Origin of the sequence: Pseudomonas brassicae (genome assembly GCF_010671725.1) — a bacterium.
Classification (GTDB): Bacteria; Pseudomonadota; Gammaproteobacteria; order Pseudomonadales; family Pseudomonadaceae; genus Aquipseudomonas; species Aquipseudomonas brassicae.
Map to the genome: position 1 here is coordinate 1 of NZ_JAAHBU010000055.1, position 40,555 is coordinate 40,555.

The 40,555-nt window shown below is 57.7% G+C and carries 45 protein-coding genes, 4 tRNA genes and 3 pseudogenes; 1 reads left to right on the top strand and 51 read right to left on the bottom strand.

Annotated features, from left to right (window positions below; translation table 11 throughout):
• Positions 1 to 49: 49 nt before the first annotated feature.
• Together G3436_RS05135 and G3436_RS05140 are read right to left on the bottom strand one after the other, a co-directional pair.
• The gene (locus tag G3436_RS05135; protein WP_163942055.1) at positions 50 to 568 is read right to left on the bottom strand and encodes a single-stranded DNA-binding protein; all 519 of its coding nucleotides are present in this window, start codon (positions 566 to 568) and stop codon (positions 50 to 52) included.
• A gap of 9 nt (positions 569 to 577) precedes the next feature.
• Positions 578 to 1,972: an MFS transporter gene (locus tag G3436_RS05140; protein ID WP_163942058.1), complete on the bottom strand. Its 1,395-nt coding sequence runs from the start codon at positions 1,970 to 1,972 to the stop codon at positions 578 to 580.
• Positions 1,973 to 2,101: 129 nt separating this feature from the next.
• Here G3436_RS05140 and uvrA point away from each other — a divergent pair, with 129 nt between their 5' ends.
• Entirely contained in the window at positions 2,102 to 4,936 is a 2,835-nt protein-coding gene (gene uvrA / locus G3436_RS05145; protein ID WP_163942061.1) for an excinuclease ABC subunit UvrA, read from the top strand.
• A gap of 84 nt (positions 4,937 to 5,020) precedes the next feature.
• On the opposite strand, the gene bfr is transcribed toward uvrA, so the two are convergent.
• The 49 genes and pseudogenes from bfr to birA form a co-directional block, all read right to left on the bottom strand.
• A complete protein-coding gene (bfr, locus tag G3436_RS05150) occupies positions 5,021 to 5,485 on the bottom strand; it encodes a bacterioferritin (RefSeq protein ID WP_163942064.1) in 465 nt (154 codons plus the stop codon).
• A gap of 155 nt (positions 5,486 to 5,640) precedes the next feature.
• The gene (locus G3436_RS05155) at positions 5,641 to 7,089 is read right to left on the bottom strand and encodes a catalase (RefSeq protein ID WP_163942068.1); all 1,449 of its coding nucleotides are present in this window, start codon (positions 7,087 to 7,089) and stop codon (positions 5,641 to 5,643) included.
• Positions 7,090 to 7,263: 174 nt separating this feature from the next.
• Complete coding sequence (gene rplQ, locus G3436_RS05160; protein ID WP_002555463.1) at positions 7,264 to 7,650, bottom strand: 50S ribosomal protein L17; 387 nt, start codon at positions 7,648 to 7,650, stop codon at positions 7,264 to 7,266.
• Positions 7,651 to 7,693: 43 nt separating this feature from the next.
• The gene (locus tag G3436_RS05165) at positions 7,694 to 8,695 is read right to left on the bottom strand and encodes a DNA-directed RNA polymerase subunit alpha (protein ID WP_003186012.1); all 1,002 of its coding nucleotides are present in this window, start codon (positions 8,693 to 8,695) and stop codon (positions 7,694 to 7,696) included.
• A gap of 22 nt (positions 8,696 to 8,717) precedes the next feature.
• A complete protein-coding gene (gene rpsD, locus G3436_RS05170; RefSeq protein WP_163942083.1) occupies positions 8,718 to 9,338 on the bottom strand; it encodes a 30S ribosomal protein S4 in 621 nt (206 codons plus the stop codon).
• Between the two features lie 15 nt (positions 9,339 to 9,353).
• Positions 9,354 to 9,743 (bottom strand): 30S ribosomal protein S11, encoded by a 390-nt coding sequence (rpsK, locus tag G3436_RS05175; protein WP_002555466.1) that lies wholly within the window; start codon positions 9,741 to 9,743, stop codon positions 9,354 to 9,356.
• Positions 9,744 to 9,773: 30 nt separating this feature from the next.
• The gene (rpsM, locus tag G3436_RS05180; RefSeq protein WP_010220320.1) at positions 9,774 to 10,130 is read right to left on the bottom strand and encodes a 30S ribosomal protein S13; all 357 of its coding nucleotides are present in this window, start codon (positions 10,128 to 10,130) and stop codon (positions 9,774 to 9,776) included.
• Positions 10,131 to 10,261: 131 nt separating this feature from the next.
• Complete coding sequence (gene rpmJ, locus G3436_RS05185) at positions 10,262 to 10,378, bottom strand: 50S ribosomal protein L36 (protein ID WP_002555468.1); 117 nt, start codon at positions 10,376 to 10,378, stop codon at positions 10,262 to 10,264.
• Between the two features lie 28 nt (positions 10,379 to 10,406).
• Positions 10,407 to 11,738, bottom strand: coding sequence for a preprotein translocase subunit SecY (gene secY, locus G3436_RS05190; RefSeq protein WP_163942086.1), 1,332 nt, complete (start codon positions 11,736 to 11,738; stop codon positions 10,407 to 10,409).
• Positions 11,739 to 12,173, bottom strand: a complete 435-nt coding sequence (gene rplO / locus G3436_RS05195) for a 50S ribosomal protein L15 (protein WP_115085069.1) — start codon at positions 12,171 to 12,173, stop codon at positions 11,739 to 11,741.
• Positions 12,174 to 12,176: 3 nt separating this feature from the next.
• A complete protein-coding gene (gene rpmD, locus G3436_RS05200) occupies positions 12,177 to 12,353 on the bottom strand; it encodes a 50S ribosomal protein L30 (protein ID WP_003186033.1) in 177 nt (58 codons plus the stop codon).
• 2 nt (positions 12,354 to 12,355) lie between these two features.
• Positions 12,356 to 12,856: a 30S ribosomal protein S5 gene (gene rpsE / locus G3436_RS05205; protein WP_043861926.1), complete on the bottom strand. Its 501-nt coding sequence runs from the start codon at positions 12,854 to 12,856 to the stop codon at positions 12,356 to 12,358.
• A 3-nt stretch (positions 12,857 to 12,859) separates the two neighbouring features.
• Positions 12,860 to 13,210 (bottom strand): 50S ribosomal protein L18, encoded by a 351-nt coding sequence (rplR, locus tag G3436_RS05210; protein WP_043861927.1) that lies wholly within the window; start codon positions 13,208 to 13,210, stop codon positions 12,860 to 12,862.
• Positions 13,211 to 13,220: 10 nt separating this feature from the next.
• Positions 13,221 to 13,754, bottom strand: coding sequence for a 50S ribosomal protein L6 (gene rplF, locus G3436_RS05215; RefSeq protein ID WP_043861928.1), 534 nt, complete (start codon positions 13,752 to 13,754; stop codon positions 13,221 to 13,223).
• Positions 13,755 to 13,766: 12 nt separating this feature from the next.
• A complete protein-coding gene (rpsH, locus tag G3436_RS05220) occupies positions 13,767 to 14,159 on the bottom strand; it encodes a 30S ribosomal protein S8 (protein WP_010220313.1) in 393 nt (130 codons plus the stop codon).
• Between the two features lie 208 nt (positions 14,160 to 14,367).
• Positions 14,368 to 14,673: a 30S ribosomal protein S14 gene (gene rpsN / locus G3436_RS05225; protein WP_163942090.1), complete on the bottom strand. Its 306-nt coding sequence runs from the start codon at positions 14,671 to 14,673 to the stop codon at positions 14,368 to 14,370.
• 13 nt (positions 14,674 to 14,686) lie between these two features.
• Positions 14,687 to 15,226 carry a 50S ribosomal protein L5 gene (gene rplE / locus G3436_RS05230; protein WP_043861930.1) on the bottom strand — a complete coding sequence of 180 codons (540 nt, stop codon included), beginning with the start codon at positions 15,224 to 15,226 and terminating at the stop codon, positions 14,687 to 14,689.
• A 20-nt stretch (positions 15,227 to 15,246) separates the two neighbouring features.
• Positions 15,247 to 15,561 carry a 50S ribosomal protein L24 gene (gene rplX, locus G3436_RS05235; RefSeq protein WP_008374158.1) on the bottom strand — a complete coding sequence of 105 codons (315 nt, stop codon included), beginning with the start codon at positions 15,559 to 15,561 and terminating at the stop codon, positions 15,247 to 15,249.
• Between the two features lie 11 nt (positions 15,562 to 15,572).
• A complete protein-coding gene (gene rplN, locus G3436_RS05240) occupies positions 15,573 to 15,941 on the bottom strand; it encodes a 50S ribosomal protein L14 (protein WP_002555479.1) in 369 nt (122 codons plus the stop codon).
• A 23-nt stretch (positions 15,942 to 15,964) separates the two neighbouring features.
• On the bottom strand, positions 15,965 to 16,231 hold the full coding sequence (gene rpsQ, locus G3436_RS05245) for a 30S ribosomal protein S17 (RefSeq protein ID WP_008374160.1): 267 nt from the start codon (positions 16,229 to 16,231) through the stop codon (positions 15,965 to 15,967).
• A 2-nt stretch (positions 16,232 to 16,233) separates the two neighbouring features.
• The gene (gene rpmC, locus G3436_RS05250) at positions 16,234 to 16,425 is read right to left on the bottom strand and encodes a 50S ribosomal protein L29 (RefSeq protein WP_042123524.1); all 192 of its coding nucleotides are present in this window, start codon (positions 16,423 to 16,425) and stop codon (positions 16,234 to 16,236) included.
• Positions 16,425 to 16,838 (bottom strand): 50S ribosomal protein L16, encoded by a 414-nt coding sequence (rplP, locus tag G3436_RS05255; RefSeq protein ID WP_003255479.1) that lies wholly within the window; start codon positions 16,836 to 16,838, stop codon positions 16,425 to 16,427. The genes rpmC and rplP overlap by 1 nt, the downstream gene beginning before the upstream one ends.
• A 12-nt stretch (positions 16,839 to 16,850) precedes the next feature.
• The gene (gene rpsC, locus G3436_RS05260) at positions 16,851 to 17,537 is read right to left on the bottom strand and encodes a 30S ribosomal protein S3 (protein ID WP_010220308.1); all 687 of its coding nucleotides are present in this window, start codon (positions 17,535 to 17,537) and stop codon (positions 16,851 to 16,853) included.
• Between the two features lie 13 nt (positions 17,538 to 17,550).
• Positions 17,551 to 17,883: a 50S ribosomal protein L22 gene (gene rplV, locus G3436_RS05265; RefSeq protein WP_003103908.1), complete on the bottom strand. Its 333-nt coding sequence runs from the start codon at positions 17,881 to 17,883 to the stop codon at positions 17,551 to 17,553.
• 11 nt (positions 17,884 to 17,894) lie between these two features.
• Positions 17,895 to 18,170, bottom strand: coding sequence for a 30S ribosomal protein S19 (rpsS, locus tag G3436_RS05270; protein ID WP_002555486.1), 276 nt, complete (start codon positions 18,168 to 18,170; stop codon positions 17,895 to 17,897).
• A 16-nt stretch (positions 18,171 to 18,186) separates the two neighbouring features.
• Positions 18,187 to 19,011: a 50S ribosomal protein L2 gene (gene rplB / locus G3436_RS05275; protein ID WP_078481646.1), complete on the bottom strand. Its 825-nt coding sequence runs from the start codon at positions 19,009 to 19,011 to the stop codon at positions 18,187 to 18,189.
• 14 nt (positions 19,012 to 19,025) lie between these two features.
• The gene (gene rplW / locus G3436_RS05280; RefSeq protein WP_009397515.1) at positions 19,026 to 19,325 is read right to left on the bottom strand and encodes a 50S ribosomal protein L23; all 300 of its coding nucleotides are present in this window, start codon (positions 19,323 to 19,325) and stop codon (positions 19,026 to 19,028) included.
• Positions 19,322 to 19,924, bottom strand: coding sequence for a 50S ribosomal protein L4 (rplD, locus tag G3436_RS05285; RefSeq protein WP_163942092.1), 603 nt, complete (start codon positions 19,922 to 19,924; stop codon positions 19,322 to 19,324). Before rplD ends, rplW begins: the two co-directional genes overlap by 4 nt.
• Before the next feature lie 12 nt (positions 19,925 to 19,936).
• On the bottom strand, positions 19,937 to 20,572 hold the full coding sequence (gene rplC / locus G3436_RS05290) for a 50S ribosomal protein L3 (protein WP_043861931.1): 636 nt from the start codon (positions 20,570 to 20,572) through the stop codon (positions 19,937 to 19,939).
• An 80-nt stretch (positions 20,573 to 20,652) separates the two neighbouring features.
• Positions 20,653 to 20,964: a 30S ribosomal protein S10 gene (gene rpsJ, locus G3436_RS05295; protein WP_003186070.1), complete on the bottom strand. Its 312-nt coding sequence runs from the start codon at positions 20,962 to 20,964 to the stop codon at positions 20,653 to 20,655.
• Positions 20,965 to 21,108: 144 nt separating this feature from the next.
• Positions 21,109 to 22,301: pseudogene (tuf, locus tag G3436_RS27345) on the bottom strand (elongation factor Tu).
• Between the two features lie 30 nt (positions 22,302 to 22,331).
• A pseudogene (fusA, locus tag G3436_RS05310) lies at positions 22,332 to 24,478 on the bottom strand (elongation factor G).
• 30 nt (positions 24,479 to 24,508) lie between these two features.
• The gene (rpsG, locus tag G3436_RS05315) at positions 24,509 to 24,979 is read right to left on the bottom strand and encodes a 30S ribosomal protein S7 (RefSeq protein WP_008089143.1); all 471 of its coding nucleotides are present in this window, start codon (positions 24,977 to 24,979) and stop codon (positions 24,509 to 24,511) included.
• A 120-nt stretch (positions 24,980 to 25,099) separates the two neighbouring features.
• Positions 25,100 to 25,471, bottom strand: coding sequence for a 30S ribosomal protein S12 (gene rpsL, locus G3436_RS05320; RefSeq protein WP_003186084.1), 372 nt, complete (start codon positions 25,469 to 25,471; stop codon positions 25,100 to 25,102).
• 202 nt (positions 25,472 to 25,673) lie between these two features.
• The gene (gene rpoC / locus G3436_RS05325; RefSeq protein ID WP_163942100.1) at positions 25,674 to 29,873 is read right to left on the bottom strand and encodes a DNA-directed RNA polymerase subunit beta'; all 4,200 of its coding nucleotides are present in this window, start codon (positions 29,871 to 29,873) and stop codon (positions 25,674 to 25,676) included.
• A gap of 64 nt (positions 29,874 to 29,937) precedes the next feature.
• Positions 29,938 to 34,010 (bottom strand): annotated as a pseudogene (rpoB, locus tag G3436_RS05330) (DNA-directed RNA polymerase subunit beta).
• Between the two features lie 219 nt (positions 34,011 to 34,229).
• Positions 34,230 to 34,595 (bottom strand): 50S ribosomal protein L7/L12, encoded by a 366-nt coding sequence (gene rplL / locus G3436_RS05335; protein ID WP_163942102.1) that lies wholly within the window; start codon positions 34,593 to 34,595, stop codon positions 34,230 to 34,232.
• A gap of 78 nt (positions 34,596 to 34,673) precedes the next feature.
• Entirely contained in the window at positions 34,674 to 35,174 is a 501-nt protein-coding gene (gene rplJ, locus G3436_RS05340) for a 50S ribosomal protein L10 (RefSeq protein ID WP_163942105.1), read from the bottom strand.
• 201 nt (positions 35,175 to 35,375) lie between these two features.
• On the bottom strand, positions 35,376 to 36,071 hold the full coding sequence (gene rplA / locus G3436_RS05345) for a 50S ribosomal protein L1 (RefSeq protein ID WP_163942108.1): 696 nt from the start codon (positions 36,069 to 36,071) through the stop codon (positions 35,376 to 35,378).
• Entirely contained in the window at positions 36,071 to 36,502 is a 432-nt protein-coding gene (gene rplK / locus G3436_RS05350; RefSeq protein WP_163942111.1) for a 50S ribosomal protein L11, read from the bottom strand. The genes rplA and rplK overlap by 1 nt, the downstream gene beginning before the upstream one ends.
• 119 nt (positions 36,503 to 36,621) lie before the next feature.
• Positions 36,622 to 37,155, bottom strand: a complete 534-nt coding sequence (gene nusG, locus G3436_RS05355) for a transcription termination/antitermination protein NusG (RefSeq protein WP_163942114.1) — start codon at positions 37,153 to 37,155, stop codon at positions 36,622 to 36,624.
• Positions 37,156 to 37,164: 9 nt separating this feature from the next.
• Positions 37,165 to 37,533, bottom strand: a complete 369-nt coding sequence (secE, locus tag G3436_RS05360; protein WP_163942116.1) for a preprotein translocase subunit SecE — start codon at positions 37,531 to 37,533, stop codon at positions 37,165 to 37,167.
• Between the two features lie 45 nt (positions 37,534 to 37,578).
• Positions 37,579 to 37,654 (bottom strand) — tRNA-Trp (locus G3436_RS05365).
• Between the two features lie 201 nt (positions 37,655 to 37,855).
• Positions 37,856 to 37,931 (bottom strand) — tRNA-Thr (locus tag G3436_RS05370).
• 26 nt (positions 37,932 to 37,957) lie between these two features.
• Positions 37,958 to 38,031, bottom strand: a tRNA-Gly gene (locus G3436_RS05375).
• A 24-nt stretch (positions 38,032 to 38,055) separates the two neighbouring features.
• A tRNA-Tyr gene (locus tag G3436_RS05380) sits at positions 38,056 to 38,140 on the bottom strand.
• A gap of 143 nt (positions 38,141 to 38,283) precedes the next feature.
• Entirely contained in the window at positions 38,284 to 38,706 is a 423-nt protein-coding gene (locus tag G3436_RS05385; RefSeq protein ID WP_163942121.1) for a hypothetical protein, read from the bottom strand.
• A 7-nt stretch (positions 38,707 to 38,713) separates the two neighbouring features.
• A complete protein-coding gene (locus G3436_RS05390; protein ID WP_163942123.1) occupies positions 38,714 to 39,463 on the bottom strand; it encodes a pantothenate kinase in 750 nt (249 codons plus the stop codon).
• Positions 39,453 to 40,412 carry a bifunctional biotin--[acetyl-CoA-carboxylase] ligase/biotin operon repressor BirA gene (birA, locus tag G3436_RS05395; RefSeq protein WP_163942126.1) on the bottom strand — a complete coding sequence of 320 codons (960 nt, stop codon included), beginning with the start codon at positions 40,410 to 40,412 and terminating at the stop codon, positions 39,453 to 39,455. Before birA ends, G3436_RS05390 begins: the two co-directional genes overlap by 11 nt.
• Positions 40,413 to 40,555 lie beyond the last annotated feature (143 nt).

Genomic DNA, 40,555 nt, shown 5'->3' on the forward strand with positions numbered 1-40,555 from the left:
CGATGCAAGGCATCGGGCGTTTGAGTTCAAGCCAGGCGCACGCCAGGGCTTAGAACGGGATATCGTCATCAAAGCTGTCGAAATCCGGAGCCGGCTGCGGCGCGGCCTGTTGCGGCGCCTGGCGCTGCTGAGGGGCCTGCTGCGGACGCTGCTGCTGAGGCGCCTGCTGACGCGGCGCCTGGTTGTAGTTGTTGCCACCCTGTTGCGCGCCATCCTGGTTCTGCGGGCGACCGCCCAGCAGTTGCATGGTGCCTTGCATGTCGACCACGATCTCAGTGGTGTAACGCTTGATACCGTCTTTTTCCCACTCGCGGGTCTGCAGCTTGCCTTCGATGTAAACCTGCGAACCTTTGCGCAGGTACTCGCCAGCGATCTCGGCGACCTTGCCGAACATCGACACACGGTGCCACTCGGTACGCTCGACCTTCTGGCCGGTCTGCTTGTCGGTCCACTGTTCGCTGGTGGCCAGGCTGAGGTTGGTCACCGCGTTGCCGTTGGGCAGGTAGCGAACTTCAGGGTCCTGGCCGCAAGTGCCGACCAAAATGACTTTGTTAACCCCACGGGCCATAACGTTCTCCTAGGCTTGGCACGCCGCGGGCGCCGGGTTTACCAGCAGCTCCAGGGTCGTACGATCCAAAATTTGTGTATCCAGTTTGATATAGATGGCGGCTTCATCTGCCACCACCACTGCGTCGGTCACACCCGGCACGGCCTTGAGGCGCTCGGTCAAGCCCGCTTCACGAATCGCTTCAGGCGATAACGGCAGGCGCAGGCTCGTCACGTAAGGTGGTTCGCGCATAGTAACAGCTATGGCCAGCCAAAGGGCACACAGGCCCGCGCACCCCAGGAAAACCACGCCCAAACCGCCATGCTGGAACAGCCAGCCACCCATGATGCCGCCCAGTGCCGCCCCCAGAAACTGGCTGGTGGAGTACACCCCCATCGCCGTGCCCTTGCCGCCCGCTGGCGACACCTTGCTGATCAGCGACGGCAACGACGCCTCCAGCAGGTTGAACGCGGTGAAGAAGACAACCGTACCGATTACCAATGCCTGCAAGCTGCGGCCGAACTCCCAGAAAAACAGCTCGGTCAGCATCAGCACACTGACCGCGCCAAGCAGGACGCGTTTCATCTTGCGCTTTTTTTCACCGTAGATGATGAACGGAATCATTGCGAAGAATGAAACCAGCAAGGCAGTCAGGTACACCCACCAGTGCTCTTCCTTGGGCAGGCCGCCACGCTCGACAAAGGCCAGCGGCAAGGCAACGAAGCTGGCCATCAGGATCGCGTGCAGCACGAAGATGCCCACGTCCAGGCGCAGCAGGTCGGGATGGCGCAAGGTCGGCCCCAGGGCCTGCTTGGCCACGCCCGACTCGCGGTGCGCCAGGGGCCCGTTGGAGGCCGGTACCACAAACGCGATCAGCGCGATGCCCACCACCGCCATCGCCGCAGTGGCCAGGAACAGCCCCGAGAGGCCGAAGGCACGGGTCACCAGCGGCCCGACCACCATCGCCACGGCAAACGACAGGCCGATGCTCATGCCGATCATGGCCATGGCCTTGGTACGGTGCTGCTCGCGGGTCAGGTCCGACAGCAGCGCCATCACCGCCGCCGAAATCGCCCCGGCGCCCTGCAGGATGCGCCCAGCAATCACACCCCAGATCGAATCGGCCTGGGCCGCCAGCACGCTGCCCAGGGCGAAGATCAGCAGCCCCAGGTAAATGACCGGACGCCGACCGATACGATCGGAAACGACCCCGAACGGAATCTGCAACACGGCCTGGGTCAGCCCATAGGCACCGATGGCCAGGCCGATCAATGCCGGCGTGGCGCCGGCCAGGTCCATGCCATAGGTGGCCAGTACCGGCAGCACCATGAACATGCCCAGCATACGGAAGGCGAACACCAGGGCCAGGCCGCCTGCGGCGCGGGTCTCGCTGCCGCTCATGCGTTCGCTTTGGGGATCGTGCATGGATAAACCTCGTGTGAACCGGCGGCGATTCTACCAGTCCCATCGGTTAACGGCATATACGCGACGCTTTGCCGCGTGATGGCAGCGCGCCGTATACTCCTGCGTTTATGCCCGCCGAGCGAGGCCGCAGTGGACAAGATCCTGATTCGTGGGGCACGTACCCACAACCTTAAGAACATCGACCTGACCCTGCCCCGGGACAAACTGATCGTCATCACCGGTCTGTCCGGATCCGGCAAGTCATCGCTGGCGTTCGACACCCTGTACGCCGAAGGCCAGCGCCGTTATGTGGAATCGCTGTCGGCGTATGCCCGGCAGTTCCTGTCGATGATGGAAAAACCCGATGTCGACACCATCGAAGGCCTTTCACCGGCCATTTCCATCGAGCAGAAATCGACTTCGCACAACCCGCGTTCGACCGTGGGCACCATTACCGAGATCTACGACTACCTGCGCCTGCTCTATGCGCGCGTAGGTACCCCGCGCTGCCCGGACCACGATATCCCGCTGGAGGCCCAGACCGTCAGTCAGATGGTCGACCTGGTGCTGGCTCAGCCCGAGGGCGCCAAGCTGATGCTGCTGGCCCCGGTGATCCGCGAACGCAAGGGCGAGCACCTGGCCGTATTCGAGGAACTGCGCGCACAAGGCTTCGTGCGCGCCCGGGTCAATGGCAAGCTGTTCGAGCTGGACGAGTTGCCCAAGCTGGACAAGCAGAAAAAGCACAGCATCGATGTCGTGGTCGACCGCTTCAAGGTACGTGACGACTTGCAGCAGCGCCTGGCCGAGTCGTTCGAGACCGCCCTGAAGCTGGCGGACGGTATCGCCCTGGTGGCGCCCATGGACGATGAGCCTGGCGAAGAGATGATCTTCTCCGCACGCTTTGCCTGCCCTGTCTGCGGCCACGCGATCAGCGAGCTGGAACCCAAGCTGTTCTCGTTCAACAACCCTGCCGGTGCTTGCCCGACCTGCGATGGCCTGGGGGTCAAGCAGTTCTTCGACATCAAGCGCCTGGTCAATGGCGAACTGACCCTGGCCGAGGGCGCGATCCGCGGCTGGGACCGGCGCAACGTCTACTACTTCCAGATGCTCGGCTCACTCGCTGCGCACTATGGCTTCAGCCTCGAAGTGCCGTTCAACGAACTGCCGGCCGAGCAGCAGAAAGTCATCCTCAGCGGCAGCGGCAAGCAGAACGTCGACTTCAAGTACCTCAACGACCGTGGCGACATCGTCAAGCGCTCGCACCCGTTCGAAGGCATCGTGCCGAATCTGGAGCGTCGCTACCGCGAGACCGAGTCGGCCACCGTGCGCGAAGAGCTGGCCAAGTTCCTCAGCACCCAGCCCTGCCCCGATTGCCGCGGCACCCGCCTGCGTCGCGAGGCGCGGCATGTGTGGGTGGGCGAAAAAACCCTGCCGGCGGTGACCAACCTGCCGATCGGCGATGCCAGCGACTACTTCGGCGGGCTCAAGCTGACCGGGCGCCGCGGCGAGATCGCCGACAAGATCCTGAAGGAGATCTGCGAGCGCCTGCAGTTCCTGGTCAACGTGGGGCTGGACTACCTGACCCTCGACCGCAGTGCCGATACCCTGTCTGGCGGCGAAGCGCAGCGCATTCGTCTGGCCAGCCAGATCGGCGCGGGCCTGGTGGGGGTGATGTACATCCTCGACGAGCCGTCCATCGGCCTGCACCAGCGTGACAACGATCGCCTGCTGGGCACCCTCAACCACCTGCGCGATATCGGCAACACCGTGATCGTGGTGGAGCACGACGAGGATGCCATTCGCATGGCCGACTACGTGGTCGATATCGGCCCGGGCGCCGGCGTGCACGGTGGCCAGATCGTGGCCGAGGGCACACCCGCCGAAGTGATGGCGCACCCGGATTCGCTGACCGGCAAATACTTGTCGGGGCGGGTCAAGATCGCCGTGCCGGCCAAGCGCACGCCACGCAACAAGAAGCTCTCGCTCAAGCTCAAGGGCGCGCGCGGCAACAACCTGCAGAACGTCGACCTGGAAATCCCGATCGGCCTGTTGACCTGCGTCACCGGCGTATCGGGCTCGGGCAAGTCGACGCTGATCAACAACACGCTGTTCCCACTGGCCGCCACGGCGCTCAATGGTGCCAGCACCCTCGAGGCGGCCGCCCACGACAGCTGTGACGGCCTGCAGCACCTGGACAAGGTGGTCGACATCGACCAGAGCCCGATCGGGCGTACCCCGCGCTCCAACCCGGCAACCTATACCGGGCTGTTCACGCCGATCCGCGAACTGTTTTCCGGCGTGCCCGAGTCGCGCTCGCGAGGTTACGGGCCGGGGCGTTTCTCGTTCAACGTCAAGGGCGGGCGCTGCGAGGCGTGCCAGGGCGATGGCCTGATCAAGGTCGAGATGCACTTCCTGCCAGATATCTACGTGCCGTGCGACGTGTGCAAGAGCAAGCGCTACAACCGCGAAACCCTGGAGATCAAGTACAAGGGCAAGAACATCCACGAGGTGCTGGAAATGACCATCGAGGAAGCCCGCGAGTTCTTCGATGCGGTGCCGGCGCTGGCGCGCAAGCTGCAAACGCTGATGGATGTGGGGCTGTCGTACATCAAGCTGGGGCAGTCGGCGACCACGCTGTCGGGTGGCGAAGCACAACGGGTCAAGCTGTCGCGCGAGCTGTCCAAGCGCGATACCGGCAAGACGCTGTATATCCTTGATGAACCGACCACCGGTTTGCACTTCGCCGATATCCAGCAGCTACTCGATGTACTGCACCGCTTGCGCGACCACGGCAATACGGTGGTGGTGATCGAGCACAACCTGGATGTGATCAAGACCGCCGACTGGCTGGTCGATCTGGGGCCGGAGGGTGGCTCTAAGGGCGGTCAGATCATCGCCTGCGGTACGCCTGAGGAGCTGGCCGAGATGAAGCAGTCGCACACGGGGTATTACCTCAAGCCGTTGCTGATTCGCGACCGCGCCTGAGGCCGGCTCCTGCGAGAGCAGTGTGCGGCAAGAACAAAAAAGGCCATCGGGCGAACCCGATGGCCTTTTTCATTGCACGACCGATTACATTTGCGACTGCAGGTAGTTCTCCAGGCCCAGCGACTTGATCAGGCCCTGCTGCTTCTCCAGCCAGTAGGTGTGATCTTCTTCGGTATCGGCCAGTTGCACGCGCAGGATGTCACGGCTTATGTAGTCCTTGTGCAGCTCGCACAATTCGATGCCCTTGCACAGTGCCGCGCGCACCTTGTACTCCAGGCGCAGGTCGGCAGCGATCATGTCCGGCACAGTGGCACCGATATCAAGGTCGTCCGGGCGCATGCGTGGCGTGCCTTCGAGCATGAGGATACGGCGCATCAGAGCGTCGGCGTGCTGCGCCTCTTCTTCCATCTCATGGTTGATGCGTTCGAAGAGCTTGCTGAAGCCCCAGTCTTCGTACATCCGCGAGTGGATGAAATATTGGTCGCGTGCCGCCAGTTCGCCCGTCAGCAACGTGTTGAGATAATCGATTACGTCCGGGTGACCTTGCATTGCCCTGACTCTCCCTGGTTGAAAACCATAGTTTGAACCAGGATGACCGACAGGTCACTGCAAATTACGCTAAAACCGCTAAAAAAGTGGGTAAACAGTAGTCAATTGCATTGAAAAACCGCCCAGATGCGGGCGGTTCTCCTTATCACTTCGACTTAGGCCAGATTGACACCCAATGCCTTTGCGATGCCTTCGCCATAGGCTGGATCGGCCTTGAAGAAGTGCTGTAGCTGACGCTCCACCACATCGCGCGAAACGCTGGCCATGGTGCCGGCAATGTTGCTGATCAGCAGGGCCCGTTGCGCATCGCTCATCAACCGGAACAGGGCACCGGCGTGGCTGTAGTAATCGGTGTCTTCGCGATGGTCGTAGCGGTCCGCCGCACCGTTGAGGGCCAACCCGGGCTCGGCATACTGCGGTGCCTGCTTGGGCGCCGTGGCGTAGCTGTTGGGCTCGTAGTTCGGGGCTGCACCGCCATTGCTGCCAAAGGCCATCGAACCATCACGCTGATAGCTGTTCACCGGGCAGCGTGGGGCGTTCACCGGCAGTTGCTGATGGTTGGTACCCACACGGTAGCGGTGCGCGTCTGCATAGGCGAAGACGCGGCCCTGTAGCATGCGGTCTGGCGACAGGCCGACACCCGGCACCATGTTGCTCGGGCCAAACGCAGCCTGCTCCACTTCGGCGAAGTAGTTCAGCGGGTTGCGGTTGAGCTCAAGCTCGCCCACCTCGATCAGCGGGTAGTCCTTCTGCGACCAGGTCTTGGTCACATCGAACGGGTTCTCGGCACGGCTGGCGGCCTCGGCTTCGCTCATGACCTGGATGCACACGCGCCATTTCGGGAAGTCACCGCGCTCGATGGCGTCGAACAGGTCGCGCTGAGCGTAGTCCGGGTCACTACCGGCAAGACGCGCTGCCTCGGCAGGCGCCAGGTTCTTGATGCCTTGCAGGGTCTTGAAGTGCCATTTGACCCAGGTACGCTGACCCTGTGCGTTGATCAGGCTGTAGGTGTGGCTGCCGAAGCCGTGCATATGGCGGTAGCCGTCCGGAATACCGCGATCGGAGAACAGAATGGTGACTTGGTGCAGCGCCTCTGGCGAATGCGACCAGAAGTCCCACATGGCCTGCGGGCTCTTCAGGTTGCTCTGCGGCAAGCGCTTTTGCGTGTGGATGAAGTCAGGAAACTTGAGCGGGTCACGGATAAAGAACACCGGGGTGTTGTTGCCAACGATGTCCCAGTTACCTTCCTCGGTGTAGAACTTCAGCGCGAAGCCGCGCGGGTCACGCTCGGTGTCAGCCGAACCCCGCTCACCACCCACGGTGGAGAACCGCAGAAAGGTCTCGGTCTGCTTGCCAACATGGCTGAACAGCCTGGCGCTGGTGTACTGGGTGATATCGCGGCTGACGGTGAAGGTACCGTAGGCACCCGAGCCCTTGGCGTGTACGCGGCGCTCTGGGATGTTCTCGCGGTTGAAGTGGGCGAGCTTTTCAATCAGGTGAAAATCATCCAGCAACAACGGCCCACGCGGACCTGCCGAGCGCGAATTCTGGTTGTCGGCGACCGGTGCGCCACTGGCGGTGGTCAACGTCGTGTTCTGGCTCATGTATTTTCTCCCTTATCAGACTGATGCGGCCGGCTAATCGGCGTGAGGGGAGTATTGACCAGGAACATGACACCATCAAATTCATTGCGTGACTGAGATCAATAGATTCTTTCAATTCATGCAGGCACAAAAAACCGGGCACGAGGCCCGGTTCCTTGTTACAGACTGTTCGCCTTACTCAGCAGCTTCAACCGAGCCACCAACAGGACGATCAACCAGCTCGACGTACGCCATAGGTGCGTTATCGCCAGCGCGGAAGCCGCACTTGAGGATACGCAGGTAGCCGCCCTGACGGGTGGCATAGCGCTTGCCCAGATCGTTGAACAGCTTACCGACGATTTCTTTCGAACGAGTACGGTCGAAAGCCAGACGACGGTTAGCAACGCTGTCTTCCTTGGCCAGGGTGATCAGCGGCTCGGCAACGCGGCGCAGTTCCTTGGCTTTTGGCAGAGTAGTTTTGATCAGCTCGTGCTCGAACAGCGACACCGCCATGTTTTGGAACATGGCCTTACGGTGAGAGCTGGTACGGCTCAGGTGACGTCCACTTTTACGATGACGCATGGGTTCATTCCTTACCAAACACTACGTTCGGTGATTACGACGATCAGGCAGTCGCCTTGTCGTCCTTCTTAAGACTTGCAGGCGGCCAGTTGTCGAGGCGCATGCCGAGGGACAGACCACGGGAGGCCAGAACGTCCTTGATTTCGGTCAAGGATTTCTTGCCCAGGTTCGGAGTCTTCAACAGTTCTACTTCGGTACGCTGAATCAGGTCGCCGATGTAGTAAATGTTCTCCGCCTTAAGGCAGTTGGCCGAACGCACGGTCAATTCCAGATCGTCAACCGGACGAAGCAGGATCGGATCGATCTCGTCTTCCTGTTCGACTACCACGGGTTCGCTGTCACCTTTGAGGTCGACGAATGCAGCCAACTGCTGTTGCAGGATGGTTGCAGCACGACGGATTGCCTCTTCAGGGTCCAGAGTACCGTTGGTTTCCAGATCAATAACCAGCTTGTCCAGGTTAGTACGCTGCTCGACACGGGCGTTTTCCACCACGTATGCGATACGGCGAACCGGGCTGAACGAAGAGTCGAGCTGCAAGCGACCAATGCTGCGGCTTTCGTCTTCATCGCTCTGACGCGAATCGGCCGGTTCATAACCACGACCACGAGCTACGGTGAGCTTCATGTTCAAGGCGCCATTCGACGCCAGGTTAGCGATTACGTGATCGGGGTTAACGATCTCGACATCATGATCCAGCTGAATATCGGCAGCGGTAACCACCCCCGAACCCTTCTTCGACAAGGTCAGCGTAACTTCGTCACGACCGTGCAGCTTGATAGCCAGGCCTTTCAGGTTCAACAGGATTTCAATGACATCTTCCTGTACACCTTCGATGGCGGAGTACTCGTGGAGTACACCGTCAATCTCGGCCTCGACTACTGCACAGCCAGGCATGGAGGACAACAGGATGCGGCGCAGCGCGTTGCCCAGGGTATGGCCGAAACCGCGCTCGAGAGGCTCGAGCGTGATTTTAGCGCGGGTTGGACTGACGACCTGCACATCAATGTGGCGGGGCGTCAGGAACTCATTTACCGAAATCTGCATGGATGCACCTATTTTCTAGCCCTTACTTGGAGTAGAGCTCGACAATCAGGCTTTCGTTGATGTCGGCAGACAGATCACTGCGAGCAGGAACGTTCTTGAAAACGCCCGACTTCTTCGCGGTGTCTACATCTACCCACTCAACGCGGCCACGCTGGGCGCACAGTTCAAGGGCTTGAACAATGCGCAGCTGGTTCAGCGACTTCTCGCGAACCGCGACCACGTCACCCGGACGAACTTGGTAGGACGGAACGTTTACAGTCTTGCCGTTAATGCTGATCGCTTTGTGCGAAACCAGCTGACGGGATTCGGCACGAGTAGCGCCAAAGCCCATACGATAAACGACGTTATCCAGACGGCATTCGAGCAGTTGCAGCAGGTTCTCGCCGGTAGCACCCTTCTTGGAGGCTGCTTCCTTGTAGTAACCGCTGAACTGACGCTCGAGCACGCCGTAGATACGACGGACTTTTTGCTTTTCACGCAGCTGGGTGCCGTAGTCGGACTGACGACCGCGGCGCTGACCGTGAATACCTGGGGCTGCTTCGATGTTGCACTTCGATTCCAGAGCGCGAACGCCGCTCTTCAGGAACAGATCGGTGCCTTCACGACGAGACAGTTTGCATTTTGGACCAATGTAACGTGCCATTTATCTGTCTCCTGATTACACGCGGCGCTTCTTCGGCGGACGGCACCCGTTATGCGGGATTGGCGTCACGTCGGTGATGCTGGCGATCTTGTAGCCACAGCCGTTCAGAGCACGAACAGCGGACTCACGACCTGGACCTGGACCCTTGACGTTGACGTCGAGGTTCTTCAGACCATATTCCAGCGCAGCTTGACCAGCACGCTCGGCAGCTACTTGAGCAGCGAACGGGGTGGACTTGCGAGAACCGCGGAAACCCGAACCACCGGAGGTAGCCCAGGACAGGGCGTTACCTTGACGATCGGTAATGGTCACGATGGTGTTGTTAAAAGATGCATGGATGTGGGCGATGCCATCAACCACTGTCTTTTTAACTTTTTTACGAGGACGAGCAGCAGGTTTTGCCATTTCTAAATTCCTGTCGATTCGCTGGTGCGATTACTTGCGGATCGGCTTACGCGGACCTTTACGGGTACGCGCGTTGGTCTTGGTACGCTGACCGCGTACTGGCAGACCCCGACGATGACGCAGGCCACGGTAGCAACCCAGGTCCATCAACCGCTTGATTTTCATGTTGATGTCACGACGCAGATCACCTTCGGTGATGTACTTCGCGACTTCAGTACGCAGCGATTCAACCTGCTCGTCGCTCAGATCCTTGATCTTTGCGGCTGGGTTGACCCCAGTCTCTGCACAGATTTTCTGTGCAGTAGTGCGACCAACACCATAGATGTAGGTCAGCGAGATAACAGTGTGCTTGTTATCTGGAATGTTAACGCCTGCAATACGGGCCATTCAGTGGGACTCCAATTGACAGCTACCTACGCCCCGGAAGCCAAGAAATAGGGCGCGAGATAATATCGCTGTAGAAACAAATAATCAACCCAGCAGCGCACTAGCTGCTGGGTTTGAAGCACAGATCACACTCAGCCTTGGCGCTGCTTGTGACGTGGTTCCGCGCTGCAAATTACTCGCACAACACCTTCGCGGCGAATAATTTTGCAGTTACGGCACAGCTTTTTCACCGATGCACGAACTTTCATCACCAACTCCTCGAACCTTAAGGGTCTCTCAGCGCAGCATGCTGCTGCCACCGTAGCCTTTCAGGTTGGCTTTCTTCATCAGGGATTCGTACTGGTGTGAAACGAGGTGCGATTGTACTTGGGACATGAAGTCCATCACAACCACTACCACGATCAGCAACGAGGTCCCGCCAAGGTAGAACGGAACGTTAGCCGCCACCACCAGGAACTGGGGTAACAGACACACGGCCGTCATATAAAGAGCACCGAACATGGTCAAGCGGGTCAGAACGCCATCAATGTAGCGTGCCGACTGCTCACCTGGACGGATGCCCGGAATAAAGGCACCGGACTTCTTCAGGTTTTCCGCTACGTCTTTCGGATTGAACATCAACGCCGTATAGAAGAAGCAGAAGAAAATAATCCCTGCACTAAACAGCAGAATATTCAACGGCTGACCAGGAGCGATCGACTGCGAGATGTCCTGCAACCAGCCCATACCTTCAGACTGACCGAACCAGGCACCCAGCGAAGCCGGGAACAGCAAAATGCTGCTTGCGAAAATGGCCGGGATTACGCCCGCCATGTTCACTTTCAGCGGCAAGTGGCTAGTCTGCGCAGCGAAGACCTTGCGGCCCTGCTGACGCTTGGCATAGTGAACGGCGATACGACGCTGACCACGCTCAATGAACACCACAAAACCGATAATCGCTACTGCCAGCAAACCGATAGCGACCAGAGCGAAAATGTTGATATCGCCCGTACGTGCAGACTCGAAAGACTGCCCGATTGCTCTCGGAAGACCGGCGACGATACCTGCGAAAATCAACATCGAGATACCGTTGCCTACACCGCGCTCCGTGATTTGCTCACCCAGCCACATCATGAACATCGCGCCCGCCACAAACGTGGAGACCGCAACGAAATGGAAGCCAAAGTCAGCAGAAAACGCTACACCCTGACCGGCCAGGCCGATGGACATGCCAACAGCCTGGACCAGCGCCAGGATAACGGTGCCGTAGCGGGTGTACTGGCTGATCTTGCGACGGCCAGCTTCACCTTCCTTCTTCAACTGCTCCAGCTGCGGGCTCACGGCGGTCATCAGCTGCATGATGATCGATGCCGAAATGTACGGCATGATCCCCAGTGCAAAGATGCTCATCCGTTCCAGCGCGCCGCCGGAAAACATGTTGAACAAGCTAAGAATGGTCCCCTCATTCTGTCGAAACAGTTCCGCCAGCCGGTCCGGGTTGATGCCTGGAACTGGGATGTGTGCGCCTATCCGATAGACGATGATCGCCAGAAACAGAAAACGCAGACGAGCCCAAAGTTCAGACATCCCGCCTTTACCGAGCGAAGAGAGAGCACCTTGCTTAGCCATTTATTCCTCGAACTTGCCGCCAGCTGCTTCGATAGCCGCACGCGCACCTTTGGTGGCTGCGATACCCTTGATGGTGACCGCGCGAGTAACTTCGCCGGACAGCATGATTTTCACACGCTGTACGCTTTGGTTAATCACGTTGGCATCCTTCAAGGATTGCACGGTGACAACGTCGCCTTCCACTTTGGCCAGCTCGGACAGACGCACTTCTGCGCGGTCCATGGCTTTCAGCGAAACGAAGCCGAACTTCGGCAGACGACGGTGCAGCGGCTGTTGACCGCCTTCAAAGCCAGGAGCAATGGTGCCACCGGAGCGGGAGGTCTGACCTTTGTGGCCACGGCCACCGGTCTTGCCCAAACCACTACCGATACCACGACCCGGGCGATGTTTCTCGCGACGGGAACCCGGCGCTGGACTCAGATCATTGAGTTTCATCGATTAACCCTCGACGCGCAGCATGTAGTAAGCCTTGTTGATCATCCCGCGATTCTCGGGAGTATCCAGGACTTCTACAGTGTGACCGATGCGACGCAGACCCAGACCCTTAACGCACAGTTTGTGGTTAGGGATGCGGCCGGTCATGCTTTTGATCAGCGTTACTTTGACGGTAGCCATGATCAGCGGATCTCCTCGACGCTCTTGCCGCGCTTGGCAGCAATGGATTCAGGAGATTGCATAGCTTTCAGACCCTTGAAAGTGGCATGCACCACGTTCACTGGGTTGGTCGAGCCGTAGCACTTGGCCAGGACGTTCTGAACGCCAGCAACTTCCAGGACAGCACGCATCGCGCCACCGGCAATGATACCGGTACCGTCGGAAGCAGGCTGCATGTACACCTTCGACGCGCCATGGGCGGACTTGGTGGCGTACTGCAGCGTGGTGCCGTTCAGGTCTACCTGAATCATGTTGCGACGAGCAGCTTCCATGGCTTTCTGGATCGCAGCAGGTACTTCGCGCGATTTGCCACGGCCGAAGCCGACGCGGCCCTTGCCATCACCTACCACGGTCAACGCGGTGAAGGTGAAGATACGGCCGCCTTTAACGGTTTTTGCTACGCGGTTAACTTGAACCAGCTTCTCGATGTAGCCTTCGTCGCGCTTTTGATCGTTATTTGACATAACTTAGAACTCCAGTCCGCCTTCACGAGCACCATCAGCCAGCGCTTTAACGCGGCCGTGATACTTGAAGCCAGAACGGTCAAAGGCAACTTGAGATACACCGGCGGCTTTCGCGCGCTCAGCTACCAGCTTGCCAACCTTAGTGGCCGCGTCGATGTTGCCAGTGGCGCCATCACGCAGGTCTTTGTCCAAAGTCGAGGCGCTGGCCAGGACTTTGCTGCCGTCGGCCGAAATGACCTGGGCATAGATGTGCTGCGAGGAGCGGAACACGCAGAGACGCACGACTTCGAGTTCGTGCATTTTCAGGCGTGCTTTGCGAGCGCGACGCAGTCGAGTAACTTTTTTGTCGGTCATTTGCTATGCCCTACTTCTTCTTGGCTTCTTTACGACGGACGACTTCGTCCGCGTAACGCACACCCTTGCCTTTGTACGGCTCTGGTGGACGGAAGTCGCGGATTTCAGCGGCCACCTGACCTACCAGCTGCTTGTCGATGCCCTTGATCAGGATATCGGTCTGGCTAGGGGTCTCAGCGGTGATGCCCTCAGGCAGTTCATAATCCACTGGGTGCGAGAAGCCGAGCGCCAGGTTCAGCACGGTGCCCTTGGCTTGCGCCTTGTAACCAACACCGACCAGCTGGAGCTTGCGCTCGAAGCCTTGGCTTACGCCTTGGACCATGTTGTTCACGAGTGCACGGGTAGTGCCGGCCATTGCGCGAGTTTGTTGGTCGCCGTTGCGAGCAGCAAAACGCAGCTCACCAGCTTCTTCAACAACTTCAACGGACGAGTGAACGTTCAGTTCGAGAGTGCCCTTGGCACCCTTCACCGAAAGCTGTTGGCCGACGAATTTGACTTCGACACCGGCTGGCAGCTTAACGGGGTTCTTAGCGACGCGAGACATGCTTATCCCCCCTTAGAACACTGTGCAGAGTACTTCGCCGCCGACACCGGCAGCGCGCGCAGCACGATCCGTCATCACACCTTTGTTGGTGGAGACGATAGACACGCCAAGACCGCCACGTACTTTCGGCAGTTCTTCGACGGACTTGTACTGACGCAGGCCTGGACGACTTACGCGCTTGACTTCCTCGATGACCGGACGGCCTTCGAAGTATTTCAGCTCGATGGACAGCGAAGGTTTGACTTCACTGCTGACCTGATAACCCGCGATATAGCCTTCGTCTTTCAGAACTTTGGCTACAGCCACCTTCAGGGTCGAGGACGGCATGCTTACGACGGACTTTTCAGCCATCTGGGCATTACGGATTCGAGTTAGCATGTCCGCTAACGGGTCCTGCATACTCATGGGCTAGACGCTCCTGATACAAGAAAAATTAGCCTTTCGGCTACTACAGTCACCTGGACGCAACGGGCAAAAAACCCGGGCTCAGGTGAGCCGGTCATTCTAGACACATCCCAGAAACGAAACAAGCCCCATAAGGGGCTTGTTTCGTTGCAAGATCACCGGCGGTCGGAAGATTGCTCCCCCGCCGCCAGGGCCCTGCCGGCACGTCTTACCAGCTGGCTTTAACCAGACCTGGAACGTCACCGCGCATTGCTGCTTCACGCAGCTTGTTACGGCCGAGGCCGAACTTGCGGTAAACGCCGTGTGGACGGCCGGTGATGCGGCAGCGGTTACGCATGCGCGAAGCGCTTGCGTCACGTGGCTGCTTCTGCAGAGCAACAGAGGCTGCCCAACGTTCTTCTGGAGTTGCATTCAGATTAACGATGGTAGCTTTGAGCTCAGCACGCTTCTTGGCGTATTTAGCAACCGTGAGCTGACGCTTCAGCTCGCGGTTTTTCATGCTCTTCTTGGCCATTTTCCTACTCCAATCAGTTGCGGAACGGGAATTTGAAAGCACGCAGCAGAGCGCGGCCTTCGTCATCCGTACGAGCAGTGGTGGTCAGGGTAATGTCCAGACCGCGCAGAGCATCGATCTTGTCGTAGTCGATTTCCGGGAAGATGATCTGCTCTTTCACGCCCATGCTGTAGTTGCCACGACCATCGAAGGACTTGGCATTCAGGCCGCGGAAGTCGCGAACCCGAGGCAGGGAGATCGCCAGCAGGCGGTCCAGGAACTCGTACATACGATCACGGCGCAGAGTGACTTTGACGCCAATCGGCCAGCCCTCACGGACTTTGAAGCCCGCAATGGATTTCCGAGCGAAAGTCACAACGGCTTTTTGACCGGTGATCTTTTCCAGGTCAGCTACAGCGTGCTCGATGACTTTCTTGTCGCCGACAGCTTCGCCCAGACCCATGTTCAGGGTGATCTTGGTAACGCGCGGAACTTCCATCACGTTCGCCAGCTTAAGTTCTTCCTTAAGCTTGGGAGCAATTTCCTTCCGGTAAATCTCTTTCAGTCGTGCCATGGTCTTCTACCTAGCAGTGTTCAAGCATCAACCGCTTTTTGGGTCGACTTGAAGACACGAATTTTTTTGCCTTCTTCTACTTTGAAACCAACGCGGTCAGCCTTGTTGGTTTCGCCGTTGAAAATGGCGACGTTGGAAGCGTGCAGTGGCGCTTCTTTCTCGACGATACCGCCTTGTACGCCCGACATAGGGTTAGGCTTGGTATGACGCTTCACCAGGTTGATCCCACCAACGACCAGACGGTCGTCAGCGAGAACCTTGAGCACCTTACCGCGCTTACCTTTGTCTTTGCCGGCGATCACGATGATCTCGTCGTCACGACGAATCTTTTGCATGTCGGATCTCCTTACAGCACTTCTGGGGCGAGCGAGACGATCTTCATGAACTTCTCAGTACGAAGTTCACGGGTCACTGGCCCAAAGATACGGGTGCCGATCGGCTCTTGCTTGTTGTTCAGCAGAACAGCAGCATTGCCATCAAAGCGGATGATGGAGCCGTCAGCACGACGGACACCGTGGCGAGTGCGGACTACAACAGCAGTCATCACTTGGCCTTTCTTCACTTTACCGCGAGGAATTGCTTCCTTGACGGTTACCTTGATGATGTCACCGATACCGGCGTAGCGACGGTGCGAACCGCCGAGCACCTTGATGCACATGACGCGACGAGCGCCGCTGTTATCGGCCACATCGAGCATGGATTGAGTCTGAATCATAAAATTTCTCCGACCCCTAGCCCTTAGACTTCAACAGCGCGTTCGAGAACTTCAACCAGTGCCCAGGACTTGGTCTTGGCCAGCGGACGGGTCTCGCGGATGGAGACCTTGTCGCCGATATGGCACTGGTTGGTTTCGTCGTGCGCGTGCAGCTTAGTGGAACGCTTAACGTATTTACCGTAGATCGGGTGCTTTACGCGACGCTCGATCAGAACGGTAATGGTTTTGTCCATCTTGTCGCTGACGACACGGCCAGTCAGCGTACGGACGGTTTTTTCAGCTTCAGCCATGATTACTTACCTGCCTGCTGGTTGAGCACAGTTTTCACGCGAGCGATGTCACGCTTAACTTGCGAGAGCAGGTGCGACTGCCCCAACTGGCCAGTTGCTTTCTGCATACGCAGATTGAACTGGTCGCGCAGCAAGCCGAGCAGTTGCTCGTTCAGCTGCTGTGCTGATTGTTCACGAAGTTCATTCGCTTTCATCACATCACCGTCCGCTTAACAAAGGAGGTGGCGAGAGGCAGCTTTGCAGCCGCCAAGGCGAAAGCCTCACGCGCCAGCTCTTCAGAAACACCCTCGATCTCGTACAGGACTTTGCCTGGCTGGATCTGGGCAACCCAGTACTCCACGGAACCCTTACCTTTACCCATCCGCACTTCGAGAGGCTTCTTGGAGATCGGCTTGTCCGGGAATACACGGATCCAGATCTTGCCGCCACGCTTAACGTGACGGGTCAGGGCACGACGTGCCGATTCGATCTGGCGGGCGGTGAGACGACCGCGAGCAACAGCTTTAAGAGCAAATTCGCCGAAGCTGACTTTGCTACCGCGCAGTGCCAGACCACGGTTGTGGCCAGTCATCTGCTTGCGGAATTTTGTACGCTTAGGTTGCAACATTTGGCGTACCCCTTACTTAGCAGCTTTTTTACGAGGCGCTGGTGCTTGTGGTTTCAGTTCTTCTTGGCGACCACCAATAACTTCGCCTTTGAAAATCCAAACCTTCACACCGATCACACCGTAAGTGGTGTGAGCTTCGTAAGTGGCATAGTCGATGTCGGCACGCAGGGTGTGCAGAGGCACACGACCTTCGCGATACCATTCAGTACGTGCGATTTCAGCACCGCCGAGACGACCGCTCACCTGGATCTTGATGCCCTTGGCACCAATACGCATGGCGTTCTGTACGGCGCGCTTCATGGCGCGACGGAACATCACACGACGCTCCAGCTGCTGAGCTACGCTCTGAGCTACCAGCATACCGTCGAGTTCCGGCTTGCGGATCTCTTCGATATTGATGTGCACAGGCACACCCATTTGCTTGGTCAGGTCCTGACGCAGTTTCTCAACATCTTCACCTTTCTTCCCGATAACGATACCTGGACGAGCGGTGTGGATGGTGATGCGTGCAGTTTGAGCCGGACGATGGATATCGATACGGCTAACGGACGCGCTTTTTAGTTTGTCTTGGAGGTACTCACGCACATTCAGATCTGCGAGCAAATAGTCCGCATAAGTCCGACCGTCTGCGTACCAGACGGAGGTGTGCTCCTTGACGATTCCCAGGCGAATGCCAGTGGGATGTACTTTCTGACCCATCTGATCGACTCCGTTACTTGTCCGCAACCTTGACAGTGATATGGCAAGACCGCTTGACGATGCGATCAGCGCGGCCTTTGGCACGCGGCATGATTCGCTTCAGCGAACGCCCTTCGTTGACGAAAACGGTGCTGACCTTCAGGTCATCAACGTCTGCGCCTTCGTTGTGTTCGGCGTTGGCAACGGCCGACTCGAGGACTTTCTTCATGATTTCAGCGGCTTTCTTGCTGCTGAAGGCCAACAGGTTGAGCGCTTCGCCCACCTTCTTCCCGCGGATCTGGTCGGCGACCAAGCGGGCTTTCTGGGCGGATATGCGAGCGCCCGACAACTTAGCGGCTACTTCCATTTCCTTACCCCTTAACGCTTGGCTTTCTTGTCAGCCACGTGCCCGCGGTAGGTGCGGGTACCGGCGAACTCGCCCAGTTTATGGCCGACCATGTCTTCGTTCACGAGAACTGGGACGTGTTGGCGACCGTTGTGTACCGCGATGGTCAGACCGACCATTTGTGGCAGGATCATCGAACGACGCGACCAGGTCTTAACTGGTTTGCGATCGTTCTTTTCCGCCGCCACTTCGATCTTCTTCAGTAGGTGAAGATCGATAAAAGGACCTTTTTTCAGAGAACGTGGCACTGTCGTATCCCTCTATTTACTTGCGACGACGGACGATCATTTTGTCGGTACGCTTATTACCACGAGTCTTCGCGCCCTTAGTCGGGAAGCCCCATGGCGATACCGGATGACGACCACCGGAGGTACGACCTTCACCACCACCATGTGGGTGGTCAACCGGGTTCATGGCAACACCACGAACGGTTGGGCGAACGCCACGCCAGCGCTTGGCACCAGCTTTACCCAGCGAACGCAGGCTGTGCTCGGAGTTCGAGACTTCACCCAGGGTCGCACGGCATTCAGCCAGGACTTTACGCATTTCACCAGAGCGCAGACGCAGGGTCACATAGACACCTTCGCGAGCGATCAGCTGAGCCGAAGCACCAGCGGAACGAGCGATCTGTGCACCTTTGCCCGGCTTCAGTTCGATGCCGTGAATGGTGCTACCCACTGGGATGTTGCGCAGTTGCAGGGAGTTGCCTGGCTTGATTGGAGCCAGAGCACCTGCGATCAGCTGGTCGCCAGCACTCACGCCTTTAGGGGCGATGATGTAGCGGCGCTCGCCGTCTGCGTAGCAGAGCAGTGCGATGTGAGCAGTACGGTTCGGGTCGTATTCGATACGCTCGACAGTGGCGACGATGCCGTCCTTGTCGTTGCGACGGAAGTCGACCATACGGTAATGCTGCTTATGACCACCACCTACGTGACGCGTAGTGATGCGGCCATTGTTGTTACGACCACCAGACTTCGATTTCTTCTCGAGCAGCGGTGCGTGAGGAGCGCCTTTATGCAGCTCCTTGTTGACCACCTTGACCACGAAACGGCGGCCAGGGGAAGTCGGTTTGCATTTAACGATTGCCATGATGCACCCCTTCCTTACTCAGCACTGCTGCTGAAATCGAGATCTTGGCCGGGTTGAAGGGAGATGATCGCCTTCTTCCAGTCATTACGCTTGCCCAGACCGCGAGCGGTACGCTTGGTCTTACCCAGAACGTTCAGGGTAGTCACGCTTTCCACTTTCACGCTGAACAGGCTTTCGACGGCCTTCTTGATTTCCAGCTTGGTTGCGTCAGTAGCAACCTTGAAAACGAACTGGCCTTTCTTGTCAGCCAGAACCGTGGCCTTCTCGGAAACGTGCGGGCCAAGTAGAACTTTAAATACGCGTTCCTGGTTCATCCCAGCAGCTCCTCGAATTTCTTCACGGCCGACACGGTGATCAACACCTTGTCGTATGCGATCAGACTGACCGGATCGGAACCTTGTACGTCACGTACGTCGACGTGCGGCAGGTTGCGAGCAGCCAGGTACAGATTCTGATCAACAGCGTCAGAAACGATCAGTACATCGCTCAGACCCATGCCGTTCAGCTTGTTCAGCAGGTCTTTGGTTTTCGGTGCTTCAACAGCGAAGTCCTGAACCACGACCAGACGGTCGGTACGCACCAGCTCGGCGAGGATGGAACGCATTGCTGCGCGGTACATCTTCTTGTTGAGCTTTTGCGAGTGGTCTTGAGGACGAGCTGCGAAAGTGGTACCGCCGCCACGCCAGATTGGGCTACGGATAGTACCGGCACGAGCGCGGCCAGTGCCTTTCTGACGCCATGGGCGCTTACCGCCACCGGATACGTCGGAACGGGTTTTCTGCTGCTTGGTGCCCTGACGGCCGCCGGCCATGTAGGCCACGACTGCTTGGTGTACCAGCGTCTCGTTGAATTCGCCGCCGAAAGTCAGTTCGGAAACTTCGATCGCTTGAGCGTCATTTACATTTAGTTGCATGTCAGCTTCCCCTTAACCGCGAGCCTTGGCAGCCGGACGCACAACCAGATTGCCGCCAGTTGCGCCAGGAACGGCACCCTTGACCAGCAACAGATTGCGTTCAGCGTCGACGCGCACTACTTCGAGGGACTGAACGGTCACGCGCTCGGCGCCCATGTGACCGGACATTTTTTTGCCCTTGAATACACGACCAGGAGTCTGGCACTGGCCGATAGAGCCCGGGACGCGGTGGGAAACGGAGTTACCGTGGGTATTGTCTTGACCGCGGAAATTCCAACGCTTGATGGTACCGGCAAAGCCTTTACCTTTCGACTGACCGGTAACGTCTACCATTTGGCCAGCAGCGAAGATTTCTGCATTGATCAAGTCGCCAGCCTGGTACTCGCCTTCTTCAAGACGGAATTCCCAGACACCGCGACCAGCGGCAACGTTCGCTTTAGCGAAGTGACCTGCCTGAGCAGCAGTCACACGCGAAGCGCGACGCTCACCGACAGTGACTTGCACTGCACGATAGCCATCAGTTTCTTCGGTTTTGAACTGGGTGACGCGATTCGGCTCGATCTCAATGACCGTGACCGGAATGGAGACACCTTCTTCGGTGAAAATACGGGTCATACCGCATTTACGACCGACTACACCAATAGTCATGTTGTAAACCTCATGAGTGTACGGGGCTTTCACCCGCTATGGCCGCCCATTTCAGAGCGTTACACGACTAAGACCGTGTCTTAGCCGAGGCTGATCTGCACTTCCACACCGGCCGCAAGATCAAGCTTCATAAGCGCATCAACGGTTTTATCCGTTGGCTGGACGATGTCCAGAACGCGCTTATGAGTACGGATCTCGTACTGGTCACGCGCGTCTTTGTTGACGTGCGGGGAGACCAGAACGGTGAACCGCTCTTTACGGGTAGGCAGTGGAATTGGACCACGCACTTGAGCACCAGTACGTTTCGCGGTTTCCACGATTTCCTGGGTGGATTGGTCGATCAGGCGATGGTCAAAAGCCTTCAACCTGATACGGATTTGCTGATTTTGCATTGGATTTCAGACTCCAGGCTGCTATTCCCACCGGGCGCACTACGCCCGTTAAAAGGAGGCGTGATTCTATAGACACCCCCACTGAGTGTCAACCCAATAAAAAAGCCCCCCGCAAAAGCGGGGGCCTTTTTAAGCGATCAACGATTACTCGATGATTTTGGCTACGACGCCGGCGCCGACGGTACGACCGCCTTCACGGATAGCGAAACGCAGACCGTCTTCCATCGCGATAGTCTTGATCAGGGTAACTTCCATCTGGATGTTGTCACCCGGCATTACCATTTCAACGCCTTCTGGCAGCTGGCAGTTACCAGTCACGTCAGTAGTACGGAAGTAGAACTGAGGACGGTAGCCTTTGAAGAACGGAGTATGACGGCCGCCTTCTTCCTTCGACAGAACGTAGACTTCTGCGGTGAACTTGGTGTGCGGCTTGACCGAACCTGGCTTGACCAGAACCTGGCCACGCTCAACGTCGTCACGCTTGGTGCCGCGCAGCAGCACGCCGCAGTTCTCGCCAGCACGACCTTCGTCGAGCAGCTTGCGGAACATCTCAACACCGGTGCAGGTGGTGGTGGTGGTGTCACGCAGACCAACGATTTCCAGAGCGTCTTGAACGCGGACGATGCCACGCTCGATACGACCGGTAACAACGGTACCACGACCCGAGATCGAGAATACGTCTTCGATTGGCATCAGGAACGGCTGGTCGATAGCACGAACTGGCTCAGGAATGTAGCTGTCCAGAGTTTCAACCAGTTTACGAACGGCAGTGGTGCCCATTTCGTTGTCGTCTTTGCCTTCCAGCGCCATACGAGCCGAACCATGATGATCGGGGTGTCGTCGCCTGGGAAGTCGTAGGTGGACAGCAGGTCGCGAACTTCCATCTCGACCAGTTCCAGCAGCTCAGCGTCGTCTACCAGGTCAGCCTTGTTCAGGAAGACCACGATGTACGGAACGCCAACCTGACGGGACAGCAGGATGTGCTCACGGGTTTGTGGCATCGGACCATCAGCGGCCGAACAAACCAGGATAGCGCCGTCCATCTGCGCAGCACCGGTGATCATGTTCTTCACGTAGTCAGCGTGACCTGGGCAGTCGACGTGAGCGTAGTGACGAATAGTCGAGTTGTACTCAACGTGCGCGGTGTTGATGGTGATACCGCGAGCTTTCTCTTCTGGAGCGCTGTCGATCTTGTCGAAGTCGACGATTGCGGAACCGAAAACTTCGGAGCAAACGCGAGTCAGAGCTGCGGTCAGCGTGGTTTTACCGTGGTCAACGTGACCGATGGTGCCAACGTTGACGTGCGGAAGGGAACGATCAAATTTTTCTTTAGCCACGACAATAAACTCCTAGCCTAAAGGACTGGATTAGCCTTGTTTTTTAACGAGTGCTTCGACGATATTCGACGGAGCTTCGGCGTATTTGGAGAATTCCATAGAGTAGCTCGCGCGACCCTGAGACATGGAACGTACGTCGGTCGCATAACCGAACATCTCTCCGAGCGGAACTTCAGCACGGACAACCTTGCCGGACACCGAATCTTCCATACCCTGGATCAGACCACGACGACGGTTCAGGTCACCCATCACGTCACCCATGTAGTCCTCAGGGGTCACAACTTCCACCTTCATGATCGGCTCAAGCACTTTACCGCCGCCTTTGGCAGCCAGCTGCTTGGTCGCCATGGAGGCCGCCACCTTGAACGCCATCTCGTTGGAGTCGACGTCATGGTAGGAACCATCAAACACGGTTGCCTTCAGGCCGATCAGCGGATAGCCGGCAACGATGCCGTTCTTCATCTGCTCTTCGATACCCTTCTGGATAGCCGGGATGTATTCCTTCGGAACCACACCACCCACAACCTCGTTGGTGAAAACCAGGCCTTCGGTGATGTTACCGCTTGCGTCCACGTCTGGCTGCGAGAAACGGATCCAGCAGTGACCGAACTGACCGCGACCACCGGACTGACGAACGAACTTGCCTTCGATCTCGACATTGTCCTTGGTGATCTGCTCGCGGTAAGAAACCTGCGGCTTACCAATGTTGGCTTCGACGTTGAACTCGCGCTTCATGCGGTCAACGAGGATGTCCAGGTGAAGCTCGCCCATACCCGAGATAATGGTCTGACCGGTTTCTTCGTCAGTCTTGACGCGGAACGATGGGTCTTCCTGAGCCAGCTTGCCCAGTGCGATACCCATCTTCTCCTGGTCCTGCTTGGTCTTCGGCTCAACAGCTACCGAGATCACAGGCTCAGGGAAGTCCATACGCTCAAGGATGATCGGCTTGTCGGCGTTGCACAGGGTGTCACCAGTGGTGACGTCCTTCATGCCGATCAGCGCGGCGATGTCGCCGGCCAGCACTTCCTTGATTTCTTCACGCTGGTTGGCGTGCATCTGCACCATACGACCAACGCGCTCTTTCTTGCCCTTGACCGAGTTGATCACGGAGTCGCCGGACTGCAGCATACCCGAGTAAACGCGGACGAAGGTCAGCGTACCAACGAACGGGTCGGTGGCAATCTTGAACGCCAGAGCCGAGAACGGCTCGTTGTCGTCGGCATGACGCTCGTCGAAGTCGGCGTCGACCAGCTCTTCCTTCGGCTTCTCGATCAGGTCAGGGTGGATACCCTTGATCGCAGGAATCTCGGTAGGAGCAGGCAGGAAGTCGATGACGGCATCGAGAACCAGAGGAACGCCCTTGTTCTTGAAGGAAGAACCGCAGACAGCCGGAACGATCTCGCTGGCCAGGGTGCGCGCACGCAGACCGGCTTTGATCTCTTCGACGGTCAGCTCTTCGCCTTCCAGGTACTTGTTCATCAGCTCTTCGCTGGACTCGGCAGCCGCTTCAACCATGTTGGCGCGCCACTCTTGAGCCAGCTCCAGCATATCGGCAGGAATTTCTTCCTCGCGATAGGTGGTGCCTTTGTCGTCATCGTTCCAGTAGATAGCCTTCATCTTGATCAGGTCGACCTGACCCTGGAAGTTATCTTCCGAACCGATGGCCAGCTGAACCGGAACCGGGGTGTGACCCAGGCGGTTCTTGATCTGACCTACGACGCGCAGGAAGTTGGCACCAGCACGGTCCATCTTGTTCACGTAAACAACACGTGGAACGCCGTACTTGTTGGCTTGACGCCATACGGTTTCGGACTGCGGCTCAACACCGGAGGTGCCGCAGAACACAACGACGGCGCGTCGAGTACGCGCAGCGAACGTTCTACTTCAATGGTGAAGTCTACGTGGCCGGGAGTATCGATGACGTTGACGCGATAATTGTCATACTGACCTTTGGAGCCCTTCCAGAAGGTAGTGACAGCAGCGGAGGTAATGGTAATACCCCGCTCCTGCTCCTGCACCATCCAGTCGGTGGTCGCGGCGCCATCATGCACCTCGCCCATTTTGTGGCTCAGGCCTGTGTAGAACAGGATCCGCTCGGTAGTCGTGGTCTTGCCCGCATCAACGTGCGCGCAAATACCAATGTTACGGTAGCGGTTGATTGGTGTAGTACGAGCCATAGAGCCCTCGCAAAAATAGTGATGCCTGAATTAGAAGCGGTAGTGCGAGAACGCTTTGTTGGCTTCGGCCATACGGTGTACGTCTTCACGCTTCTTGACTGCAGCACCTTTGCCTTCAGCAGCATCCAGCAACTCGCCGGCCAGGCGCAGAGCCATAGACTTCTCGCCGCGCTTGCGGGCGTAGTCTACCAACCAGCGCATTGCCAGGGCGTTACGACGGGATGGACGAACTTCAACCGGAACCTGGTAAGTAGCACCGCCAACACGGCGCGACTTCACTTCGACCAGCGGAGCGATGGCGTCGAGAGCTTTCTCGAAGATTTCCAGGGGGTCGCTGTTCTTGCGTTCTTTGACCTTGTCCAGCGCACCGTAAACGATACGCTCGGCAACGGCCTTCTTGCCGCTTTCCATCACGTGGTTCATGAACTTGGCGAGAATCTGCGATCCGTATTTTGGATCGTCCAGAATCTCACGCTTGGCTGCTACACGACGTCTTGGCATTGATAAGCCCTCAAACGGTCTTCAGGTTAGCTCGGGACAGGGAACCCTGAGGCTGCGTGCCCGACCTTACTCTTATCGACTCAATAAAATTGATAACTGCAATTTGCTGCAAACGGCCGATTACTTCGGACGCTTGGTACCGTACTTCGAACGACCTTGGTTACGACCTTTGACGCCGGAAGTATCCAGGGAGCCGCGAACGGTGTGGTAACGAACACCTGGCAAGTCTTTTACACGACCGCCGCGGATCAGTACCACGCTGTGCTCTTGCAGGTTGTGGCCTTCACCGCCGATGTACGAGGAAACCTCGAAACCGTTGGTCAGACGCACACGGCATACTTTACGCAGTGCCGAGTTAGGTTTTTTCGGCGTGGTGGTGTACACACGGGTGCACACGCCACGACGTTGCGGGCAGTTCTGCAGCGCAGGAACGTCGGATTTCTCGACGATACGCTTACGCGGCTGACGTACCAGCTGGTTGATAGTTGCCATCTACTAGCTCCACTGTTGTCTTGCGACGCTATTGTCTTGCAAGAAAAGCAAAATGGCAGGACGAAGTCCCACCAAATTTAGGGGTACAAGAGTCTAAAGAGGATCTTGCCCCTCGTCAAGGCAAGGCCCCGACTTCCCCCACCCGCCTCTGCGCAACAAGATATGTCACGAGAGTCGGACGAGGGCCGCCAGGGCCCTACGCTTAGTTGCCGCTGGAGTTCAGCGCTTCGGTCAGTGCAGCTTCGACTTCACTGGCGCTAACACGCAACGGCTTGTCTGCATCACGGCGACGCTTGCGCTCGCTGTGGTAGGCCAGACCGGTACCGGCCGGGATCAGACGACCCACGACCACGTTTTCTTTCAGGCCGCGCAGGTAGTCGCGCTTGCCGGTTACCGCCGCCTCGGTCAGTACACGGGTGGTTTCCTGGAAGGAAGCCGCCGAGATGAACGACTCGGTGGACAGCGAGGCCTTGGTGATACCCAGCAGTACGCGAGTGAACTTGGAGACGAACTTGTCGTCTGCGCCGAGGCGCTCGTTCTCTACCAGTACGTGGGTCAGTTCCATCTGGTCGCCCTTGATGAAGCTGGAATCACCCGACTCGGCAATCTCGACCTTGCGCAGCATCTGACGCAGGATGGTTTCGATGTGCTTGTCGTTGATCTTCACGCCTTGCAGGCGGTAAACGTCCTGGATCTCGTTGACGATGTACTTGGCCAGCGCGCTCACACCCAGCAGACGCAGGATGTCGTGCGGATCGCTCGGGCCGTCGGAGATAACTTCGCCGCGGTTCACTTGTTCGCCTTCGAAGACGTTCAGGTGACGCCACTTCGGAATCAGCTCCTCGTACGGATCGCTGCCATCGTTCGGGGTAATGACCAGACGGCGTTTGCCCTTGGTCTCTTTACCGAAGGCGATGGTACCGCTGACTTCCGCCAGAATCGAAGCTTCTTTCGGACGACGGGCTTCAAACAGGTCGGCAACACGCGGCAGACCACCGGTGATGTCACGGGTCTTCGAGGTTTCTTGCGGGATACGCGCGATAACGTCACCGACACCGATCTGCGAACCGTCAGCCACACCCACAAGGGCGTTTGCCGGCAGGAAATACTGAGCCGGTACGTCAGTACCTGGCAGCAGCAGATCCTTGCCATTGGCGTCGACCATCTTGATTGCAGGGCGAATTTCCTTGCCTGCAGCCGGACGGTCTTTGGCGTCCAGAACTTCGATGTTGGTCAGGCCGGTCAATTCGTCGGTCTGACGCTTGATCGTGATGCCTTCTTCCATGCCCACGAAGGTCACGGTACCTTTCATTTCGGTAACGATCGGGTGGGTGTGCGGGTCCCACTTGGCAACGATGGCGCCAGCGTCGACCTTGTCGCCTTCCTTCACCGAAATCACGGCGCCGTAAGGCAGCTTGTAACGCTCACGCTCACGGCCGAACTCGTCGGCAATCGCCAACTCACCGGAACGCGATACGGCAACCAGGTTGCCGTCGGCACGCTCAACCTGCTTGAGGTTGTGCAGACGTACCATACCGCCGTTCTTCACCTGGACGCTGTCGGCAGCCGAGGTCCGGCTTGCAGCACCACCGATGTGGAACGTACGCATGGTCAGCTGGGTACCTGGCTCACCGATCGACTGTGCAGCGATAACGCCGACAGCTTCACCGATGTTGACCTGATGACCACGAGCCAGGTCGCGACCGTAGCACTTGGCGCAGATGCCGTAGCGGGTTTCGCAGCTGATCGGCGAACGCACGATCACTTCGTCGATGCTGTTCAGCTCGATGAACTCGACCCACTTCTCGTCGACCAGGGTACCGGCCGGCACGATGACATCGTCGGTGCCTGGCTTGAACACGTCACGGGCGATTACACGGCCCAGCACGCGCTCACCCAGCGGCTCTACAACGTCGCCGCCTTCGATGTGCGGCGTCATCAGCAGGCCCTGCTCGGTACCGCAATCGATCTCGGTAACCACCAGGTCCTGCGCCACGTCTACCAGACGACGGGTCAGGTAACCGGAGTTGGCGGTTTTCAGCGCGGTATCCGCAAGACCCTTACGCGCACCGTGAGTCGAGATGAAGTACTGGAGTACGCTCAGACCTTCACGGAAGTTCGCGGTGATCGGCGTCTCGATGATCGAGCCGTCCGGCTTGGCCATCAGGCCACGCATACCGGCTAGCTGACGGATCTGAGCTGCCGAGCCCCGGGCACCGGAGTCAGCCATCATGTACATCGAGTTGAAGGACTCTTGCTCGACTTCGACGCCATTGCGGTCGATGACCTTCTCTTTCGAGAGGTTGGCCATCATCGCCTTGGACACTTCGTCGTTCGCCTTGGACCACAAGTCGATGACCTTGTTGTACTTCTCGCCCTGGGTTACCAGGCCGGAGGCGTACTGGCTCTCGATCTCTTTCACTTCGTCGGTGGCAGAACCGATGATGCGGGCTTTTTCATCCGGGATAACGAAGTCGTTAACACCGATGGAAACGCCGGAGATGGTCGAGTAGGCAAAACCGGTGTACATCAGCTGGTCAGCGAAGATAACGGTCTCTTTCAGGCCAACCACGCGATAGCACTGGTTGATCAGCTTGGAGATCGCCTTCTTCTTCATCGGTTGGTTGACCACGTCGTAGGACAGACCTGGCGGTACAACCTGGAACAGCAGCGCACGGCCGACGGTGGTGTCGACGATACGGGTGTTCTTGACGCTGCCACCATCACGATCATTGACGGTTTCGTTGATACGAACCTTGATCTTGGCGTGCAGGGCAGCCTCGCCGGCGCGGAATACGCGGTCGACTTCCTGCAGGTCGGCGAAGATGCGGCCTTCGCCCTTGGCGTTGATGGCTTCGCGGGTCATGTAGTACAGACCCAGTACAACGTCCTGCGACGGAACGATGATTGGCTCACCGTTGGCCGGCGACAGGATGTTGTTGGTCGACATCATCAGCGCGCGCGCTTCGAGCTGGGCTTCCAGCGTCAGCGGCACGTGCACGGCCATCTGGTCACCGTCGAAGTCGGCGTTGTACGCAGCACACACCAGCGGGTGCAGCTGGATGGCCTTGCCTTCGATCAGTACCGGTTCAAACGCCTGGATACCCAGACGGTGAAGGGTCGGTGCACGGTTGAGCAGCACGGGGTGTTCGCGAATCACTTCGGCGAGAACGTCCCACACCTCTGGCAGCTCGCGCTCGACCATCTTCTTGGCAGCCTTGATGGTGGTCGCCAGACCACGCATTTCCAGCTTGCCGAAAATGAACGGCTTGAACAGCTCGAGGGCCATCTTCTTCGGCAGACCGCACTGGTGCAGACGCAGAGTCGGACCTACGGTAATTACCGAACGGCCGGAGTAGTCAACGCGCTTACCGAGCAAGTTCTGACGGAAGCGACCTTGCTTACCCTTGATCATGTCGGCCAGGGATTTCAGAGGACGCTTGTTCGAGCCAGTGATGGCGCGGCCACGACGGCCGTTGTCGAGCAGTGCGTCGACCGCTTCCTGCAGCATGCGCTTTTCGTTGCGCACGATGATGTCCGGCGCGGACAGGTCGAGCAGGCGTTTCAGACGGTTGTTACGGTTGATCACCCGACGATACAGGTCGTTCAGGTCGGAGGTCGCGAAACGACCGCCATCCAGCGGAACCAATGGACGCAGGTCTGGCGGCAGTACCGGCAGAACGGTCAGGACCATCCACTCAGGCAGGTTGCCCGAGCCCTGGAAGGCTTCCATCAGCTTCAGACGCTTGGACAGCTTCTTGATCTTGGTTTCCGAGTTGGTCTGCGGAATCTCTTCGCGCAGGCGACCGATCTCGTGCTCCAGGTCGATAGCGTGCAGCAGTTCGCGGACAGCCTCGGCACCCATGCGGGCGTCGAAGTCATCGCCGAACTCTTCCAGCGCTTCGAAGTACTGCTCATCGTTCAGCAGCTGACCTTTTTCAAGGGTGGTCATGCCTGGATCGATAACGACATAGCTCTCGAAGTAGAGAACGCGCTCGATATCACGCAGGGTCATGTCCATCAGCAGGCCGATACGCGACGGCAGCGATTTCAGGAACCAGATGTGGGCAACCGGAGAGGCCAGTTCGATGTGCGCCATGCGCTCACGACGAACTTTTGCCAGGGCGACTTCAACGCCGCACTTCTCGCAGATCACACCACGGTGCTTCAGGCGCTTGTACTTGCCGCACAGGCACTCGTAGTCCTTGACTGGGCCAAAGATCTTGGCGCAGAACAGGCCGTCACGCTCAGGCTTGAACGTACGGTAGTTGATGGTTTCCGGCTTTTTTACTTCACCGAACGACCACGAACGGATCATCTCAGGCGAGGCCAATCCGATACGGATGGCGTCGAACTCTTCGACTTGACCCTGGTTTTTCAGCAAATTCAGTAGGTCTTTCAAGGCCTTTCCTCCTGGCGGAGCAGGGAGCGGGCTTTTCAGCCACGCTCCCGATTCGCGTCACGTGTTATTCGGTTTCCAGATCGATATCGATACCGAGCGAACGAATCTCTTTGATCAACACGTTGAAGGACTCGGGCATGCCCGGCTCCATACGGTGATCGCCGTCCACGATGTTCTTGTACATCTTGGTACGACCGTTCACATCGTCCGACTTCACTGTGAGCATTTCTTGCAGGGTGTATGCCGCGCCGTATGCTTCCAGCGCCCACACTTCCATCTCCCCGAAACGCTGACCACCGAACTGCGCCTTACCACCCAGCGGCTGCTGAGTAACGAGGCTGTAAGAACCAGTGGAACGCGCGTGCATCTTGTCGTCCACCAAGTGGTTCAGCTTGAGCATGTACATGTAACCAACGGTCACTGGACGCTCGAACTTGTTACCGGTACGACCGTCGAACAGCTGCATCTGACCGCTTTCTGGCATGTCTGCCAGTTTCAGCATGGCCTTGATTTCGCTTTCCTTGGCACCGTCGAAGACTGGAGTGGCCATTGGCACACCGCCTTTGAGGTTCTTCGCCAGGTCCAGGATTTCCTGGTCGGTGAAGTCTTCAAGGCTTTCCTGACGGCCACCGATCTCGTTGTAGATCTCGGTGAGGAACTTGCGCAGTTCGATGACCTTGCGCTGCTCTTCGAGCATGCGGTTGATCTTCTCGCCCAGGCCCTTGGCCGCCAGGCCCAGGTGGGTTTCGAGGATCTGACCGACGTTCATACGCGACGGTACACCCAGCGGGTTGAGAACCACGTCCACCGGCGTACCGTTGGCGTCGTGCGGCATGTCTTCGACCGGCATGATCACGGAGACCACACCTTTGTTACCGTGACGACCGGCCATCTTGTCGCCCGGCTGGATGCGACGACGGATTGCCAGGTAGACCTTGACGATCTTCAGTACGCCCGGTGCCAGGTCATCGCCCTGCTGCAGCTTGCGCTTCTTGTCTTCGAACTTGTCGTCGAGCAGGCGGCGACGATCAACGATGTAGGCCTGGGCCTTCTCGAGCTGCTCGTTCAGCGCGTCTTCGGCCATGCGCAGTTTGAACCACTGACCGTGCTCCAGACCGTCCAGAACTTCGTTGGAGATGACCGAGCCCTTCTTGAGGCCGGCACCACCTTCGACGATCTGACCGTTCAGGGCGCTACGCAGACGTTCGAAGGTCGCGCCTTCAACGATGCGGAACTCTTCGTTCAGGTCCTTGCGGATCTCGTCCAGCTGCATCTTCTCGATGGACAGCGCACGGCTGTCGCGCTCGACGCCATCACGGGTGAAGACCTGTACGTCGATGACGGTACCCTTGGTGCCGGTAGGCACGCGCAGGGAGGTGTCTTTGACGTCGCTGGCCTTCTCACCGAAGATCGCGCGCAGCAGTTTTTCTTCTGGCGTCAGTTGGGTCTCGCCTTTTGGCGTGACCTTGCCGACCAGAATATCGCCAGCGCCAACTTCAGCACCAACGTAGACGATACCGGCTTCATCCAGCTTGTTCAGCGCAGCTTCACCAACGTTCGGAATGTCCGCGGTGATCTCTTCTGGGCCAAGCTTGGTGTCACGAGCCACGCAGGTCAGTTCCTGGATGTGGATCGTGGTGAAGCGGTCTTCCTGAACCACACGCTCGGACAGGCAGATGGAGTCTTCGAAGTTGAAGCCGTTCCACGCCATGAACGCGATGCGCATGTTCTGACCCAGTGCCAGCTCACCCATATCGGTGGACGGACCGTCGGCCATGATGTCGCTACGCTGAACCACGTCACCCTTGCTCACCAGCGGACGCTGGTTGATGCAGGTGTTCTGGTTGGAGCGGGTGTACTTGGTCAGGTTGTAGATGTCGACACCAGCTTCGCCGGTTTCAACTTCATCATCAGCAACACGAACCACGATACGGCTGGCATCGACCGAGTCGATAACGCCGCCACGACGGGCCACGACGCAAACGCCGGAGTCACGCGCAACGTTGCGCTCCATGCCGGTACCTACCAGCGGCTTGTCGGCACGCAGGTCGGTACGGCCTGACGCTGCATGTTCGAACCCATCAACGCACGGTTGGCGTCGTCGTGCTCGAGGAACGGAATCAGCGACGCAGCCACCGAAACTACCTGCTTCGGCGAAACGTCCATCAAGGTGACGTCTTCTGGCGCCTTGACGGTGAATTCGTTCAGGTGACGGACCGCTACCAGTTCGTCGATCAGGTGCTTCTTCTCGTCCATCGTGGCCGAAGCCTGGGCGATGACGTGATCAGCCTCTTCGATCGCCGACAGGAACACGATGTCGTCGGTGACCACACCCTCTTTCACCACGCGGTACGGGCTCTCGAGGAAGCCGTACTGGTTGGTGCGGGCATAAGCTGCCAGGGAGTTGATCAGACCGATGTTCGGACCTTCAGGGGTCTCGATCGGGCACACGCGGCCGTAGTGGGTCGGGTGCACGTCACGCACTTCGAAGCCAGCACGCTCACGGGTCAGACCGCCAGGGCCGAGTGCAGAGACACGACGCTTGTGGGTGATCTCGGAGAGCGGGTTGTTCTGGTCCATGAACTGGGACAGCTGGCTCGAACCGAAGAACTCCTTCACCGCCGCCGCAACCGGCTTGGCGTTGATCAGGTCCTGCGGCATCAGGCCTTCGCTTTCAGCCATCGACAGACGCTCTTTGACCGCGCGCTCTACACGCACCAGGCCAACGCGGAACTGGTTCTCGGCCATCTCGCCGACACAACGCACGCGACGGTTACCCAGGTGGTCGATGTCATCGACGATGCCTTTGCCGTTACGGATGTCGACCAGGGTCTTGAGGACCTCGACGATGTCTTCCTTGCTCAGCACGCCCGAACCTTCGATCTCGGTGCGACCGATACGACGGTTGAACTTCATGCGGCCAACGGCCGACAGGTCGTAACGCTCGGCGCTGAAGAACAGGTTGTTGAACAGGGTCTCTGCGGCATCCTTGGTTGGCGGCTCGCCAGGACGCATCATGCGATAGATCTCGACCAGCGCTTCCAGTTGGTTGCTGGTGGAGTCGATCTTCAGGGTGTCCGAAATGAACGGACCGCAATCGATGTCGTTGGTGTACAGGGTCTCGATGCGAACGACCTGAGCCTTGGAGATCTTCACCAGTGCTTCGGTGGTCAGCTCGGTGTTGCATTCGGCCAGGATTTCGCCGGTCGCCGGGTGCACGATCGCCTTGGCGGTAGTGCGGCCCAGGACATACTCCAACGGCACGTCCAGCGACTTGACGCCGGATTTTTCCAGCTGGTTGATGTGGCGAGCGGTAATACGACGACCCTGCTCGACAATCACCTTGCCGGTTTCATCATGGATATCCATGACCGCGATTTCACCGCGCAGGCGCTGAGGCACCAGCTCCAGGCTGAGCGCTTCGCCCTGCACGTGGAATACGTTGGTGGTGTAGAACGCGTTCAGCACTTCTTCGGTGGTGTAGCCCAGCGCGCGCAGCAGTACCGAGGCCGGCAGCTTGCGACGACGGTCGATACGGACGAATACACAGTCTTTCGGATCGAATTCGAAGTCGAGCCACGAACCACGGTAAGGAATGATCCGCGCCGAGTACAGCAGCTTGCCCGAGCTGTGAGTCTTGCCACGGTCGTGGTCGAAGAACACACCCGGCGAACGGTGCAGCTGGGAAACGATAACACGCTCGGTACCGTTGATTACGAAGGTACCGTTTTCAGTCATCAGGGGGATTTCACCCATGTAGACTTCTTGCTCTTTGATGTCCTTGATCGCTTTGTTCGACGATTCTTTGTCGAAAATGATCAGGCGGACTTTTACCCGCAGCGGTACCGCGTAGGTCACGCCGCGCAATACGCATTCTTTGACATCAAAGGCCGGTTCGCCCAGACGATAGCCAACGTACTCCAGGGCAGCATTGCCGGAGTAGCTGATGATCGGGAAAACCGATTTGAAGGCCGCATGCAGGCCCACGTCGCGGAACTGATCTTTAGTCGCTCCCGCTTGCAAGAATTCACGATACGAATCCAGCTGGATGGCCAGGAGGTAAGGCACATCCATGACGTCCGGCAACTTGCTAAAGTCCTTGCGGATACGTTTTTTCTCAGTGTATGAGTAAGCCATCAGCGTTCCCCAGCTTGGTCACCTGCTTGTTTGGCTTCTCCCGACGGGAGCAGCCAGAAAATCGTGCAAACCCCATGGTTTGCGCACCGTCATCGGTGGTTACCGCTCGTCACCGGCGCCGACCTGATCGGCTGCCAATAACGGAAAAAGGCCGGTGGCAAGAGCCACCAGCCATCAGCCTTTCGCTTATCGCTCGGGCTGGAGACGCACAGTCGAAAGTTACTTAACTTCGACTTCAGCGCCTGCTTCGGTCAGGGTCGCTGCAGCTTTGTCAGCTGCGTCTTTAGCGACGCCTTCCAGGATCACCTGAGGAGCGGTGTCAACCTTCTCCTTGGCTTCTTTCAGGCCCAGACCGGTCAGTTCACGAACAGCCTTGATCACGTTTACTTTCTTCTCGCCAGCGGCTTTCAGAACAACGTTGAACTCGGTTTGTTCTTCAACAACGGCAGCGGCAGCAGCTGGGCCAGCAGCGGCAACAGCAGCGGTAACGCCGAAGGTTTCTTCCATTGCTTTGATCAGCTCAACAACTTCCAGAACGGTTTTCTGGCCGATTGCTTCGATGATTTGCTCGTTAGTCAGAGACATGACTTAAATCCTGTATTGGGGTGACAGCCTACGCAGCCATCAAATTAAACGTATGATTTTGAAAGGGCGTGCGGTGCCTTAGGCAGCAGCAGCTTCTTTCTGGTCGCGAACGGCTGCCAGAGTACGAGCCAGCTTGCTGGTCGCGCCTTGGATCACGCTCATCAGCTTCGCAATAGCCTCGTCGCGGGTCGGCAGAGAAGCCAACACGTCGATCTGGTTTGCGGCAAGGAACTTGCCGTCGAACGCAGCTGCCTTGATCTCGAACTTGCTCTGACCCTTGGCGAACTCAGCGAACAGACGAGCAGCAGCGCCCGGGTGTTCGTTGGAGAACGCAATCAGGGTAGGGCCGGTGAACACGTCGTTGAGAACACTGTATTCAGTGTCAGCAACAGCGCGCTTGAGCAGGGTGTTACGTACAACACGTACGTAAACGCCAGCTTCACGAGCCTCTTTACGGAGTCCGGTCATTGCGCCTACAGTCACGCCACGGGCATCAGCCACGACAGCAGACAGAGCGACTTTGGCAGCCTCGTTGACTTCAGCGACGATGGCCTTCTTGTCTTCGAGTTTAATTGCCACGGGTAAAACTCCTGCTTGTTACCGTTTCATCCAGCCGAGGCCGAATGTCGTTTTGGTGTCTGGCTCAGTGAAGAACCAGGGGCACCATCTGCGTAGGCTTGTGGTTTAAGACTTGCGTCGCCTACGGTCTTGGATAGCCCCCGCCAGGCAGGGACCCCAATTTTTTGCTGATGGGCGCAATTGCTTGCGCCCATCACAGCCTTACGCGTTCAGGGAACCTTGATCGATTACCAGACCTGGGCCCATGGTGGTGCTCAGGGTAACGCGCTTGACGTAGATACCTTTCGAGGAAGCTGGCTTGATACGCTTCAGATCAGCGATCAGGGCTTCAACGTTTTCCTTCAGCTTGCCGGCTTCGAAACCGATTTTGCCAACGGAGGTGTGGATGATGCCGTTTTTGTCGGTGCGATAACGAACCTGACCAGCCTTGGCATTTTTAACCGCAGTGGCTACGTCTGGAGTCACGGTACCAACTTTAGGGTTAGGCATCAGGCCGCGAGGACCCAGAACCTGACCCAGCTGACCTACAACACGCATTGCGTCCGGGGAAGCAATCACGACGTCATAATTCAGGTCGCCGCCTTTCATTTCGGCAGCCAGATCGTCCATACCTACACGGTCAGCGCCGGCAGCCAGAGCGGCCTCAGCAGCTGGACCCTGGGTGAACACGGCAACACGTACAGTCTTGCCAGTGCCGTGTGGCAGCACGGTAGCGCTACGAACGACCTGGTCGGATTTACGTGGATCAACGCCCAGGTTGACTGCTACGTCGAACGACTCGCTGAACTTCACGGTGGACAGTTCGGCCAGCAGTACTGCTGCGTCTTCGAAGTTGTAGACTTTGCCCGCTTCGATTTTCGAAGCGATAGCCTTTTGGCGCTTGGTCAGCTTAGCCATTACACACCCTCCACGTTGAGGCCCATGCTGCGAGCGGAGCCGGCGATGGTACGCACGGCCGCATCCAGGTCAGCAGCGGTCAGATCAGCAGTTTTGGTTTTTGCGATCTCTTCCAGCTGAGCACGGGTCACAGTACCGACTTTAACGGTGTTCGGACGCGCAGAACCGCTGGTCAGGCCAGCTGCTTTCTTCAGCAGAACCGAAGCTGGGGTGCTTTTGGTTTCGAAGGTGAAGCTACGGTCACTGTAAACAGTGATGATCACAGGAGTCGGCAGGCCGGCTTCTTGACCCTGAGTACGGGCGTTGAAGGCCTTGCAGAATTCCATGATGTTCACACCGTGTTGACCCAGTGCTGGGCCGACGGGTGGACTTGGGTTGGCCTGGCCGGCCTTTACTTGCAGCTTGATGTAAGCCTGAATCTTCTTAGCCATGAGCTACTCCAATATCGGGTACAAGCGCCATGAGGCTCCCCGGATTACTTGCGTTTTATCCCAGTGACGACAAAACCCCGCAGCACATAGGGCTGCGGGGTATGGGATGCGTCGTTCTGCTAGACCTTTTCGACCTGGCTGAACTCAAGCTCCACCGGGGTAGAGCGACCGAAAATGAGCACAGCTACCTGGAGCCGGCTCTTCTCGTAGTTAACTTCTTCGACGGTGCCGTTGAAATCTGCAAACGGACCATCGACAACACGAACCACTTCACCTGGCTCGAACAGTGTCTTCGGCTTCGGCTTGTCGCTGCCATCGGCAACGCGACGCAGAATGGCTTCGGCTTCCTTGTCTGTGATCGGTGCAGGCTTGTCTGCAGTACCACCAATGAAGCCCATGACGCGAGGAGTATCCTTGACCAAGTGCCAAGTCCCTTCGTTCATGTCCATCTGGACCAGCACGTAACCCGGGAAGAATTTACGCTCGCTTTTGCGCTTCTGGCCATTACGCATTTCCACCACTTCTTCAGTGGGGACCAGAATTTCGCCGAAGCCATCTTCCATGCCAGCCAGCTTTACGCGCTCGACCAGCGAGCGCATCACATGCTTCTCGTAACCGGAGTAAGCATGCACAACATACCAACGCTTAGCCACAGGACACCCTTAGCCAACAATCAAGGAAATCAACCAGCCGAGCAGGGAATCAAGACCCCACAACAGCAGCGCCATGACCAGGACAACAGCCACCACAATCAGGGTAGTCTGCATGGTCTCTTGGCGGGTTGGCCATACGACTTTACGAATCTCGGTGCGAGCTTCCTTTGCCAGCGCAAAGAACGACCTGCCCTTGCCGGTCTGCAGCGCAACAAAAGCAGCCACAGCAGCGAGAGCGAGGAGCGCAATAACGCGATACAGAATCGGTGAAGCGGAGTAATATTGATTTCCGACAACACCTACCACCACCAAAGCGACAACAGCCAGCCACTTGAGCAGATCAAAACGAGAGTCTTGGGCGTCAGACTTGGAGGTCATCTAGGAGGATCCTGTGAAAAGAAAGCCAGACACACAAGGTGAATCTGGCAGGTCAGGAGGGAATCGAACCCCCAACCTACGGTTTTGGAGACCGTCGCTCTGCCAATTGAGCTACTGACCTAAAAGCTTATCAGGCCGACCATTATGCCGAGCCGATTGAGATATATCAACTACTTATTCGACAAGCCTCGGCAGCCACACCTGCTGCCTGCGGCACGACAGCCCTACGCTCAACAAACGTGGACCACCTTCAGTCGCAATGACCTCAACACAAGCCGGCCATTAAAACAAAGGCAGATATTTTCATATCTGCCTTGTTAAATGGAGCTCTTGAGCGGATTTGAACCGCTGACCTCACCCTTACCAAGGGTGTGCTCTACCAACTGAGCTACAAGAGCGTAACACTATGCAAAAACAGCAAACCTGGAGCGGGTAGCGGGAATCGAACCCGCATCATCAGCTTGGAAGGCTGAGGTTCTACCACTAAACTATACCCGCGGAGCTTGCAGCTCTCGCTAAAACTGGTGGAGGGAGAAGGATTCGAACCTTCGAAGTCGTAGACGTCAGATTTACAGTCTGATCCCTTTGGCCGCTCGGGAACCCCTCCAATGTGGCCGGCATTTTCTACTTTTGCCGTCCTGCTGTCAAGCTTTTTCTCATTAAAATCTTGAGGTTAGCTAATTTGACAACTGCTTCACTGCGGATCCACCTAGTGGTCTTCGCTGTGGAGCGGGCGCCATTCTATGCAAACTATTCGATAGTTGCAACGCCTTCGCACAACATTATTTTATCTTTTAAGTCTTTGAAATCATGGGAAAGTCCTGACAACACCGCCTGGTCCAGCAAACGCCGGCTTTGCGGCGAAACCTGCAGCCACCAACCTGGGCTATCCGATAGCTTGCCAACCACCTTGCGCGCCCGTATATCCAGGCTGATCAGGCGCTGACGCAAGCTGTCGAGCATCTCGGGACTGGCAAGCCCCCCCACATAGAGACACTCGCGATCCTGCTCGACAGCCGCAGTGCGTGACTCGCTGAGCAGGCGAATGCCCTGCTGGCTGCCCTTGTAGAGCGATAACGACGTCACTTCCTTGGCCCGTAGTGGCGCCTCCTGCTGATGCCAGACGTAATAGACGACGTTCAGAACCAGCAACAATAGAAACAACCAGCGCATAAACACCTCAATCCAGCGGACATGCCATCGCCAGGCCAACGAACACCAGGTCAGGAACGATCCGGGCCTGGGGCACCACGTTTTGCACCAAGGCAGCGTCCCCGCCCGTGACGAACACGGTAAAGTCTTCGCCCCACAATGCCTGCGCTTGCTCAAGCTGCGTCAATACGAAGCCATGCAGCATCAGCGCACACCCTCTTTCGACAGCCTCAACCGTGGTACGCCCCGGCACAAGGCTCGACAAGGCTCGCTCTGCTGCCAGATCATCGTAGCGAATGCGCCGCGTATGCGTGCGCAGTTGATTACGCATCAACGGCATACCCGGGCAGATGAACCCGCCAAGATGCTCACCCGCGGCGCATACGTAGTCGGCGGTTACCGCAGTCCCCAGATCGATGACCAGGCACGCCCGCCTGGCCAGATGATAACCGCCCAGCAACGCAAGCCAGCGGTCCAGACCAAGCCGCTCGTAATCGTCATAGCCGTTGGTGACGCCCGCCAACGCCTTGGCCGGACGCGCGCTCACCACCGAAAGACCAAAAGCCTGGCTCAACGCTTGACCGAGCGAAGTCGTCTCCTCTTCCGTGCGCACACTGACCAGCCGACAACGACCAGGCACCGGCCCGCGGAGCCCACGCACTGCATCAATCAATGCCGAGACGGTATCTACGACCCCACCCCCGACAATGGAGGCGCCTTCGCTACGAATAACCCGCCATTTGATAAAGCTGTTACCGCAATCAAGCTCAAGAATCATCGCGCAACCTCAAACTGAGCTCACCACCGCTAAAGCTCTTCTCAACACCTTCGACCTCAAGACGCAGCGCCCCCTGGCGATCAATACCCAGCACAACGCCTTCTACGACGTTTACCCCGGCAATCAGCGAAACCGCGCGCCCCTGCCACAGATGCCCCTGCTCCCACTCCGCCTGCAACCCGGTAAACCCTTCGTGGCGATGGCGCTCCAGGTACGCCTGCAGGTTTTCGTTCAACTGAGCTACCAGCTGATTGCGGTCCACTTGACGGCCTGTCTCAAGCCTGACTGATGTCCAGGCTTGATCCACTTCATTATTGATCGACATGTTGACGTTGACACCGATACCGAGCACCACATGGCAAACATCGGCGGGATCGCCCACCAACTCCAGAAGAATACCGGCGATCTTGCGATTATTTACCAATACATCATTCGGCCACTTGAGGCCGGCGGCACTCACACCCGCAGCTCGCAAGGTCTGCATGACCGCCAGCCCGACGACCAGGCTGAGCCCTTCCAACTGGCGCATGCCACCCTCGATGCGCAGCACGAGACTGTAGTAGAGATTTTCTGCGAAAGGACTGGCCCAATTACGCCCGCGGCGACCGCGCCCAGCAGATTGCCGCTCGGCCAAGACCAGGAACGGTGCTTGCTGACCTCCGCTGACAGCCCGCAAGGCCTGCGCATTGGTGGAATCAATTTCATCGTAGATCAGCGTCGGCCAACCGGGTGTGGCGAGCCCCTGCTCAATGGCCTCGACGTCCAGCAGCGACAGCGGCGCCGCCAAACGGTAACCGCGACCGCGCACCTTGTGTACCGGCAGGTTCAACTCAGCCTCAAGATGCTGCAATTGCTTCCACACAGCACTGCGACTGACGCCCAGGGCAGCCCCTAGAGCCTCGCCAGAATGGAATCGACCATCCTTGAGGAGCTTCAACAACTTCAGCATGCCAATCTCGACTCACAATGAGGCAGGCATGATAGCTATGCGCTGAAGGATTGCATACCTGTGTTGCCCCCGTAAGCACACGAGCCTGGAACACAACGGTGCAACGCGAATGACGATAACGCCAAAAGACAAAACCCCTACCT

Excerpts from the sequence above, each read along its gene's own strand:
- G3436_RS05135 (WP_163942055.1), bottom strand. The coding sequence starts at position 568 with ATGGCCCGTGGGGTTAACAAAGTCATTTTGGTCGGCACTTGCGGCCAG.
- G3436_RS05140 (WP_163942058.1), bottom strand. The coding sequence starts at position 1,972 with ATGCACGATCCCCAAAGCGAACGCATGAGCGGCAGCGAGACCCGCGCC.
- bfr (WP_163942064.1), bottom strand. The coding sequence starts at position 5,485 with ATGCAAGGTCACCCGGACGTAATCGATTATCTCAACACGTTGCTGACG.
- G3436_RS05155 (WP_163942068.1), bottom strand. The coding sequence starts at position 7,089 with ATGAGCCAGAACACGACGTTGACCACCGCCAGTGGCGCACCGGTCGCC.
- rplQ (WP_002555463.1), bottom strand. The coding sequence starts at position 7,650 with ATGCGTCATCGTAAAAGTGGACGTCACCTGAGCCGTACCAGCTCTCAC.
- G3436_RS05165 (WP_003186012.1), bottom strand. The coding sequence starts at position 8,695 with ATGCAGATTTCGGTAAATGAGTTCCTGACGCCCCGCCACATTGATGTG.
- rpsD (WP_163942083.1), bottom strand. The coding sequence starts at position 9,338 with ATGGCACGTTACATTGGTCCAAAATGCAAACTGTCTCGTCGTGAAGGC.
- rpsK (WP_002555466.1), bottom strand. The coding sequence starts at position 9,743 with ATGGCAAAACCTGCTGCTCGTCCTCGTAAAAAAGTTAAAAAGACAGTG.
- rpsM (WP_010220320.1), bottom strand. The coding sequence starts at position 10,130 with ATGGCCCGTATTGCAGGCGTTAACATTCCAGATAACAAGCACACTGTT.
- rpmJ (WP_002555468.1), bottom strand. The coding sequence starts at position 10,378 with ATGAAAGTTCGTGCATCGGTGAAAAAGCTGTGCCGTAACTGCAAAATT.
- secY (WP_163942086.1), bottom strand. The coding sequence starts at position 11,738 with ATGGCTAAGCAAGGTGCTCTCTCTTCGCTCGGTAAAGGCGGGATGTCT.
- rplO (WP_115085069.1), bottom strand. The coding sequence starts at position 12,173 with ATGAAACTCAATGATCTGAGTCCAGCGCCGGGTTCCCGTCGCGAGAAA.
- rpmD (WP_003186033.1), bottom strand. The coding sequence starts at position 12,353 with ATGGCTACCGTCAAAGTAACGCTGATCAAAAGCATGACCGGCCGCATC.
- rpsE (WP_043861926.1), bottom strand. The coding sequence starts at position 12,856 with ATGTCAAATAACGATCAAAAGCGCGACGAAGGCTACATCGAGAAGCTG.
- rplR (WP_043861927.1), bottom strand. The coding sequence starts at position 13,210 with ATGACCGACAAAAAAGTTACTCGACTGCGTCGCGCTCGCAAAGCACGC.
- rplF (WP_043861928.1), bottom strand. The coding sequence starts at position 13,754 with ATGTCTCGCGTCGCTAAGAACCCCGTTAAGCTGCCAGCCGGTGTCGAA.
- rpsH (WP_010220313.1), bottom strand. The coding sequence starts at position 14,159 with ATGAGTATGCAGGACCCGTTAGCGGACATGCTAACTCGAATCCGTAAT.
- rpsN (WP_163942090.1), bottom strand. The coding sequence starts at position 14,673 with ATGGCCAAGAAGAGCATGAAAAACCGCGAGCTGAAGCGTCAGCTCACG.
- rplE (WP_043861930.1), bottom strand. The coding sequence starts at position 15,226 with ATGGCACGACTGAAAGAGATTTACCGGAAGGAAATTGCTCCCAAGCTT.
- rplX (WP_008374158.1), bottom strand. The coding sequence starts at position 15,561 with ATGCAAAAGATTCGTCGTGACGACGAGATCATCGTGATCGCCGGCAAA.
- rplN (WP_002555479.1), bottom strand. The coding sequence starts at position 15,941 with ATGATTCAGACTCAATCCATGCTCGATGTGGCCGATAACAGCGGCGCT.
- rpsQ (WP_008374160.1), bottom strand. The coding sequence starts at position 16,231 with ATGGCTGAAGCTGAAAAAACCGTCCGTACGCTGACTGGCCGTGTCGTC.
- rpmC (WP_042123524.1), bottom strand. The coding sequence starts at position 16,425 with ATGAAAGCGAATGAACTTCGTGAACAATCAGCACAGCAGCTGAACGAG.
- rplP (WP_003255479.1), bottom strand. The coding sequence starts at position 16,838 with ATGTTGCAACCTAAGCGTACAAAATTCCGCAAGCAGATGACTGGCCAC.
- rpsC (WP_010220308.1), bottom strand. The coding sequence starts at position 17,537 with ATGGGTCAGAAAGTACATCCCACTGGCATTCGCCTGGGAATCGTCAAG.
- rplV (WP_003103908.1), bottom strand. The coding sequence starts at position 17,883 with ATGGAAGTAGCCGCTAAGTTGTCGGGCGCTCGCATATCCGCCCAGAAA.
- rplB (WP_078481646.1), bottom strand. The coding sequence starts at position 19,011 with ATGGCAATCGTTAAATGCAAACCGACTTCCCCTGGCCGCCGTTTCGTG.
- rplW (WP_009397515.1), bottom strand. The coding sequence starts at position 19,325 with ATGAACCAGGAACGCGTATTTAAAGTTCTACTTGGCCCGCACGTTTCC.
- rplD (WP_163942092.1), bottom strand. The coding sequence starts at position 19,924 with ATGCAACTAAATGTAAATGACGCTCAAGCGATCGAAGTTTCCGAACTG.
- rplC (WP_043861931.1), bottom strand. The coding sequence starts at position 20,572 with ATGACTATTGGTGTAGTCGGTCGTAAATGCGGTATGACCCGTATTTTC.
- rpsJ (WP_003186070.1), bottom strand. The coding sequence starts at position 20,964 with ATGCAAAATCAGCAAATCCGTATCAGGTTGAAGGCTTTTGACCATCGC.
- rpsG (WP_008089143.1), bottom strand. The coding sequence starts at position 24,979 with ATGCCAAGACGTCGTGTAGCAGCCAAGCGTGAGATTCTGGACGATCCA.
- rpsL (WP_003186084.1), bottom strand. The coding sequence starts at position 25,471 with ATGGCAACTATCAACCAGCTGGTACGTCAGCCGCGTAAGCGTATCGTC.
- rplL (WP_163942102.1), bottom strand. The coding sequence starts at position 34,595 with ATGTCTCTGACTAACGAGCAAATCATCGAAGCAATCGGCCAGAAAACC.
- rplA (WP_163942108.1), bottom strand. The coding sequence starts at position 36,071 with ATGGCTAAGCTGACCAAGCGCCAAAAGGCTATCGCTTCGAAAATCGAA.
- rplK (WP_163942111.1), bottom strand. The coding sequence starts at position 36,502 with ATGGCTAAGAAGATTCAGGCTTACATCAAGCTGCAAGTAAAGGCCGGC.
- secE (WP_163942116.1), bottom strand. The coding sequence starts at position 37,533 with ATGACCTCCAAGTCTGACGCCCAAGACTCTCGTTTTGATCTGCTCAAG.
- G3436_RS05385 (WP_163942121.1), bottom strand. The coding sequence starts at position 38,706 with ATGCGCTGGTTGTTTCTATTGTTGCTGGTTCTGAACGTCGTCTATTAC.
- G3436_RS05390 (WP_163942123.1), bottom strand. The coding sequence starts at position 39,463 with ATGATTCTTGAGCTTGATTGCGGTAACAGCTTTATCAAATGGCGGGTT.
- birA (WP_163942126.1), bottom strand. The coding sequence starts at position 40,412 with ATGCTGAAGTTGTTGAAGCTCCTCAAGGATGGTCGATTCCATTCTGGC.